We start from the raw sequence: 56,729 nt of genomic DNA on the forward strand, positions 1-56,729 counted from the left end.
GTGGCGCCCAGGGCGTAAGCCTGCTGCTCAAAGGCCCGGGCCAGTTGCTCAACGCCCAGGGCCGCATCCAGAGCGAAGGCCTGCTGCAACTGCGCGGTGAGCGTTTCGACAACAGCGTCGGCATCCTGCTCGGCCAAACCGTGGATGTGACGGCGCAAAGCTTCAACAACAGCAACAAGGGCGCGCTGGTCAGCGATGGCGGCGACGTGGTGCTCAACGTCAGCGACCTGCTGACCAACGTCGGCGGCCAGATCGACGCGGGCGAACGCAGTGTATTGGTCAAGCAACTCACCACCCTCAACAACAACGGCGGCACCCTGCGCGGCAAGCGCCTGGACATCACCGCCCGGCACCTGAATAACAACGACGACGGCCAACTGCTGGCCGGCGTCGAAGGTCTGAGCTACAGCGGCCAGGATGTGAGCAACCGCAAGGGCCTGATCCTCAGCGGTGGCGCCCTCACCCAGTTGCACACCACCAGCCTGGATAACCAGGGCGGTACGGTGCAAGGCGACAGCCTGACCGTCACCGCTGACAGCGTGAACAACGGCAGCGGCGGCCTGATGGCAAGCCTGGTCGGCAACCTGCAACTGACCGTCGAAGCCCTGGCCAACCGTGGCGGCAAACTGTTCGGCAAAGAACAAGTGACCGTCAGCGGCGCCAGCCTCGATAACAGTGCGGGTGGCCAGATCAGCGGCAACCAGCTCAACCTGACCTCACGCGCCACCCTCACCAACCAAGGTGGCCTGATCGAAGCCAACCAGGGCCTGAGCCTCAACGGCGGTAGCCTGGATAACAGCGCAAGCGGCCAACTGCGCGCCCTCGGTGGCGCCACCAGCAGCCTCAACCTCAGCGGCGCGCTGAACAACCAGAACGGCACCCTCGAATTCGGCAGCCAGGCCTTCAGCCTCGACGCGGCCAGCCTCAACAACCAGGCCGGCCAGATCCAGTACGCCGGCACCGGCCTGTTCCGCCTCAACACCGCCAGCCTCATGGGCAGCCAGGGCAGCATCAATGGCATGGGCACCGCCGACTGGGCGTTCGGCAAGGTCGACGGCCTGGGCCGCGTGCAACTCAACGAAGTCCTCACCTACAAAAGCGCCCAAGGGCTGACCCTCAAGGCCGGCGACCGCATGGCCAGCGGCAAGGGCTTGGTTCTCAACGTGGCGAGCCTGGACAACGGCGGCGAACTGCTCAGCGACGGTGACATCAGCATCACCACCGGCGACCTGACCAACAGCGGCCGCGTCTCGGCCCTGCAAACCCTCACCGTCGCCGCCAACAACCTCAGCCAGAACGGCGGCCGCCTGGCCGCAACCAATGCCCGCCTGACCCTGGGCGGCACCCTGGACAACCTCGGTTTCCTCACCGCCCGCCAGCAGCTGGATATCGCCGCCGCGCAAATCAACAACCGTGGCACCCTCGGTGCCCAGGGCGCCGTGAACCTCACGGCAATCAACGGCATTACCAATGCCGCCGATACGCTGCTGTTCAGCGGCGGCGACATGACCTTGCGCAGCAATGGCTTCAGCAATAGCTATGGCGACGTCTACAGCAAAGGCAACTTGAGCTTCGCCGCCCGCGATGGCGGGCGTGCCGTGCTGTTCAGCAACCGTTCCGGCACCGTGGAAAGCGAAGGCTCGATCGGCATCAATGCGGGCTTTATCGAAAACGCCAAAGACGAATTCGAACTCGGGCAAACGCTGACCACCGGCAGCCTGTATTGGGTCTGTGGCCAGCATTGCGACGAGAGCGACAACTGGGAACGTGGCGAGATCACCATCTACGAGACGTACCTTGAGGCGGCGACCAAGGATTCGGTCGCGGCGCGCCTGGTGGCGGGCAAAAACATGCAGCTGCAAGGCGACAATGTGCAGAACCGCTACAGCCTGATGGCCGCCAATGGCGACCTGAGCATCACCGCCGGTGACCTGCTCAACCAGGGCGCGGCCACGCGCACGGGCCAGCGCAAGCTTGTCATCAGCACGCCAGGGCACGTTCCCGACGATTTGTTTGAACGCATGCGATATGTCGACGTGCCCGCGTTCAATGCGGCCACGGCGGCTGGCAATTTCGACAAGGCGCGCTTCGAAGAACTGAAAAGCCGCTCACCCAATAGCCGGCCTTTCGCCTACGCAAGTGACGTCACCACCTGGACCAACAACGGCGGCCCCGGCTACGACGCCACCCTGCAAGCGGGCGGCACGGTCAACCTCAACGTCGCCCGCACCCTGCAAAACGGCACGCTGCACAACAACACCCTGGCCCAGTTGACCGGCACCCTCGGCGACGACCAGACCGGCATCCCCGTCGGCGGCATCAACATCAACCTGAGCAAACACGCCAACGACCCGAGCGCCCAGGCGCCAGGCAGCGTGTTGCCCGTCGTGGGCGTGGCCCCCGGCGGCGGCTTCGTGCCCGTGGACTACACCGGCACCGCCTTCGCCCCGGTCGATCCCACCACCTCGCCTACCTTCCAATTGCCCAAGGGCGAGTACGGCCTGTTCGTCAAGAGCGCCGACCCCACCAGCCACTACCTGATCGAGACCAACCCCGAGTTCGCCTCCGTATCCGGCTTCCTCAGCTCCGACTACATGCTCGGCAAGCTCGGCTACACCTCCGACGACGCCTGGCGCCGCCTCGGTGACGGCCAGTACGAAACCCGCCTGATCCGCGACGCCGTACTCGCGCAGACCGGCCAACGCTTCCTCGCCGGCGGCCTCTACAGCGACGCCGACCAATTCCGCTACCTGATGGACAACGGCCTTGCCAGCAAAGACGCCCTGCGCCTGAGCCTGGGCGTGGCCCTCACCGACCAGCAAGTCGGCGCCCTGACCCACGACATCGTGTGGATGGAAAACCGCGTCATCGACGGCCAGACCGTCCTCGTGCCGGTGCTGTACCTGGCCCAGGCCGACTCGCGCAACGTGCGCGGCAACAGCCTCATCCAGGGCCGCGACCTCAACCTGGTCACCGGCGGCGACCTGATCAACGTCGGCACCCTGCGCGCCAGCAACAACCTCTCCGCCATCAGCAGCGGCAGTATCTACACTGGCGGCTTGGTCGAAGCTGGCAACAACCTCAACCTGCTGGCCCAAGACAGCATCCGCAACGCCATGGCCGGAGAAATTCGCGGCAAGCAAGTCAGCCTCACAGCGCTTAAAGGCGACATCACCAACGAAACCACCGCCATCCAAGTGCGTGACGGCGTCGGCATGCGCACCCTCACCGACACCAGCGCCGGCACCATCGTCGCCCGCGAAAACCTCGCCATCGACGCCGGCCGCGACCTCACCAACCGCGGCGCACTCACTGCTGGCAACGACGTCAACCTCACCGCCGGCCGCGACCTCAACCTCATCGCCGCCAGCGACACCAGCGTCAAACACGAGACCCGCGACGGCGGCGAAAAATCCAGCATCACCACCGACGTCAAAAACCTCGCCGCCAGCGTCACGGCCGGCGGCAACCTCAACATGCAGGCCGGGCAAGACGTCAACATCATCGGCAGCACCGCCACCGCCGGCAAAGACCTCAACATCGCCGCCGGCCGCGACCTCAACGTCGCCTCGGTCAGCGACATGCACAACGTCGAGGGCAAGGAAAAACACGGCAAAAAACGCATCAAGACCGCGGACGACCAGACTACCCAAGTGGCAAGCGTGCTCACGGCGGGTGGGGATTTTGTCAGCCAGGCGGGGCGTGATACCACGATCGTGGCGAGCAGGATCAGCGCAGGGAATGAGGCTTATCTTTATAGCGGGGATAAGTTGAGTTTGTTGGCTGCGCAGAACAGCACCTACAGCCTTTACGACATGAAGGAGAAGGGTGGCTGGGGCGCGAAGAAGACCAAACGTGATGAGGTGACACGCGTCACGAATGTGGGGACTGAGATCAAGACTGGTGGTGATCTGTCGCTGGTCAGTGGCGGTGATCAGTTGTATCAGCGGGCCAAGCTTGAGAGTGGTAAGGACCTAGCGATCACCAGTGGCGGCGCGGTGACCTTCGAGGCGGTCAAAGACCTGCACCAGGAGAGCCACGAGAAGAGCAAGGGTGACCTGGCGTGGACCAGCGCCAAGGGTAAGGGGAATACCGACGAGACGTTGCGTCAGAGTGAGTTGGTGGCGCAGGGCGAGCTGGCAATCAAGGCCGTGGACGGCTTGAAAATTGATGTAAGGCAGGTTAACCAGAACACGGTAAGCCAGACCATCGACGCGATGGTCCAGGCGGACCCAAGCCTCGCCTGGATCAAGCAAATGGAGCAGCGTGGCGATGTTGACTGGCGCGAGGTCAAAGAGCTGCACGACAGCTTCAAATACAGTAATTCCGGCCTGGGCGCCGGCGCGCAAATTGTCATAGCGATCATTGTTACCTACTTCACGATGGGGGCAGCCAGCGGCGCAATCGCCGCCGCTGGGACTGGTACCTCGATGGCTGGGGCGACGGCTGCTGCCACAGCCACATCTGCCGCAGGCTGGGCCAATGCTGCGGGCAGCGTTGTGCTTGCCGGTATGGCGAGCAATGGTGCTATCAGCACGATCAATAACCGTGGCAATTTAGGCGCGGTGGTCAAGGACGTAACCTCCAGCGATGCGATGCGGGGCTATGTTGTCTCGGGTGTTACCGCGGGGCTGACCGCAGGGTTCTATGACGATTGGACCAGCACGCAGACAGGCACTACTACTGCGCTGCCTAACTCGGGCGCAGTGACATCTGCGAGCCCATTGAGTACCTGGCAAGGTGTTGGTCAATTTACTGCGAACCAGGTTCTGCAAAACGGCACATCGGCCATCCTGACTAAAGCGCTGGGAGGAGAAGCCAGCCTCGGGGATGCATTGCAAAGCAGCCTTGCCAATGCATTTGCTGCCTATGGTTTCAACATGATTGGTGACGTCTCCAAGAATCGGTTCGCCGACGGCGGTATCACCAAGATTGGGCTGCATGCGTTGATGGGCGGGCTGGCAGCTGAAGCCGCTGGCGGCGATTTCCGTACTGGTGCGTTGGCAGCAGGTGTGAACGAAGCCCTGGTAGACAGCCTCGCCAAACAGTACGCCAGCATGCCGGAGGATAAGAGAAAGAGCTTGCTGGTGATGAGCTCGCAGTTGATTGGTGTGCTTGCGGCGTCGGTGGACAGTGATGCTGACGGTGAGAGTTTGCAGACCGGAGCATGGGTGGCGGGCAACGCTACTCAGTACAACTGGCTATTGCATGGGGAGATAGAAGCGGCGGACAAAGCGCGTGAAGGATGTAATGCACGTGGGGGAGATGTCGCCGGTTGTAAGCGAAGTATCACGCAAGCGATGGACAGTCTTGATAAAGCTCGAGATATGGAGCGAGCTGATCAGATTCGTCAGGTGGATTTAGCCAACTATCAAGAAGGAATGACGCCTGGAGAGTACAAGGATGCCTTGGATTCTTATTGGAATGGAATCGATAGAAGCGAGCTAGTCTGGACTGGCTATGAACCCGCTCACGAGTTGGGATATATCGCCGGCGAGATGGGATCTGGGTTTGTTGATAGGGCTGTAGATTGGCCAGGTAAGGTCTATGACACGATCACTCATCTGACAGACATCCCGGCAAATCTACTTCAGGCTGGTAAGGATGGTGTCAATTGGATCAATAGCCCCATACCAGCACAGAGCCTCGAGCGGGCCGGCGACGAGCTGATTTTTGCAACCCCGGATAAGCTTGGCGGAATTGTGTTTGATGCAGCTACGGGGGCAATTACCGCGGGCGTGGGCGGCAAGGCAGTTGAGTGGATTGGAGGGCGTTGGACTCTACGTAGTAGCGCAAATACACTGCCAAGCAAGCCTATTGAATTTTCGGGTGGTACACCGACACTAGAAGGGACTTCTTTCAGTCCAGATATCGTTAACCTCAGAAGTTCGGAGTTTTACGCTCTATATGGAGATAATCCACTAAGAGGTACAAAAACAAATCTACAAGCGCGTCAATGGTATTTGAATAAGGATTCGAAAATTCTAGATCGTGTCGATAAAAGTGCACCCTTAGAAGCTCAAGCTAAACAAGCTTTTGATATGAGAAATGAAAATAGAGCTCAAGCTAGAGAGTTTATGTCAGATAGGGTAAGTGCAGATCGCTTGATTGGAGAGGAACCTAATATGACATGGTCCGAAATGATCGACTACAGAAAATCCCAGGGCTTGTCAGGTGATGATATTTATAAAGCTATTTTAGACAGTTCTCAAAGAACTAGAGCGGAAGTTAATAAGCGTCTTGGAGTTGACTGAATGGATGAGTCGTTGCCAATTATAACTAAAAGAGTTAACTCTGATGGGAGAGTCGAGTGTCATTTAGGCTTTTCTTCTGATTGGGATGGTTTTGACTCGATTGTAAAATATTTAAAAAAATATTGGCAGGCGAGCCCAGTTCAAATCGCTGATAATATTTATTCTCGACGTTGGGTGTTGATATGTAATGGGATTATGTTAACTGTTTATCACGACAGTCAGATAGGGAATTATTTGATTGTGGAAAATGGTGAAGATAAGGATAATTTGCTCGGTCAGATCGAGGCGGATCTGATTGAGCGGCTCCGTTGATTGCTAGTCAGTAATTTTCTGCTTTTCTCTCTCCATAGGGAAAGAGGAATAGAGGTCAGACCACGTTTTTGCGTTTTTTAGAGTTCAGCAGAGTTGCTCTTTAAAAATATGATTTATTTTTTGTAATTATTCTATTTGGTTGGCCTGTTGATGGGCGGCTAAGCTGTAAACTCTTATCCAGTTAGGGGGTTATATGGCTCGCCGTCCTAGGGTTTTACTGCCGGGTATCCCGTTGCATATTATACAGCGGGGAAACAATCGGTCTGCGTGTTTTTATTCAGATGAAGACTACATTTTTTACATTGATACATTAGCTGTGCTTGCTCAATTGTATGGCTGTAAAATTCACGCATTGTGCTTGATAACAAATCACGTTCATTTGTTGTTGACTCCCACCTGCTGCGCAGGGGCTGGCCAACTTATGCAGGGGCTGGGGCAGCGCTATGTTCAATATGTCAATCGAACATATCAACGAACGGGCACATTGTGGGAAGGCCGTTTCCGCTCCTGTTTGGTTCAACAAGAAAACTATGTTTTAGCTTGCTATCGATATATCGGAATGAATCCGGTCAGAGGGGAATAGGGGTCAGACCACGTTTTTTGCGTCCGAGATCGCGGAAATATTAGGTGTGGAATAGTGTGGAATAGGGGGCAGACCACATTTTTGCGTTTTGTAGAGTTCAGCAGAGTTGCTCTTTAAAAATATGACTTATTTTTTGTAATTATTCTATTTGGTTGGCCAAGAATAGTGGTCTGACCCCTATTTTTCCTTAATAAAAGGCTGCGTTCCTTCTCAATATGTTAAGTCTGTAAAGAAATAGGTGACACGAATGAAAAAAGACATAGAGGATTTGCTCTATTCTGTTCCTCCAAATGCAGATTATGCGGTTGATGCTACGGATATAGATGCGGAGGATATCCCGCGTAGCAGAGTACAAGGTGTCATTGAGCTATTGGGGCACTCTGAGGAGAGCATTAGATTTGCCGCAGCGAGGTTGTTGACTAGCTGGGGGTATAGAGAGGGATTATCTTATTTGTCCAATGCTTTATGCCGTGCGGATGAAATTGGAGAACTCGAAGTTCATAGGTTGTATGGTTACGACGAAACATTCAAGTTGGCATTGGCTGCGCTGGTTGGATATTTCACGCGTTCCTCTGATAGAGGACATGGCGAGGAAGCAAGGGGTGAGATTTTTGAGCCAATTAAGAAAATAATTCAATTATCAAATAGTCGACCTTTTGAGATTTCCGGATTTTTTTGGTTGGTTGAGGATAAAAAATTTTATGAGTATATTCCAGAGCTACGTGAGCACCTCATCTTTGTGATTGAGTCACCTGATCTTCATAGGTGGAAAATTTACGATGTTTTGAGGCTTTTATTGAGGGTTGATAATGCTTTTGCCAGTAATTTTTTAGAAAAAATGAATAAGCAGCTAGATGATTTTAAACTGGGCGGCAAATAAGTTTCTCTTCTGCGAGAAAAAGGGACAGATTTATTTAAATTAGAGTTTAAAGACCTATTAAATAAATCTGTCCCCTTTTGTTGCTGATCCTCTTTTTTGCCGGTTTTATCAAGAGGGAATAGGGGGCAGACCAGGGAATAGGGGTCAGACCACGTTTTTGCATTTTTTAGAGTTCAGCAGAGTTGCTCTTTAAAAATATGATTTATTTTTTGTAATTATTCTATTTAGTTGGCCTGTTGATGGGCGGCTAAGCTGTAAACTCTTATCCAGTTAGGAGGTTATATGGCTCGCCGTCCTAGGGTTTTACTGCCGGGTATCCCGTTGCATATAATACAGCGGGGAAACAATCAGTCTGCGTGTTTTTATTCAGATGAAGACTACATTTTTTACATTGATACATTAGCCGTGCTTGCTCAATTTTATGGCTGTAAAATTCACGCATTGTGCTTGATGACAAATCACGTTCATTTGTTGTTGACTCCCACCTGCTGCGCAGGGGCTGGCCTACTTATGCAGGGGCTGGGGCAGCGCTATGTTCAATATGTCAATCGAACATATCAACGAACGGGCACATTGTGGGAAGGCCGTTTCCGCTCCTGTTTGGTTCAACAAGAAAACTATGTTTTAGCTTGTTATCGATATATCGAAATGAATCCGGTCAGAGCGGGCATGGTTGCTCATCCGGGCGACTATCGCTGGACCAGCTATAGGGCAAACGCACAGGGCGAGCTATCAGACTTTATAAGTCCGCATGCGGTTTATCGAGAGTTAGGTAGCGGCACCGCGCAACGAGCCGAAGCTTACCGATCTGTATTCAAGGATCGGCTTTCATCTGGATTGATAGAACAAATTCGATCTTCTACAAACGGTAATTACGTTTTGGGCGATCAGAAGTTTGCGTCCGAGATCGCGGAGATATTAGGTAAAAGAGTTTCACCGGGTGCGTCAGGACGCCCGAAAAGTGTGAGTTAAAAGAATAGAAGAGTAGTGGTCTGACCCCTATTTTTCCCTTCGAAGCGGCCAATATTGAGCACTCCCATCTACCTAAAAAAAGCAATGGATTACCTTTTCCGCTTACCCAAGAGCTTGTAGATATATCAAATAATCCTGGGCGCTGGGTTTTGAGGAAAGGTTATATAGAGGCGGTTGGTGCGCCACAGTGGGTTAGTAAGTCTTTGCTTAAAACATTAGGCGTGGACGAAAAAGAGTTGATGAGTGTCGACTTTTTTTCGTAGAAGATTTGGGTGATGTTTTGAAGATTGTTGCTTGCGAGCAGTGTTTTACAGCTGATGTAGGAATCCAGGCTGAAAAGCAAGTCATGCTGAGAAAAATTTTATTTAAAGTGTGAAGTCTAGAACCGTGCAATGAAAGCGAGCTGAATAAGGGGCTGAGAGGAAGTAAACGGAGAAAAGGGACAGATTTATTTAAATTAAAGTTGAGAAACCTATTAAGTAATTCTGTCTCCTTTTGTTGTGTTTAATTACATAGGGGCGATTTGTGTCGGACAAACAAGTATATGAGCTAACGATTGATGATCTTGATAGCTATAGCGTTTGGTTTTTTCCGATGGACGACACCGTGGAGGATGAATCAACTGTACGCCCCCTCGCCGAACAGGAAGCGTGCTCAGATTTTCAGATTATCGTTCGAACTGATTTTTTTGGTGAAAGTGGCGCTGTGTATCGCGGTTATTTATATTGGGACTCCAATGCCGCAATTGAATACGTAAAGCCTGTTGTATTGTCTGATAAGGGAGACTCCGTAAGTTTTTGGAGCGGTATAGTAACTCCATCGTGGAAAAGTTCGGAGTTTGCCGGTTCGATTAGATCCGAGCTGCCTATTTCTTATGCCTCAGAACCGGTTTTCGGTCTTCCTTCCATTTGCGGAAAGCTCGAGGGGCTTTATTATCTTTCTGATGATCAGGTGTGCTGCGTTAAATGACGCGAGAAAGGGGACAGATTTATTTAAATTAGAGTTGAAAAGCATATTAAATAAATCTGTCCCCTTTTGTTATAAAAAGTAGGGGGTAAAGGTGGACATTAAAACTTTTTTGAAGAGTAAAAAAGAAGAGCATTTACTTGATGGCTTGGCTGCTGTAGATGATGTCAGTATTAATGCAATAAGGTTAGGGCAGAAAAATGCTCCTGATGATTACTTAGAGTTTTTGCAGGAGTTCGGAGGTGGGGAGATTGAAACAACCGGATTCATGCTTTATAACGGCTTCCTAGAAGCAAGTGATATTTTTGATGATGAGGCTGCGGTGCAATTCGAAGGTGTTATGTTTTTTGGCGATGATATGCAGGGACGCTGTGTCGGTTTTGATAAAAATGATGAATGGGCTGTAGTGGAAATAGACGCTGCAGATATGAGTGTTAAGAAGTTGTGTGAAACATTTTCTCTGTTTGTTTATAGTTTGTTGGGGTAGCTCTGGGAGAAAAGGAAACAGATTTATTCAAGTTAGAGTTTAAAGGCATATTGAATAAATCTGCCCCCATTATTCTCCCTTTATTCAAGAGTCGGGAAGAATGTACGCGCCAAATGATCTTGCTATTGATCTTGAGAAAAAATTTTCCACAGGGTTCGACGTGTGTAGAATTTCTAAATTTGCGTTTGAAATTTATCAGCGTCATGGATTAGAGTTTACTCCTCCGATGGATCGAATACTTCTCTTGTTGATGGCAATGGAAGAAGGGGAGGAGTTTGAGCTGACTGAATCAGAGTTCTTGGGTTTGATCTCGGAGCTTAGGACTATGGATTGACAAAGCTCAAAATTAAAAAGGGGCTGAGAAAGTGGCACAGATTTATTTGATTCCACAGGGTAGTAGAAAATCCAACTAACGGTAGAAGGAAGCTAGTCATAATGACAGAGGAATCAAAAAAAGGATTTTGGCGCTGGGGTTTTGCACTGTTGTTTGTTGGTATAGCGGCGGTCTTGATAAAACAAGCAACAGAAGAAACGCCTGAGCCTAGCAAACCAACCTTCCTCAGTGACTTGATAATCGTCACCGCGCGAACGCACGCGCGTAATTGGAAGGTTGACGAAAATACAGAGCTTGTTCGTATGGAGGCGACTAATAGTCATACTATAACGGTTTATTATTCTTTATTGAATTATGATTCTGATGTTTCTAGTTTTGACTTGGAAGCTACCAAATCAGCAGTTGTAAATATTTTTTGTGATCCCGAAAATTTTGAAAAACAATCCATTTTTTCGCTGGGCGGTACTTACGTTTATGTTTTTGGTAGCAAAAATGTAAAAGAAATTGGCCGATTTGAATTTAACAAAAAGAATTGTGAAGGTTCTTTGTAAACGCTTGGTCATCGAGGCGGAGCAGTGCGAAAGGGCAGGTTTATTTAGCCTTTACCCTCCCCGCACGAGGCCAAAGCGGGCGACACAAAGGCCGCCCGATTTTCACTCAGGACGGATCGGCATTCAGCCTGCGACTGATGACATCCAGCAAATCACACCCATCGCGCAGCGGAATGGCCAGCAAGTGGGCGAAGTCTGAAAGCACTACGGCATCGCTGCTGAGTTGTTCGCGGAAGGCCAGGTTTTCCAGCAGTTGGGTGACGGCCCGAATGCGGTGCACGGCGGCGTCGTGAAGGACGTCGAGAGGTGCCTGGGTGTCGATGATCAGGGCTGGGACGGTGCAGTCGTGGCCGGTTAGGGGCATGTATCTATTCATGGGTACAACCTCGGTCAGTAAGTGAGGCTGTCACCTGTCGTCGCCAAACGAATGGGTGACAGCTGTACGCAGGTTGGCGAACCGGGACCGAGTTCCGGCAGACCCGAAGGTCTCCCGCGCACAGCTGCCATAAAGCAGCAATGCGGGTACGGAAGCCCCTGCAAGCAAGCAGAAAGCTTTCGCATACGGTCAACGGATCGCCAAATCCGATCACCCTGTTGGGCGACCGCCGGACTATAAGCCCCTCACCCAAAACCGCGCAAGGCATCACCGCAATGGCACCACCCGTCACGCAATGCCATCCATTGTGAAGCATCTCCCCCTTTGCCTTTGAACATTTCGTTTATCCCAGTGTCTTTACCCCGCCCACCCGCAATCGGTCGGGCTGCATGGACTGCATCGTTTTCAAATGACATTAAGGATTAATGTGAACCTCTCCCCTTTATGGCCCCCTTTCTGCCACCGCTCGCGGTGCATTGGCTCGCGCCCCGAATTTGCGGGGGCACCTGGGGGACATCCTTCGGATCAATTGATCCTTTCGCTCAGCACACCTACTGCCGCCGGGCGTATTGGCGGCATTGACCTCTGTAGTTCATGGAGTTTGAAATGAAGCGCAAGCAGTTCCAGAAAAGTCTGTTGGCAATCATGGTCGGCGCGATCAGCACCCAGGTGCTGGCAGTCGAGTTCGACCTGGGTCAGGGTAAGAATATTTGGGCCAATGAGACGTTTAACGAGCCGGTGACCATTACCGGTCAGTTTTCCCGCGTGGTCGACGCCAACACCACCGACCCCGCAGGCTTGGGATTTGCCAACACCCAAATTCAAGGTTCGCTGATCAACCGCGCAGACATCACGCTGGACTCGCAAGGCCGCACCATCCGTGCGATCGCCATCGACCCGATGTTCTGGACCGGCCCGACCGGTTTGGCCCCGAGCACTGTCACCGGGGATGTGGTTCAGGCAGGCAACGTGCTGATGCGCAACGGCGCCTATGAAGGGCTTGAGATCGGCCCCACCACCATTGGTGGCAGCCTTATCAACTCAGGCACCATCCGCTCCACGCCTCCCGTGGGTACCGTGACGACGCCCGGCTACCTGGGCGGCGGTGAAGGTATTTACCTGCACGGCACCACCATTGCGGGTGACGTTTCCAACACCGGTGTGATCGACATGGCCGGCCCGGGCGCGATTGGGTTGATCCTTGACATCAACGGCGACACGCCGACCACCATCGGCGGCAAAATCCTCAACACGGGCTCGATTACCGCCACAGGCGAAGGCGCTTGGGGTGTGGAAGTGGAAACTGACACCAGCCCCCTGCGTATTGAAAACAGTGGCCTGATTTCCGCCAATGGCGATGAGGCGAAAGGGCTGTTTCTCTACGGCGGCACCTTCGATTACATCCTCAACACCGGCACCATTGAAGCCAAGGGCGCGTCTGCCAATGCCTTCGATCTTTCCGGCGCCAGCTTTGCGCAGAACAGCGCCACGGGCGCACGCGGCATCGTCAACCGCGGCCTCATCGTGGCGGATGGCACTGCTATCCATGTGGATACGGCCGAGCAGGTTGCGAGCTTTGAAATCAACCAGCAAGCCGGCGAAATCCGCAGCAACAGTGGCATCGCCGTCGACGCCAACAATCTTGCGAGCCTGAACTGGACCGGCGGCAAAATCACCGGCGACCTGCTCAACCTCAGCGCCGTCAACATCGACGGCCAGGCGGCTTTCACCGGCAGCCGTATCATTGCGCCGGTGTCGGTCAACTCGGGTTCGCTGAACCTCTCCGCACCTGGCACCGCCATCACCGGCGATCTCAATGTGGCCAGCGGCGCAGGTATTGATATGCACCTGGCCGACAGTGTAGTGCCGACCACGCCGTATCTCACCGTTAACGGCACCGCCAACCTGGCCCAGGCTTCCAAGCTGACGGTCAGTGCCAACCCGGGCGACTTCGCGGCGCCTAAAGCCGGCACGCAATACACCTTGCTGCAAGCCACCAACGTGCAGAACAACGGCGTGGCCGTCGCCAGCGCGTCGTCGTTGCTGGACGTGCTCAGCTACTCGGCCGATGCGCAGACGGTCAAGGCCGTGGTGGCGGTGAAAAGCGATCAGCAGGTGCAACAGGAGTTGGCGGGTGTGAGTGCGGGGGCATCGGCTGCAACCGCGGTCAACGTGTTGAAAAACGATGTGCTCGGTAAACTCAACCAGAACGACCCGGTGTTCCAGAGCCTGGCCAACGCCGGGACTGCACAGCAACTGGCGCAGCTCGCCGATCAGCTCACGCCAGACGTCAACCGTGGCGCCCTCGACGTGGCCCTGTCCGGGCAAACCGTGGTCAACGGTGCGATCTTCAACCGCCTCACCGACCAGCGTGAAAGCCACCAGGTCGGCGGTGTGTGGGTGCAGGGCCTGAGCAGCAACATGGACCAGGACGGTCGTGGCGGCAACAACGGTTACTCGGCCAACAGCAGCGGTATGGCGGTGGGTGTGGACGGTCGCTTGAACGACACCACCACCCTGGGCGTGGCCTACAGCTACCTGAACTCGAACATTCATTCGGACCTGGGCAACAAGACCGACGTCGAAGGCCACGCGCTGTCGCTGTACGGCAACTGGGCGCTGCAGAACTGGTTCGTGGATGGCAGCCTCAGCTACGGCCATAACGAGAACGACAGCAAGCGCCACGTTGCGGGCACCACGGCCAAGGGCAGCTACGACAGCAATGTGTTGTCGGCCAGCGTGATCGGCGGCTACAGCTTCAAACCGACCCAGGCGGTGGTGATCGAGCCGCGTGTGGCCGCGCGCTATGCCAACGTGCGCATGGATGGGTTTACCGAGAAAGGTTCGTCGGCGGCCTTGAGCACCGCTTCGCAGCGTTATGAAGTGGGTGAGTTGGGTGCCGGTGTGCGTTTGGCGGCCAACCTGCCGTTGAGCGCCGGGACGCTGCAACCGGAAGCGACCTTGATGGCCTACCACGACTTGATGGGTGACCGCGTGGCGCAAACCTCCAACTTCGTGGCCGGTGGTTCGGCGTTTACCGTCACCGGTGCGTCGGTGGCGCGTGACAGCTACGAGGCCAGTGTGGGTGTGAATTACAAGGTGTCGGACTTCACCGTCGGCGCCAGCTACACCCGCCAGGCGCGTAGCGGTTTCGATGCGGACGGCGTGATGCTCAAGGCGCGCTACGCGTTCTAAGCAACACCGCAAAACAAAGTGTGGGAGGGGGCTTGCTCCCGATAGCTGTGAATCAGTCAATGATGTGTTGACTGACTCACCGCCATCGGGGGCAAGCCCCCTCCCACATTAGATTTGTGTGAATCCGCAGCGTTCGGGTCAGAACAACTTGCGCTGCACCGCTTCATCCAGCGTGCTGCGCGTCAACGCTTCTACCACTTCGCGGGTGTCTGCCTGGAACGGGATGCCCACGATCAGCACCAGGTGCATCCAGGTGCGTATCGACTCGCTCTTCTTGACTCGGCCCAGTTCCTTGCCGTCTTTGTCCTTGAACACGGTTTCCAGGGTGAAGGTGTTCTTGGCTGTAGACGGGATGATGAAGAACGTCACGCCAGTGATGATCGCCGAGGCCATGCTGAACTGTTCGTTGTTGTACAGGGTGGCGTCGGCGTAGATGTCCGAGTCGACCTTATCGGTGCTCACCCGTGCAAAACGGTTGGACTGGCGGAACCCATCAGCCACGGCTTTCTCCCACAGGGCAGCGGGAGCGCCGGCAGCGGCGTTGGCGGGGCCGCCGTTGATTTGGTTCATCCCGGTGGTGCGTACGTACGCCGTCGGTTTCTGTGCCGGTGCGTTGGCGGTGGGTGGCCAGGTTTGCACGGGTGGCAGTTCGTGCTGCGAATAGGACACGCAGCCCGTCAGCAAGACTGCCGCGAGTACCAGGCCGTGCTTGATCAATCCTTTCATGTGGTGCTCCCTGGGGTTACGGTTTGGCCAGTTTGGCGGTGGCAGTGTCGAGCAGTTGCGCGACGAGTTCGTTCAGTTGTTTGGCGCCCATGGTGGGGGCCCAGTATTCGCGCCCGTAGAGGCCCACATTGCGCTCGAACTTGACCTCTTGCTTGCTGCTGGCCAGTTCCTTGCCGTCGCGACCGACAATCACCAGGTCGCCGGCCAAGTCGAAGGTGTCGACAAATATCGGACCGTTGACCCAGATCCAGATCGTCAACGTCAGCAATGCGCCGGGCACGTAGCCCGGGTGTACGCCGCGATGGCCTTTAAGAGACGTCATGTTGAATTTCAGCGAAACATCCTGCTCGCCAAGGCGCACGGGGTATTCGGTGACCTGCTTGAAGTAACCGGCCGTGCGCACGTATTGATTGAGTTGCAGAGTCAAGGATCGGCTGATCGCGGTTTTGTTGGCATCGTTGACGTCGGCGGCACTGACCGTCACATCAGCGATTTGCGCACTGCGTGGGCTGCTGACAGAAGCCGGATGCAGCGGGGCGCCGATAGGGCCGGTGACGGTGTAGGACACACAACCTGTCATCGACAGCGCGGCGATCAGGGCCGCCGCCCGCAAGAGGATTTTCAACACGCAATATCCTTATTAATGAATGAACCAGTCCAGGGTCTCGACCCGTTGGCTCATAACTTTAGGGCTGGTCCAATTTATCTTCCCCAGCAACCCGCTCATTATTTGAACCTGCGGTTGGCCGAAACATCTTGAGAACCGCTCTCAACCCCGTAAAATGCCGCAGCCGTTGCATCACAGTCTTTCAGGGAAGAATTCAGGCCAGCGTATTGTCAGGCTGCCTAACTCCTTGGAAAACCCAGCAACGCTGATTTCCTCACCCAAGGAGCACCCTGTGAAGACACTGTCCAAAATTCTGCTGTCGGGCCTCACCGCCGCGGCGCTGTTGACCGTGGCCGGTTGCGCCACCGAGAGCAACCGCGCGATGCCGGTGGAGCAAGTCGCCAGCGCCCACGTGGCCTATTCCGGCGTGCGTGTGCCGATTGCCGTGGGCAAGTTCGACAACCGCTCCAGCTACATGCGCGGCATCTTCTCCGATGGCGTCGACCGTCTCGGCGGCCAGGCCAAGACCATTCTCATCACCCATTTACAGCAGACCAACCGCTTCAGCGTGCTGGACCGCGACAACATGGGCGAGATCTCCCAGGAAGCCAAGATCAAAGGCACCGTGCAGAAGCTCAAGGGCGCTGACTACGTGGTAACCGGCGATGTAACCGAGTTCGGTCGCAAAGAAACCGGCGACCGCCAGCTGTTCGGCATCCTCGGCCGTGGCAAGACCCAAGTGGCCTACGCCAAAGTCGCGTTGAACATCGTCAACATCAACACCTCCGAAGTGGTGTATTCCACCCAGGGCGCCGGTGAGTACGCGCTGTCCAACCGTGAAGTGGTCGGCTTCGGCGGCACCGCCAGCTACGACTCCACCCTCAATGGCAAGGTTCTCGACCTGGCCATGCGCGAAGCGATCAACCGCCTGGTCGACGGCATCAATGCCGGCGCCTGGAACCCGCGCAACTGATCAGCAACACCTCAAGGAGCAGTACACGGATGAGCAAGGCAGTTAAGTTGGCGCTGATGCTGACAGCAATCGCAACGGTAGCCGGGTGCCAGACGGCGCCCCAGCCCCTGTATCAATGGGAGAGCTACCAGCCGCAGGTTTACGAGTACTTCAAGGGCGAGCCCAAGGAAGCACAGGTGGAAGCACTGGAGCGCGACCTGCAGAAGATCAACGCCAGTGGCCGCAAGGCGCCGCCGGGTTACCACGCGCACCTGGGCATGCTGTACATGAACATGGGCAAGGATGACCAGATGGTGCAGGAGTTTCGCACCGAGAAGGCCCTGTTCCCCGAGTCCGCTGCGTACATGGACTTTCTGCTGAAAAACGCCAAGACCGGAGTCGCCACCAAATGAGCCTGTTAAAACTCACCGGCGCCTTGCTGGCCCTGGCGTTGCTCGGCGGTTGCGCCGCGCCCAAGACGGTTGATTATTCGGCGTACAAGCAGGCGCGGCCCAAGTCGATCCTGGTACTGCCGCCGATCAACGAATCGCCGGAAGTGCAGGCGTCCTACAGCCTGGTGTCGCAAGTCACCTACCCGTTGGCCGAAGCCGGCTACTACGTGCTGCCGATTGCCCTGGTGGACGAAACCTTCCGCCAGAACGGCCTGACCACCGCCAACGATATCCAGGCGGTACTGCCGGCCAAGCTGCATGACATCTTCGGTGCCGACGCGGCGCTGTACATCACCGTCAGCGAGTACGGCACCAAGTACATGCTGATCTCCAGCGACACCTCGGTGACGGCCTCGGCCAAACTGGTGGACCTGCGCACCGGCACCACCCTGTGGACCGGTTCAGCACGGGCGTCGAGCGAGGAGGGCAACAATAACGGCGGCGGCCTGGTGGGCATGCTGATCACGGCGGCGGTCAAGCAGGTGATCAACAGCTCTACCGATGCGGCGCATCCGATTGCCGGTATCACCAGTGCACGCCTGCTGTCGGCAGGGCAACGCACCGGCATCTTGTACGGCCCGCGTAACCCGAAATACGGCACGGACTAGGAGAACACCGCCATTCAAATGTGTGTGGCTTGCCTGCGATAGCGGAGGGCCAGTGCTGGAAAGGCTGGCTGACACACCGCTATCGCAGGCAAGCCAGCTCCCACACTGATAGGGGGTGAATTCCAAGGGTTTAACCCGAACCTCACGCATTTCGCGTCTGACCTTGTGAACGGCTCATTCATTCACGAGGTTCAGCCCCATGTCCCGCCCTCTGCTTTACCTGCGTCCCGCTGCCCAAGGCTTTACCGTTACCCTGCTGGTAGCGCTGGCCGGGTGTGGGCTGTCTTCCTCACCCGAGGTGGCCAAACCCGCACAACCCATCGCCGAGTTGCACAGCGCGCCAGTTGAGGGCGCGATGGCCAAACGCATGGCCATGCTGGCACCGATGAGGGGGCGTGAAATGGCGATGATGAATGACCGCAGCGAACCCCGCGAGCAATACGCCAACCTGCCTGACAACCCCGTGCACCGCGTCGCCGAAACCCCGGTCTCCACCTTCAGCGTGGATGTCGACACGGGCAGCTACGCCAATGTAAGGCGCTTCCTCAACCAAGGCCGCCTGCCGCCCGAAGGCGCGGTGCGATTGGAGGAAATGGTCAATTACTTCCCTTACACCTACGCGCTGCCCACCGATGGCTCACCCTTTGGCGTCACCACCGAAGTCGCCGCCACGCCGTGGAACCCGCGCACAAAACTGCTGCGCATTGGCATCAAGGCCTCCGATAAAACCGTGGCCGAACTGGCGCCCGCCAACCTGGTTTTTCTGGTGGACGTGTCCGGCTCCATGGACCGTCGCGAAGGTTTGCCGTTGGTGAAAAGCACGTTGAAATTGCTGGTGGACCAACTGCGCGATCAGGACCGCGTGTCATTGGTGGTCTATGCCGGCGAATCCCGTGTGGTACTCAAGCCCACCTCTGGGCATGACAAAGCCAAGATCCGCAACGCCATCGACCAACTCACCGCCGGTGGCTCCACCGCAGGCGCCTCCGGCATCGAGCTGGCCTACCAGATGGCCCGCGAAGGCTTTATCGACCAGGGTATCAACCGCATCCTGCTGGCCACCGACGGCGACTTCAACGTGGGCATCAGCGACTTCGACAGCCTCAAGCAAATGGCGGTCGAGCAGCGTAAAAGCGGCGTGTCCCTGACCACCCTGGGCTTTGGTGTGGGTAACTACAACGAACACCTGATGGAACAACTGGCCGATGCGGGCGATGGCAATTACGCCTACATCGACAACCTGCGTGAAGCGCGCAAGGTGCTGGTGGAGCAGCTCAGCTCGACCCTGGCTGTGGTCGCCCGGGATGTGAAGTTGCAGGTGGAATTCAACCCCGCGCAGGTCAGTGAGTACCGACTGCTGGGCTATGAAAACCGCGCCTTGAAGCGTGAGGATTTCAACAACGACAAGGTCGATGCCGGCGAAATCGGCGCGGGGCATACGCTGACCGCGCTGTACGAAATCGTCCCCAAGGGCGAGAAGGGCTGGTTGGAGCCTTTGCGCTATGCCGTCGCGCCTGCGGTTGAAGGCAAATCCGACGAGCTGGCGATGCTACGGGTGCGCTACAAGCCTGCTGCGGGTGGCAACAGCCAATTGATCGAACGCCCCATCGCCAACCAGCCCACCCCGGCCAGCGATGACCTGCGCTTCTCGGCCGCCGTTGCCGCGTTCGCCCAACAGCTCAAGAGTGATGGCCGCTACACTGGCGACATGAGTTTGCAGGACACCGCCAAACTTGCCCGCTCGGCCCGCGGCGATGACCCGTTCGGCCTGCGCAACGAATTCGTGCAACTGGTGGAGTTGGCCCAAAGCCTCAAACCCTGATCTGGCCCGCAACAATGTGCAAATGTGGGAGGGTTCAAGCCCTAATGTCGGTCAGTTAAGCGCAGACCCCACAGTTAGATCAGCTTCGACTGAAAGAAAGGAGTTCACTATTAGATGGCCGTTCCAGACGACTCACCCAGCGACGAATCGCTGCTGGCCCGCTACCGAACCGGTGACGCTGGCGCATTCGAAGCCCTGTACACGCGCCACCGCCAGGGCCTGTACCGCTTTCTCGTGTCCCTGTGCAACAAGGCTGAACTGGCTGAAGAAATCTACCAGGACACCTGGCTCAGCCTGATCCGCAGCAACACCCAGCCACAGGGCCGGGCGAGTTTTCGTACGTGGTTGTTCCAGATCGCCCGCAACCGCCTGATCGACCACTGGCGCAAGCACGGTATCCACAACCCCTTGCACGACAGCTACGATGAGCAACTGCACGCCCAACCCGACAGCAGCGCCGGCCCCGAGCAACAACTGAGCCTGAGCCGCGACCAGGCGCGCCTCGACGCCGCCCTGCAAGACTTGCCCGAAGACCAGCGCGAAGTCTTCCTGCTGCGCCTGCACGGCGAGCTCGAAGTACCGCAGATCGCCACCCTCACCGGCGCCCCGCTGGAAACCGTAAAAAGCCGCCTGCGCTACGCCCAGCAGAAACTGCGCCGCCTGTTGGCCGAGGAGATACCCGCATGAACGACTCCCGACACGACCCAAACACCGACGACGGGCTGATCCAGCACTTTCGTCAACACAGCAGCGGCGAGCCGCCGGCGTCACTGGACGCCTTCATCCTGGCCACCGCGCACCGCGAGGCGCCCAAGCCAGCGCCCAACCTGTGGCAGCGCTGGCTGCGCCTGTGCCAGCAGCCGCGATGGCAGATGGCATTCGCCAGTGTGGCCGGTGTGGCGTTGCTGGTGGGGGTGATCACGCGTACCAGCGAGTTTGACCAGGTGCAAAACACGCGTCTCGCGGCCCCGGCCACGTTTTCCGCGCCTGCACCCATGAGCGCGCCGCCCCGTGCCGAATCGTTCAGCGCCGAAATGAGCCGCGATGCCTTGCCCCAAGGCAAGCTGGCCAAGCGCGCAGCGCCGGACCCGCTTGAGCAGGGTTTGCTGGAGGTGTTGCGCCTGCGCGCAGCAGGTGAAGAGGCGGCGGCGACGGCAACACTTGCCGAGCTGCACAAGCGCTTTCCCGAGCAAAACCTTGAGGAGCGGCTCAAAGCCTTGCAGGTTCACTGAGCCTGTGGCGATGGTATCCCAGCGACACCATCGCCGGCCCGGCTGAAATGAGTCATAAGCATATGAATTTATATTCAGTTGCCCAGGGTTTAATTGCTGCTAGTTTAATAAGCGAAAGACGTCATTGTTCCTGCTGGCCAACAGAGCGGGTCATGTTTCATTGGATGAAAAGTTGCAAGCGGACTTCAAGGATTAAAGTCTTCTCAGCATTCGCTACATGGCCACTGGGAAATAGCTCTACCTGTTGGAAGTCCATTCAATTGGATTGATAAACGGTACCTGACATGACGGCTACGCTGAATGACTTATTTGTACAGGCAGTGCCTGCGCTGGAACACCCCCTGGATATATTCGAGCTTAAAGAGTCCAACGTACGCTCTTATTGCCGGGACTTTACCGACACCTTCCACACCGCCGAGGGGTCGACACTGACCAGTGAACAAGGTCAACTGTTCATCGACTTTTTCAGCGGTGCCGGTGCCTTGAACTACGGGCATAACAACCCGGTTCTAAAGGCCGCGCTGCTCGACTACATTGCGCAAAATGGCATCACCCACGGTCTGGATTTCAAGACCACCGCCAAGAAGGCGTTCCTTACTGCCTTCGAGGAGCAGATCCTTGCGCCGCGCAACCTGCGTTACAAAGTGCAGTTCCCCGGGCCCACGGGCACCAATGCGGTAGAGGCGGCGATCAAGCTGGCGCGCAAGTACACCGGGCGCCACAACATCGTCGCATTCACCAATGCCTTCCATGGCATGTCCCTGGGCAGCCTGGCCCTGACCAGTAACCCGCGTAAGCGGGCCGGGGCCGGGGTGGCCCTGAACAATGTCACGTTCATGCCCTATGACGGCTACTTCGGCGCCGATGTGGATACTTCGCAGTATCTGGACAGCATGTTGCGCAGCGGTAGCGGCATCGACAAACCGGCGGCCATTGTGCTGGAAACCGTGCAGGGCGAAGGCGGTGTGAACAGTGCCTCGGCCGGCTGGGTGCAAGCCGTGCAACGCATCGCCCAGGCCCATGACATTCTACTGATCATCGATGATATCCAGGCCGGCTGCGGGCGTACGGGGGACTTCTTCAGTTTCGAAGCCCTGGGTGTTATTCCGGACATCGTCACCGTGTCCAAGTCCATCAGCGGCTATGGCTTGCCCATGTCGCTGGTGTTGCTGGCACCCCACCTGGATGTGTGGGAACCGGGGGAACACAACGGCACGTTTCGCGGCAACAACCTGGCGTTCGTCACCGGCAAGGCAGTGATCGATCACTACTGGAGCGATGCGCGGTTCACCCAGGCGCTCAAGGCCAAGGCCAGCGTGCTGCATGATGCATTGCAGGGGCTGGCCGCTGGCTTTGCCGCCAAGGCACCCAACCGCCTGAAGGGGCGCGGGTTCTTCAGGGGCATCGAGTTCGAGGACGTGAGCCTGGCGCAGAAAGTCGCCGCACGGGCCTATGCGCATGGGCTGATCATTGAAACCTCCGGCATCGATAACCAGGTATTGAAGTTTCTCCCAGCGCTGACCATCACGGCGGCGCAGATCAACCAAGGCGTGCAGATTCTCGAGCAAGCGTTTGCCGAGGTGACCACGCCATGAGCGATGCCATTGTCATCCGCCACGCGTCCCTTGATGACGCCCCCGCTATAGCGCCCTTGCTGGATAAATACCGTGAGTTCTATGGTGAAACCTCCGATTTGCCGCGGGCGTTGGCGTTTATTCAACAACGGTTCTTCCTGGGCGAGTCGATAGTGATCGTGGCGGAACTGGATAACCAGGTTGTTGGTTTTACCCAACTGTTCCCCAGTTTCTCCAGCGTCACGCTTCAACGTCTTTGGATACTCAATGATTTATATGTCGATGCAAACAAACGCGGCGCGGGTGTGGGCCTGGCGTTATTGACCGCGGCGAAGCACTTCGCCCAACTGACCAACGCCAAACAGCTATTTATTGAAGGGGCGCACGATAATCCCAAAGCCAGGAATTTATATACCCGCTTTGGCTTTATCGAAAACACCGCTTACCACTATTACCATCTTGCGCTGGACCATGCCCAAGGATAGGAGCTTTCCCATGTCAGACATTATTTACGACATCATCGGTATCGGTTTTGGGCCCTCCAACCTGGCACTCGCCATCGGCCTGGAAGAATCGGCCTCAGCGTTGACCTACCGCTTTCTCGACGCCAAGCCCACGCCGGATTGGCAGGATGAAATGCTGCTCAGCGGTTCGGATATCCAGAACAACCCCTTGCGCGACCTGGTCACCCCGCGCAACCCGCGTAGCCACTATGGGTTCGTCAATTACCTGAAAGAAACCGGTCGCCTGTTCGACTACCTCAACCTGCCGCTGACGTATCCGTTGCGACGTGAATACGCGGAGTACATCAAATGGGTCGCCGGGCATTTCCTTGGCAGTGTCGAGTCCTCGGCGTTCGCCCAGCGGGTCGAGCCACTGCTGCTCAAAGGTGAGCAGGTGTGGAAGGTCACCTATAACGACCAGCGTGTCATCTACGGGCGCAGCCTGGTGCTGGGGACCGGGCGCACGGCGAATATCCCGGCGGTGTTCGAGGGCCTGACCGGCCCCCAGGTGTTTCACCTCAACCACTACCTGGAGCGCCTCAACAAACTGCCTTCCAGCGTGCAGCGCATCGGTGTGGTGGGCTCCAGCCAGAGCGCCGTGGAGATTGTGCTCGACCTGACCGCCAGGTTCCCCGACAAAGACATCTACTCCCTGCACCGCAGCTTCAGCTTTCGCCTCAAGGACACCAGCCCATTCAGCGACAAGGTGTATTTCCCGGAATTCATCGACTACTACTTCAACCTCCCACCCGAGGCCAAGGCACGGGTGGACAAGCAACTGCGCGGCACCAACTACAGTTCGGCCGATGAAGATGTGATCAACGCCCTGTATGTGCGCATCCACGAAGAAAAATTGCAGGGCAGGCAACGCATCCACATTCTCAACAACATCGCCATCGAGCAGGCGCAGATCAATGCATCAGGGCAGGTGGAGCTGGCGCTCAAGGAAGTCAACCAACTGACCCACTCGACTCTGGTGCTGGATGCGCTGGTACTCGCCACCGGCTTCAAGGACATTGCGGCCAAGGAGAATGGCGAACTCTACCCACCGCTGCTGGGGCCTTATCACGCGCAGTTCCGGGCCGATGCCCACGGCGCGCTGGTGGTGAACCGCGATTACAGCCTGACGGCGCTGGCGGACTTACCCGCCATGTTTCTCAACGGCTTATGCGAAAGCTCCCACGGCCTGGGGGACGCCGGTTCATTCAGCCTGATTTCACTGCGGGTCGAACACATCCTGGCGTCCCTGGAGGAGAAACTGGCCCAGGCAGAAGCCCCGCTGCACGCACTGGCCTGACCCGCCCTCGGCAGCAGCCAGCGCCGGCTGCTGCCTCCTACAAGGAGTTCCCATGTTTACAGCAGCATTGATCTACATCCTGGCGGTGATAAGCCCGGGGCCCAACTTCATTATCGTCAGCCGCTTTTCTTCGCTTGGCTCGGTCTCGACCGGAATCGGCGCGACCCTGGGGATCTGCACAGTCGGCGTGTTTTTCTCGACTATCTCGTTGCTGGGCCTGGCGGCGTTGTTGCACCAGTACCCGGCGTTCTCCAAAGTCGCTACGTTATGCGGTTCGGCGTACCTGCTGTACATCGCCTACAGCATTATCAAAAGCGTACTGGCAAAGAACACCGGCACCGCCGAAAGCACCGCTCCAGGCGCCACCAGTTTCGCCAAGGCCTACCGCGTGGGGGTCATCACCAACATCAGCAATATGAAAACCATCGCCTTCATGATCAGCATCTACGCCGGCTTTCTGTCTGCGCCACGCACAGACATCGAGAAAGTCCTGGTTGTGTTGCTCTGCTCGACGCTCGAGGTTATCTGGTACTCGTTGGTGGCGCTGCTGTTCGGCCAGGGCCCGATCAAGGCGCTGTTCCTCAAATACACCCGGCAGATCGACGTGGGCCTGGCGGTGTTCCTCGTGGCGTTTTCACTGAACAACGCCATTCCCGTGCTGATCGCCAGTCGATGAGGCTTCGCCATGGAATGGAACGCGTTGCTCAAGGATGTAGGCGGGCGCTTCAAGCATCGTAGTTGGTTGTTGATTGACCTGGCGCCGGAGGCGTTGGTGCTGAGCGATTTGTCGGGGGAGTTGGTCAGGGATTATCTGGGGGTGACATTGATTTTAGATTGTCATCTTGAGGGGGTTTTTCGGGTGATTGATGGGTTTGGGCCGGGTATCAGCTATGCGGCGTCGTTGCAGGCCGCTCGACGCAGGGCTTACTCCGCGCCGGCCGGGGTGGCTTTTCAAGATTTCAAATGGGCGTGCTGAAGACCCATACAAAGCCCCAGGCTTTTCGACCTGGGGTTTTTTATAACCCGCCGTGGGCCTTGTACCAGGCCACCGTGTCAGTGAGGGTTTGTTCCAGCACGCGAAAGCTCACGCCTAATTCCTCTTCACTTTTGCGGTGGTCAAAGCAGGTACGGTGCTCCTCTCGTATCAACAGCCGCAACGTCGCCATGCTCAGCAAAATAGGCTTGCCGGTCAGGTAGGCGTAGGCCTCTTGCACCGCTGCCAACAGATAGAGCGCAGGCAGCGGCAGTTGCCGGGACGGCGTCTTGACCCCGGCGATACGTCCCAGCACTGGCATCAGCTGGCGCATGGTCAAGTTGCGGCCGGCCGCGAGATAACGTTCTCCCCGTCGTCCGCTTTGGGCGGCAGCAATGTGCGCCCAGGCCACATCGCGGGCATCGACCAGGGAAAAGGTGCCGGGGATCAGCCCCGGCAGCTTGCCGTTGATAACGTCCCTGACCAACTGCCCCGAAGACGTCGGCCCACGGTCACCCGGCCCCCACATCCAACCCGGCAACACCATGCAAGCGTGCATCTGCGGATGGCTGTCGAGAAACCTCAGCACCTCCCGCTCAGCCAGGATCTTGCTGCGATAATAGCCATCCGCATCGGCTTCAGCGCGCAGGCACGTCTCGTCGATGGGCATACCGGGGGCACCGTCGAGCACGGCAATCGATGACGTATGCACAAGCCGCCGTACACCCGCGTCATAGGCATGCTCAAGCAGTGCTCGCGTACCGGTGACGTTGATCTTTTCCAGCTTCTCCCAATGGCTGCCGCCCTTGTAGTTATCGCGAAAGAACGCCGCGCAGTGAAACACCGTATCGCAGCCTTGCAGGGCGGCCGCGAAGGCGCCCACATCGGCCATGTCCCCCACCACCTGCTCCACGCTTGGCAGGTCGCTGAACTGCTGCTCGCCCTTGGCCGGCGAGCGGACCAAAGCTTTGACCGCGTAGCCGCGTGCGACCAGCTCCCGCACCAGATTGTTGCCCAGCAAGCCGGTTGCACCCGTCACAAAGGTACTGCGCAAGCGGTTGGGGTTCGTCTTCATACAGGCCATTCCATTCGTTTAAAGGCCCGTAGATATACCGGTGAGACCGCGCCTGAAAAACGGCGACTGCTGCATAATGGCTTTGCACATCAGCAGACCAGGGAAGCTCATAGATATGGCGTTGCAGGCAAATTGGGACGATCTTCGCCTGCTGTTGGCGGTTTCGCGGCGTGGCAGCTTTTTGCAGGCGGGGCAGATGCTCGGTGTGGCCGCGTCTACCGTTGCCCGGCGCCTCACCCAACTGGAAACCGCCCTGGGTGAGCCACTGGTGGAACGAGGGGTTGAAGGCTGCCGGCTGACCTCACGGGGCCAATCCCTGGTTGACGTCGCACTCGCGGCCGAATCCGGCCTGCGGCGCCAGACCCCGGTCGACGGCGCGCAGGCAACGCTAAGCGGCACGGTGCTGGTCAGCGCCGGCGAAGGGTTTTCAGCTAGCGTACTGGAAGCCGCTAGTCGCTTTACAGCGCTGCACCCAGGCTGCTCCGTGGAATTGCAGACCACCACCGACTTTCACAAGATCGTACGAGGCGTCGCCGATATCGCCGTACGCACAGCCCACCTGGGTGAGCCATCCCTGATCTATCGAGGGCTCGGCAAGCTTGCCTATGGCGTCTTCGCAACCGCCGAATACCTGGAACGGTTCCCCGCATTAACCCCCGCTACCGCAGCCAACATCGCCTTGCTGCCGCCTCTGGACCTACTCCCGCAAATGCGCGCCGCAAAAGCCGCCGGGCTCGACCATGCGCCGATCAGCGTGAGCTCGTTTGCCGTGCAGCTTGAATCGGTGAAGCGGGGGATGGGCGTGGCGGTACTGCCGCGTATTTCGGCAACGGGGTTGAGCGAGGTATTCCCGGAGATAGCACTGCCGCCGATGGAGGTTTATCTGGTTACACGGCCACAGGCGTTGAAGCAGGTGCATATTCAGGGTTTTTTTGCGGTGTTGGAGCGGGTGTTGCGCGATGAAATCGGTAGCCTGGGTCAGTAGCGTTCCAGGAATTCATCGGGGGAAGACAGGCGGGACCCACCCCACTGCCTGACTTCATGCTTTTATCAAGCTACCCGTTGTCAGCCAGTCCGTTATTTGAGGTACGAGGTAATACGCGTACACGTCTTGCTGGTGACTTTCGGCAGCTGATGTGCCGCTGCAGGCCGTGCTGCTTGAATAATGCAGTGTTCCTTATGACCATCTCCGTAAACCATCACTGCCGAGGTGGTAGAGGTACCATCTTCGTTCAAATACGTTGTGACATTTTCACTGCTCTCTGGGCGTTTATCAGGGCCGCCATAGGGGTCAGGGATCACAGGGGACTCGGCCGCATAGGTAGCCTGGGCGAGCAATAGACATGTGAGTGTGCAAATGAATTTCACAATAAGTCCTTCGACAGGGTTGGCGGTTCAGTAATTACAATTTAGGGCTGCTACGCAGCTTAGACCGCGAAACCCCTTAGGAAATTTTCCCCACTTTCTCGGCTCGCTTTTCAGACACCCCATACGAACTCGGCCCGCAAGGGGCGGGCTCACAGGAGCTTCTACCTCATAAGTGGAGCGAATCACACTCGGACTGGATGGGTGAGCGCTTCGTCTCGAATAGGGCCATTCCAAGCGATGGGTGAGAGTAGGAATACTGCGATAAGGAAAGCTACCTGTGACAGGTAGAACGGCTCCAGCCACTGCTGCTTCAATGCGACGTAAAAAGTGTTATGGCCCACGTCGGCCAAAATAATCGCTGCCGTAAGCACGATTCCGGCTCTTGGCTTGATGAATAGTAACAGTGCTGCAAGCGGGTCAAAAAACGTAAGCGCCCCCCAGAAAATACGGCTAGCCAAGTAAGTGCTAGGCCCGTATCCGTAGTCCCAGAGCAATCCATGCGAAACGTCTGCACGAATGTGATTAACGGTTGCGATGAAAAGGCAGCATGCAAACAAAATCCTGACGGCGAATGACAATCTTGGCATGGGTTATCTACATTCGTGGTCTATGCCCTGCATGATAGCGGGATCGATCAACGGCGCCAGCAGTCGCAATGGGAAGGTGTGATCGCCGAAGGCTTACGATTTAACGTAGACGAGGGGCCGCAGGGGGCAGATCTAGGCGCCCGATGCACTGCACCGGGCGCGAACTACTTACTGCGGGTGCGGCCCACCAGGCTGCATGGCTAGGAGCAGGTCATCGACGATTGCTTTACCCATTTCACACAGGTAGTGCGAGGCAAACGCGAACTTCTCCGCCTTGGGGTCCATGGCGGCTTCAAGCGAGAGCATTTTTGCGTAGTAGAGAACGTGCGCTGCGTGTTCAAGGGCTTCCAGAATAGGAACCCCGGCGTTGACTCGAAACAATTTCAGATGGCTTTTTTCCTCGCCACAATCTGCGAAGGTCTGAGCGCCAATGGTTTTGGCTTCTGCGGGTGGGGTACTCATTGCTGACCTCCCACGTACATAGGGGCGGTATTGGTACGGACGGCACTACGGTAATCAAGCATGGTGTGAAACCTCTCTGATGACCAACTGAGACGGCCACACATCGTTTCCAGGCGATGGGTGGCAGCCGTGCGCAGGCTGGAAACCGAGACAGAGACTACTCGGCAGACACGAATGTCTCCCGCACACGGCCGCCATAAAGCACAAACGACAGGCACAAAAAAAGCGCCTGCTGATTGTTTGACGACGCTACGTGCGTCTCGGTGACGGGTTTCCAGGCCCGGTCGCTGATGAGCAGCGACGTGAAGGAGGTTAACGCGATGACCTATGTGCTGCAACTTGCAAAGCAGGTAGGATCCTTCTGAATCGCGTGATGGCAAAATAGAATGCCTTCTTAAGGAAAAAGGGGACGGATTTATTTCACGGCAGAGGGGACGGAAATCCCGAACAGCTCAAACCGGGGGCTTGGGCGAGTAGCTTCCAACACCAACCTCCACGACGCCGACGCGGCTCAACACCTCCTTCACCTCCCGACCAAACCCAAAAAACAAAAAAGCCCTAGATCTCTCGACCTGAGGCTTTTTCATTTCATATCTAGTGCCCGGCATCGTTTGAACTGGGGTTGGAAAGTGCCAGTATTTGCCGGGTTTTATAGGTTTGGTCTCGGTTAGGCATACACGTGGGCATACACGAGGCTAACTGCTAGAGCCACAAAATGCGGTTTCTGTGAGAATTCATTGGTCGCCTACGACGGTGCAGCAGGACAGAGGTGGCATTCTGCTGCTATACATCACGTCAGCATATTCCGTGCCTCGGAAAAAAGGAGTTAACGATGAAGGTTCTTGCAGGGCTGGTTGGTGGCTTAATATTAGCCATTCTTCTTTCGATGGTCGTAGCCATCGCCGGAGCGGCTTCACCAGGGGCTGGCGGTGCGACTGGCGCGATTGTGTTCTTCGTCGCATGGATCATTGCACTAGTCGTAGCGATTTATGCTCCCTCTCCTGGCAAAGCATGGCGTCGACTTCTAGTGACCTCGGGCATCGCTGCATTCATGCTTCCCTTGTCCGGTATTATTTTAACCGGTAGCCATATCGCTACCAACGTCAGTGGCGCTCACTCAGGTGCAGAAACGGCGGGAGCAGCCATCGGTGGCACTTTGGTGAGTGGCTTTCTAGGATTTGTTGGCTTCTTCCTCGGAGTTATCCTGCTCGTTATCGGCCTGTTGGTGGGTCGAGATAAGCAGATCGTCTACATTCAATCTCCACCAAATTCCTAAGCGCATTCATGTAGATAGCGACCCAAAGACTTTTCCCTTTACCTGGTATCAATCTTTCGTAGCAATACCCGTCGGAGTTTCGTGGCCGATAAGCGCTGGGGCCCTGATGATTTACTAGCAGTACGGGGCATTAAACCCGTGGGATCGTGGTAGCGGCAACCACACCAGCTTACTGAAATTTCAATGTTGAAATTGAAAGATCTTGAAGAGAAAAGGGAATCTTTACCGTATTGGCAACGGTGCTCGCAGATGGCTGAAATGGTAGGGCAAATGCACAGGTGAACTAGAGTTCACCAGGTTCACCTGTTCCCTAAGCTGGGTGCCCTTCCGCTTACACGATCCCGCGGGTTACTCGCCCTGTGCCTTCTCGAAATGCTCAGGGCCCAGCGATCTCCTGGCCATTGGCAATGCTCAAATGAACCGCAACCACCCAGTTTACCCGTTCACTAGGCTCGGGCGTGGGTGGTTACCTATGTTTGGGGCTAGGGGGCCAAGCCCCTACTGTAAAAAAAGGTGTAACTGGTCTTTCATGTGTTACAGATCATCATATATCGTTGTATTTAAACGATTATTTGACTTCACACCAATTCTTTGAGAAGTGTTACACGACTCCGTCAAGGGAAATGGCGAGTAACACCATTGCTTCGAAACCGGTAATCGTATGAGGCTGAAGATAGCGGTGATCGTCTCGACGATGCTTATGAAGCACTGATACAATTCTCCATATTTTAGGTGTTCTGAGTGACTTCGATGAATCGATGTGTCGCTGGCGTCCGCCGGCCAGGTGAACCGACTTGTACTCAAAATGAGCATGATGAGGATGACCAGCCTACCGTTTGGTTCAGCTCGATGGCTTCACTTGCCGCTGTGCTGTCTGATGATAATCGAGCTTTGCTACGAACCATCCATCATCGTCGTCCAAGGTCACTAACGGAGCTTGCTGAGATTACTGGCCGTAAGGTGCCTAACCTTTCCCGTACGCTCAGAATGATGGCAGGGTATGGCTTAGTAAAACTAAACAGAAACATGCGAGAAATCGAACCAGTGGCGTTAGTTACAAAATTTCTCGTGGTGCTGGAGTAATGGGCATCAATACTAAATGTAATCAAGTAGGTATTGGCCTGTTAAATAGGTGCGATTAAAAATGAGTTTTAAAGCTAGATCGCAGCGAACTACCGGAAAGTCAAATGCACGACTATTGGTTTTAGTCGATGCATTACTCAGTTTTTTTGGACCATTTCATAATGATTGTCCTGTAGCGCTGTACGATGCGGTGGGCAAAATCGATACTTCTTTAAAGCCACTATTGAATAGAAGTGAAGAGAGGTTTGTTGCGTAATGGCATTTACTATGAGTATTTCAGAGATAATTGCCAGCGATAAAACGGGGCTCTTAGCTAAGCATGACTCCTGGCAGAGAGTTTCTTTGTCGAAAGTTGCGTTTGTATTGAATGGTGCTCCTTTTAGTTCAAGTTTGTTTAGCACAACAATAGGTTTTCCTTTAATACGAATTCGCGACATTATGGTGGGAAGTACATCCACATATTATACTGGAGAATACGATGAAGATTTTATCGTGCGCTCAGGTGATTTGCTTGTAGGAATGGATGGGGACTTCAATTCGGCATTTTGGGGTGCAAAGCCCGGCCTTTTGAATCAGCGTGTTTGCAAGATAGTTCCTTATCAAGACTTTTATTCAAAAAAGTTTTTGGCATTTGTGCTTCCTGGTTATTTATCTGCGATTAATAGTAATACGTCTTCGGTGACAGTTAAGCATCTTTCTTCGGGGACGGTAAACGAAATTTTGCTACCCTTACCTCCCCGGTCGGAACAAACACGAATTGTCGCGAAGCTTGAAGAACTTCTTACTGACCTTGATTTCGGCGTGGCAGAGCTTAAGGCCGCGCAAAAGAAGCTTGGACAGTATCGGAAGTCTCTTTTGCGAGCCGCAGTTGAGGGGACACTCACGGCTCAGTGGCGCCAGCGAAATGTAATTTCTGAGTCCGGGGTAGATTTATTAGAGAATATTCGGGCAAAGCGTCTTAAGCGCTGGGAAGCCAAGCAGCAAGAAAAGTTTGCAGAACAACATAAAGTTCCGCCAAAAGATTGGCAAAGAAAATATGCCGAACCTACTTCTCCCGATGCGGATGAGCTTACGGCATTGCCGGAAAGTTGGGTGTGGACAAAAGTCGCCCATGCTGGGGCTGTACAGCTTGGCCGACAACGCGCTCCGCAGTTTCATACTGGAAGCAATATGGTGCCTTATCTGCGCGTTGCGAACGTGTACGAAGATCGTATTGATATTTCAGATGTGATGGAAATGCATTTTTCCGAGGCAGAAGAGCAAATATTCAAATTAGAAGTAAATGACATTTTGCTGAACGAGGGTCAAAGCCTTGAGCTAGTTGGTCGCCCTGCCATCTACCGAGGTGAGCTACCTCGTGCATGTTTTACTAACACGCTTGTGCGCTTCAGGTCGGAAGAAGGCGTTGTGCCTGAGTATGCTTTAGCAGTGTTCTTAAACTATATGCATTCTGGGCGGTTTCGTAAGATCGCAACAATCACAACAAATATCGCTCATCTTGGTGCTTCACGATTTTCTGAAGTGGAATTTCCATTACCAAGTACTGTTGAACAAGTAGAAATAGTAAAGCAACTTGCTGACCAATTATCCAAGCTTCGGGATCAGCAGGCAGCTGTCTCGCATGCTCTCAAACAGTCAGCAGCTCAACGTGCAAATATCCTCAGGGCAGCGTTTTGCGGCTCGCTCGTGCCACAAGACGTGGGTGACGAATCTGCTGAGGATTTGTTGGCACGTATAAACGCAGACCAAGAAGAGAGAGACGCACAACCAAAGGCACGCAAAAGGGTGGCCAGAAAGGAGATCGCAACGGTGACTAGGAGCTTATTTGACGTTCTGAATGAAGCGACTGATTGGTTGACTGCGCAGGAAGTATTTAGACGTTGTGGCGTCACCGATGGTTCGGAGACCGATCATATAGAGGTTTTATATGCTGAGTTGCGTGAGCTGGTCCAGTCGAGTCTTGTAGCGGTGGTGCCTGTAATGGATGAAAAAGGTCGAAAGGTATATGACCGCTTGAAGCTTAGGGAAGCGAGCAGACTATGAGACTGAATAAACTCACGATTGGTAGTGATAAGAACAGTCCTACACACCAATTTAAAAACCTGAAAAATGTAACGATTGATTTTGATGAGGATCATTGGGTTACAGTTGTAATTGGGTGGAATGGAACAGGAAAGTCCAATGTTTTAGAAGCATTGGCAATAATTTTTCGCGATTTAATAAGCAAGAAACGCACAGTGGTTTTTGCATTCAAGCTTTCTTATCGTATGGGTGAAGGCGATCAATCTAAGCATATATACATTGATGCGGATCCGGATCGAGAAAAAGAACCATTGATTATTCGAGTCTCTGATATTTTTAGTGAGGCGAAAGAGATTGAGCTTGGATCTGAAGAGTCAGAGGTAGACTCTTTTTCGAAAACTGCTCATCAGGGTAAGTTGATAAAGTTAAAGACTTTTTTGGGCGCTGATACAACCTACTTGCCTAGGTATGTATTCAGTTATTATTCTGGGGAAAGCACACGTATGCATGATGTGTTTCTTCCTTATCTAGAAAGTTATGATAGTAAACTAAGGAATGGTGAAGATCCGGGGTTGAAACGGCTTTTTTATGCGATGCCGGTACATAGTCAGTTTGTACTTTTAGCTTTTTTGATACAGCAGTCGGATGTTGTCCGGTCTTTTTTAGATGATCATCTAGGGCTTGATCCAGATGAAGGAATCGAGTCGGTGCTTTTTGTACTTCGTCAGCCTCCTTGGAAGTCAAGAGCACCAGATGGGGATTCGCGATTTTGGAATGCAAGGGGAGTGGTTCAGGAGTTCTTGTCTCGGCTATATGATATTGCAATTGCCCCTATTGAAGTTAGCCGTCGGGTATCTACCTCCATCTGGAATAAAGAAACGCTACAGTTTAAATATCTTTTCGTTAAGGATATATCTGCATTACGAGAATTGGTAGGAACGCAATCACCTGCAAGTTTTTTTCGCGACCTAGAAAGCACGTATGTTTCGGAGCTGATCGAAGAAGTTCGGATTCGCGTTCGTCTTAAAAAAAATGATGGGTGTGTGACTTTTAGGGAGTTGAGCGAGGGTGAACGACAGTTACTAACCGTTCTTGGTTTATTGCGATTTACCTCCGAGAATGAAAGTCTTTTTCTTCTGGATGAGCCGGATACACACCTTAATCCACGCTGGAGCGTAGATTATATATCTTATCTGAAGAACTTTATCGCTGCCGGTGATGGAAAAGAAGAAACTAGCCATATCCTTCTGACCACACATAACCCGCTGGCGGTAGCTGATCTTGAACGAAAACAAGTTCAAATTCTGCAGATGAGTAAGCATGCAGATTGCCGTCACATTGTTGCATGCTATCCAGATATGGATCCCCGTGGCATGGGGTATGCTGCCATTGTGACTAGCGATATGTTCGGGATCGCTTCCAGTTTGGATCAAACCACTCAACTTCTTCTAGAGAAACAGAGAGTACTGTCAGCTAAACAAGACCTCTCAAATCCCGAGCAGGTAGAGTTAGATACTTTGAATGGAAAGCTCGACCGTCTCGGTTTTCGTTTTTTCCATCCGGATGATGAATTTTCTCGATATCTTAGATTGCGAGATAAGATACTAAAAGACCGATTTGGCACCGACGACCCAGATACGCTTGCTTTCGAAACTGTAGAAATGAGTCGCGAGGAAAAGGAGGCGTTGGCGTCTGAATTAATAGAAAGACTCCTCGCCGAAGATCTTGAACTAGCGGGTAGTAAAGATTGATGAGATATATAGATCAAGATGAATTAAGATTACCGGATGGGTGGACAGATCGAGCACAGGCTGCTTCTGTCGCTGTGCTCGCTGGTGCAGATCCCGATGACTACGCCGGTGTCTGGCGTGATTTGAAAGACTTCTTGGCTGATCTATTTCCAGAAAAGAAGTGTTGGTACTGTGAAACTCCCGTTGATCGCGCAGATAATGCAGTGGACCATTTTCGTCCTAAAGGGCGTGTTGGAGATGCGGCCAATATTCATACTGGGTATCGCTGGCTTGCATTCGACCCGCGAAACTTTAGGTATGCATGTACTTTTTGTAACAGTCGTCGCAAGGGTATTGAAGGTCTCACTGTTGGTGGAAAGGCCGACAGGTTCCCACTTCTCAATGAAGCCAATAGACTATATGCAGCTGGACCTCTAAGCCAAGAAACACCTGAACTTCTCGATCCGTGTCAATTGCATGAGTGGGAGTTGCTGGGGTGCCGTCAGGAAAATGGGAAGCCATGTGCGACAAGCCAGGATCCTGTTGAAAAAAAACGTGCCGAAACTTCCATTGAGGTATACCACCTTCATTACGAACCAACCTGCAAAAAACGTCATGCAGTGAGTGTTCAATTAATGGCAGATGTGGAGCAGGGAAAGCTACTTTTTCCGCTCTCAAGAACTGATAACGCTATGCAAGAACTTTTTACAATTGTCGCGAGAAAAATTCGTAGAGCAATAGATCGCAAAGCTGTTTTTAGCGGGGAAATGATATTTCTGCTTAAAGGGCAGCGGCACGTTGATCATCCTTGGATTCAAAAATTACTGGAAGCATGATGATGAATAGTTCCACGCTCGTTCAGAAAGTCTGGAATTTCTGCCACACTCTACGAGATGACGGCGTAGGTTACGGTGACTATCTTGAACAGCTCACATATCTTTTATTTCTCAAAATGGCGCATGAATATGCGCAGAAGCCATACTATCGTGAAACACAAATCCCTGAAGGTTATGGTTGGGTCAACCTGTGTGGCAAAGATGGTGTAGAGCTGGAAGCCCATTACTTATCGACTCTCCATACTCTTGGGCAACAACCTGGCATGTTAGGTGCGATTTTTTTTAAAGCACAGAACAAAATACAGGACCCTGCAAAACTTTCCCGTTTGGTTCAACTGATAGACGCGGAAAGTTGGGTTAGCATGGGTACGGATGCAAAGGGGGATTTATATGAAGGACTGCTTCAGAAGAACGCGGAAGATACTAAGAGTGGAGCTGGTCAATATTTCACGCCTCGCGCATTGATTCAAGCTATGGTGGCATGCTTGCGTCCTAAACCACTTAAGTCAATAGCCGATCCCGCTTGTGGCACTGGCGGATTTTTTCTAGTCGCAAACGAGTGGCTGAATGGATCCGCAGATTGGATAAAGCAAAATTCTGATTGGTTGGACTATAAGTTTCCTAAGCTTAATGCTAAGCAAAAGAAATTTTTGCGAGATGAAACCTTTCATGGCAACGAAATAGTTCCAAACACACGACGGTTGTGTTTAATGAATCTATTTCTACATGATATTGGCGAACTCATAGGCGAGCCGTCTGTAGATCGATCAGATGCGTTAATATCTGAACCAAAAGTGCGTGTTGATTATGTTTTGGCTAATCCACCTTTTGGGAAAAAAAGCAGTATGACTATCACCAACGAAGAGGGTGATGAGGATAAAGATGCATTAATGTATGAGCGTCCTGATTTCTGGGAGACTACGGCTAACAAACAGTTGAATTTTCTGCAGCACATAGTTTCCTTGTTGAAGGTCGATGGAAAGGCGGCGGTAGTATTGCCAGATAACGTTTTATATGAGGGAGGAGCCGGCGAGAAGATCAGAAAGCGGCTTCTAGAAACGTGTGATGTGCATACTATATTACGCCTGCCTACAGGAATTTTTTATGCGAATGGCGTAAAGGCAAACGTGGTGTTTTTTGACGCTAAGCCTAACGATGGTAACACCAAAACAAAGGGGATTTGGTTTTATGACTTACGGACAAATCAGCACTTCACTCTTAAGACTAGGCCGTTAAAATTTGTAGATCTTCGCGATTTTGTAATTTGCTTTAGTCCAGATAATCGAAACAATCGAACTGAAAATGATCGTTTTAGATATTATAGCTATGAGGATCTTATTGTTCGTGAAAAGACGAGCTTGGACTTATTTTGGTTAAAGGATGATTCGTTAGATAGTCATGATAATTTGCCGGCTCCAGATGTATTGCAGCTTGAGATAATTGATCACTTAGAAGCCGCGCTGCTCGCTTTTCGTGATGTTGCTGCGGAACTTCCTAGTTCTGCTACTTAAAAGGAATGATCAGGTAATGGATGGAGGATATTCATTCAAGTGATTTGATTTTAAAAAAGCCGACTGTTGTCGGCTTTTTATCTCGATAGCGTTACATTGACAGGACATCCCGAAGGAAAAAGGAGACAGATTTGAATGGCACTTACTTAACCCTCTTCGGATGTCCCTTTCTCCTGACCTCGGCCCTTGCCGCCGAGCGTGTCTGCATCAGCATCGGGTAAGGCTTGGGCCTTCGTTTTATGGCGCGAGGCTCAATCCGTCCCGGCCGGTTTCCGACACGTTTTTTGGCGATCAACTTGAGTAAATTCTGCACCCTATCGTCTGGTTCGTCGCAGCTGTACTGCCGCATCGCAAGGAATAATTGGAGGCTATGTTTAAAGCTAAGCTCGCGTGGCAAGCAATCAGCTAATAGAAAGAAAAAGGGGACAGATTTATTTTCACGGCGAAAAGATGACGGCAAACCCGGACCGCCCAAACCAAAACCCCGCTCGGCTCCCTCCCAACACCGCTCCCTACAATCCCTACACAACTCAACCCCTCCCTCACCACCTACCAACCCCCCCCAAAAAAAAAACAAAAAAGCCCCAGATCTCTCGACCTGGGGCTTTTTCATTTCATATCTGGTGCACCCGGCGGGATTCGAACCCACGACCCCTGCCTTCGGAGGGCAGTACTCTATCCAGCTGAGCTACGGATGCTTGTGCGGGCGACATCATACCCATGTCGACCTGATGCGTCCATTCCAGCATTTCAGCCGCTCACTGTCGGGCGTTTCCGAGAAAAATTGGCTAATCGCCACCCTCATTCACAACTCCCCGCGCCGCGCGTCCCTTTGTTTGCTTTGCTCTTGTGGCTTCACAACCGCTTTCACGCCGCAATTCCCCAGGTGAACGCATGCATTCCAAAGGAACCGTGATGCTCGATCTCCCGCTCAGACAAACCCTGCTGGCTCGCTCCGATTTGTTTCGAGGTATGCCGGAGCACCTTTTGCGCTACGTTGCCACCCATATGGTGGAGCGCACATTGGAGGATCGTGAGCTGCTGTATTTCAAGGACGACTCCCTCGCATTCATCGCATTGGTAGTGGAAGGCCGGATTTATTCGGTGGTGCATGGGCCCGATGGTCGGGAGCAGATTATCGGCAGTACCGGGGCCGGGCAGGTGGTGGGGGAGACGGCGTTGATCAAGGATCATGGGCGTGAGTCTTCCACCTTCGCCAGTGGCCCCACGCGTTTGTTGCAGTTGGGTAGCCGGCATTTCGGCGTGTTGTTTGAGGAGCCGGCGTTTCTGCGGCGTTTGTTGATGCTGATGATGCTGCGTTTGCTGCAGGCCATCGAGTTGCTGGAGTTGGTGTGCCTGCATCGGCTGGAGTCGCGCCTGGCGCGGTTTCTGTTGGCCAACCTGGGCGAGATCGACCTGGCGCTGGCCATCCCTTGTGTGTCTTTGCCCGCCAGCCAGGGGGTGTTGGCGTCGATGCTCAACACCAGTCGCCCCAAGCTCAATGTGCAGCTGCAATTGTGGCGCCGCAGTGGGCTGATCAGCGGCAAGCTGGAGCGCATGGTGATCAACGATCTTGAGCATTTGCGGCGCAAGGCGTTTGCCTTGAATTAGTCGTGGCGCTGTTCCCCAGGTAACAGCGCGCCCCTGTCCCGCCCTCGCAGACTGGCCCTTCATCAAGGATGCACAGGAGTGCGGGCGATGGGGATGACTATTCAGTTCAAGGATCAATGGGCCGCCGATGACCGTTTGTTCGAAGCGAGTTGGCGCGCCGTGCAGGGTGAACTCAAGCGGCGTGCGTTGCGGCGCGCCAGGGGCAATCTGGATCAGGGCCAGGAGTGGTTGTCGGCCACGGCGATCAAGGCCCTGCTGTTCTTTCGGCGCTCGCCCGAGCGTATTCGCGACCCTGAGGGGTTTCTGTTTCTGGTACTCGACCATGTGTTTCTCGACAGCTTGCGCCGCAGCAAGCGCGAGGGGCGGCTGTTCGATGATTCAGTGGACCTCGAGCAGGATCACCTGGCCGCGCTCGCCGCGCCCTGCACGTCGGTGCTGGAGCGGGTGGAGTGCTACGAGCGCCTGGAGCGGGTCAAGGCGCAGGTGGCGCGGTTGCCGATGATGCAGCAGCGCTTGTTCGAGATGCGTTTTGTCGATGACCTGCCGTATCCGCAAATCGCCGCCGAGTTGCAGGTCAAGTTGCCGCTGGTGCGCAAGCGCGTGCAACTGCTGCGCAGTGCCTTGCGCTGAGCTGGATTCACAGAAGCCGGCGCGGGGCGTTCTAGTTGTATGAGCGCGTCCTGCCGCCACTATCCACGCCCAACCTTGGGTGAATGCCATCAAGGAGAGATGTATGACAGAGGTCAACAGCCAGATCACCGACGCGGTCACCCAAACCAACGTCAAGGTGGTGGCAGAGGCGCCGGCCCAGGCCATCGCGTCGCTGTATCAGGTCGCCAGCAGTGCGGCGGGCCTGTCGTTGCAGAACGCGGTCAACAGCCAGCAGGCGATGAACCAGATTTCCAATGCGGTGATCTCCAAGGCAGTGGCGTTGATCATGCAGATTGGCGAGAAGGGCTGAGGCCTGGGGAGATCGATCATGTCGTGGTTCAGCAGAAAGAAACCCGCCGCCTCCCAAGCAACGCCGGCCGCCGACCCATCTGCGCCGACGCCCGCCGCACCGGCCCCGCGCTCGATCATGGCGCGCATGAACGAGCACCTGCTCAATCAGGTGAGCGCGCCGTCAACCGATAGCACGGCCGCGCTCAACAGCCAGATCGTGCAGGCGGTGCAGTTCACTAACGCGCAGAACTTCGCCTATGCGCCGGCCCAGATCGCGGTGCCGGCCGACATGATGATCAGCCAGGCGGCTGGCCTGGTGGCGCAGGCGGCGGCGGGGTATTTCGACGGGGTCAGCAAGATCGCCCTGGCGGCCCAGGCCGTGCTGCTCAAGCAAATGACCGAGAACATCGTCAACAACAACCTGCCGGGCGCCGCCGAGGATGCACTGGGCGCGTTGGCCACCGACCTGCTGGTGGGCGCCGCTGCCGCTGTGGCCGCCGCTGCCGGGGCGATGGAAGCCGAAGCCGCGAGCGTTGCCATCGACAAGATCGACCAGAGCATCGCCAAGTACGCGAGCACCCTGGCCAACCGGGCCGCGCCAGCGGCCTGAACCGAGCACAGCGTTCCAGCGTTCTGCTGGAGCGGTGCGACAGCAACTTGAAAGCAACTTTCCTTGAGTGAGGAGCGACATCATGAAGCTTGGCGATATTGTTTTTTCTGTGGCGCAAGTGGACGACAAATTGTCCACCAGCATTCCTCGCGCATTCATTGTGGCGGGGCAGTGGATCAAAGCGAAAATCTTCGGAACGGGCGATCCGAATGTACCCGTGGTGCATGCGGCTATTGCGATCGACGCCACGCATGTCGTGGAGAGTGTCGGCAGTGGCATTCAGGTAACCGACCTGACAACTGAGGCCGTACCTCGCGGAGCCATGGTGTTTTCCTGTGAAGACACCAAGTTGGGATGGGCGGCCGCGTATGCCGCGGATCAATTTTATGGCGACGTCGCTAGCAAGGATATTACGGGTCGATACAGTAAATGGAATGCGCTGTTATCGATTCTCAAGTCGTCGGGCTACGAGCCTGGTCTTATGCCGCGGATTAACGAATCGGTGTCTATCGGTAATGCCTCGTTCTGTTCGCAGTTCGTCGCAAACGCCTACGAGGTTGGCAACCTTTACATCAGCGGCAGTGAGATTCCACCGCCGATCTTCACTACGCGCTCCACGGTGATGACCCCTTGGGAACTGGCCGCGAGCTGTGACAACGCTACAGATTTCCACTTCGCCGGTTTTTGGCAGGATAACGTCGAGGTGCGGCTTTAGCGGCCCTTCTGCCGGTAACGTACAGCCCGAGGATGTCCAGATGGCTCCCCCACCCATAATACCGTCAGTCCTTTCCAGTAATGATCGCCAACGGCTGGAAGCGATGCTGCGCAACCCGCAGATTTTCGCCGGCACGCCCCAGGCCATCGTCGACGAAACCCTCAAGCGCGCCACCCAGGTGCTTGAGCAGTCCAAGGCCAATGAACAAGCACTCAAGACTGCCGCCGAGCAGCGTGAGGCGGCCCTGCGCCAAGTGTTGGACGGCGCGGCCCCGGACAAGGACGCGCAACGCAAGGAAGTGCAGGCACTGGTCCAGGGTTTGATCGCGCAGATTGAAGCGGCGTTGAGCCCGTCTGCGAAACCTTGAACCCCAGGTTTCACAGCGTCTGTTTGGCAACGTTCATTCATGAACACGGAATGCACCGTGTATTAAATAAGGAAATTGATCATGCCATTAGTCAACGAGCAAATTACCGACGCGGTCACCCAGACCAACGTCAAAGTGGTGGCCGAATCGCCAGCGATGGCGATGAGCACCATCTATCAATCCATGGCGCAGGCCACGGCGATTCTGTTCCAGAACGCCGTGTCGGCCCAACAGCAGCAAAACACCCTGGCCCAGGCGGCCACCAACATGGGTGTGATGCAGATCTACAGCGTCGATACCACCGCCGGTGCGGCGGCCACCGAGAAAGTCGCCCAGGGCGGCGTGTCGGATAACCTCACCAGCCTGTTGACCGTGCTCAAGTCTTTCCAGCCTTAAGCACTGAGCAATAACGGAAGTTGTTCTTTCTCAACCCAGGAGTTTCAACCATGAGTATTGTCAGCCCGCAAATCACCGATGCCGTCACCCAGACCAACGTCAAGGTCGTTGCCGAATCGCCCGCGATGGCCATGAGCACGATCTACCAATCCATGGGCCAGGCCACGGCGATCCTGTTCCAGAACTCGGTCTCGGCCCAACAGCAACAAAACACCCTGGCCCAGGCCGCCACCAACCAGGGCGTGATGCAGATCTACAGTGTCGACACCACCGCCGGCGCGGCGGCCACCGAAAAAGTCGCCCAAGGCGGCGTGGCCGACAACTTGACCAGTCTGTTGGCCGTGCTCAAGTCGTTCCAACCTTAAGCTGCAAGGCCCCAACAGCCCCGGCGCCCACAAGGCTCCGGGGCTGTTGTCGTTTATGCGCTTGATCTGAAAGATGAACCAGATGCGCCATATTCGTTCTTTTTTTCGAACATCCTATTGCCCTGTACCCCCATTGATCCTAGGATTCGTTTGAGATTTCAAACGCTCTGTCTCCCGTGCGCTGTATTTTTCTCCCGCGCGCTGGGGCTGATTTCCCTGACGGCAGCCCACAAGGCGCCTTTCAACAACTCTAATTCGCTCCGCGTGCGCGCGGTGCTGTTAAGGAAAGCCGACATGCAGCTCAAAGATACCCAGTTGTTCCGCCAGCAAGCTTTTATCGATGGCGCTTGGGTCGATGCGGACAACGGTCAGACCATCAAGGTCAACAACCCGGCCACGGGTGAAATTCTCGGCAGCGTGCCGAAGATGGGCGCCGCGGAAACCCGCCGCGCCATCGAAGCCGCCGACAAGGCTCTGCCGGCCTGGCGTGCCCTTACCGCCAAGGAGCGCGCCAACAAGCTGCGCCGTTGGTTCGAACTGCTGATCGAAAACCAGGACGACCTCGGCCGCCTGATGACCCTCGAGCAAGGCAAGCCGCTGGCCGAAGCCAAGGGCGAAATCGTCTACGCCGCGTCCTTTATCGAGTGGTTTGCCGAAGAAGCCAAGCGCATCTATGGCGATGTGATTCCAGGCCACCAACCTGACAAGCGCCTGATCGTGATCAAGCAGCCTATCGGCGTGACCGCTGCGATCACTCCGTGGAATTTCCCTGCTGCCATGATCACCCGCAAAGCCGGCCCGGCCCTGGCTGCCGGCTGCACCATGGTGATCAAGCCAGCCTCGCAAACGCCGTTCTCGGCCCTGGCCCTGGTTGAGCTGGCGCACCGCGCCGGTATCCCGAAAGGCGTGCTCAGCGTAGTCACCGGCAGCGCTGGCGACATCGGCGGCGAGCTGACCAGCAACCCGATCGTGCGCAAATTGTCCTTTACCGGCTCGACCGAAATCGGTCGCCAGCTGATGGCCGAATGCGCCAAGGACATCAAGAAAGTCTCCCTGGAGTTGGGCGGTAACGCGCCGTTCATCGTGTTCGACGACGCCGACCTGGATAAGGCCGTCGAAGGCGCGATCATCTCCAAGTACCGCAACAACGGCCAGACCTGCGTGTGCGCCAACCGCCTGTACATCCAGGATTCGGTGTACGACGCCTTCGCTGAAAAACTCAAGGTGGCCGTGGCTAAATTGAAAATCGGCAACGGTCTGGAAGAAGGCACCACCACGGGCCCGCTGATCGACGAAAAAGCCGTGGCCAAGGTCCAGGAGCACATTGCCGATGCCCTGGGCAAAGGCGCCAAGCTGCTGGCCGGTGGCAAGGCGATGGAAGGCAACTTCTTCGAGCCGACCATCCTGGTCGATGTGCCGAAAGACGCCGCTGTCGCCAAGGAAGAAACCTTCGGCCCGCTGGCGCCGCTGTTCCGTTTCAAAGACGAAGCCGATGTGATCGCCATGGCCAACGACACCGAGTTCGGCCTGGCCTCGTACTTCTATGCCCGCGACCTGGGGCGGGTGTTCCGTGTGGCCGAGGCCCTGGAATATGGCATGGTCGGCGTCAACACCGGGTTGATCTCCAACGAAGTCGCGCCGTTCGGCGGCATTAAAGCCTCGGGCCTGGGCCGTGAGGGCTCCAAGTACGGGATCGAGGATTACCTGGAAATCAAATACCTCTGCCTGGGCATCTGACCGGCAAGAGCTTGCAGCAAACGCAGAGGGCACGAGAGCGCTGCCCCTTTGCGTGTTCCACATGGTTATTCGCAGTGGCCGGGAAAGCTGTGGCAGTCGATCATCGCATGCTGCCGTAGTTGCCTCCCCGCCACGTATGCCTTGGACTACGCCACCCGATGAGTGGCGAATGAGGACTTTATGAGCAAGACCAACGCTTCCCTGATGAAACGCCGCGAAGCCGCTGTACCCCGCGGTGTTGGCCAGATTCACCCGATTTTCGCCGAATCCGCGAAGAACGCCACGGTGACCGACGTAGAAGGTCGCGAGTTCATCGACTTCGCCGGCGGTATCGCCGTGTTGAACACCGGTCACGTGCACCCGAAAATCATCGCCGCCGTGACCGAGCAGCTCAACAAGCTGACGCACACCTGCTTCCAGGTGCTGGCCTACGAGCCCTACGTAGAGGTGTGTGAGAAAGTCGCTGCCAAGGTGCCAGGTGATTTCGCCAAGAAAACCCTGCTGGTCACCACCGGTTCCGAAGCGGTCGAGAACGCCGTGAAGATCGCCCGCGCTGCCACTGGCCGTGCTGGCGTGATCGCCTTCACCGGTGCCTACCACGGTCGCACCATGATGACCCTGGGCCTGACCGGTAAAGTCGTGCCTTACTCGGCTGGCATGGGCCTGATGCCAGGCGGCGTGTTCCGTGCGCTGTACCCGAACGAGCTGCACGGTGTGAGTGTCGACGACTCCATCGCCAGCATCGAACGCATCTTCAAGAACGATGCCGAGCCGCGTGATATCGCCGCCATCATCATCGAGCCGGTGCAGGGCGAAGGCGGCTTCTACGTCGCGCCGAAAGCCTTCATGAAGCGCTTGCGCGACCTGTGCGACCAGCACGGCATCCTGCTGATCGCCGACGAAGTGCAAACCGGTGCCGGCCGTACCGGTACCTTCTTCGCCATGGAACAGATGGGCGTGGCCGCCGACCTGACCACCTTCGCCAAATCCATCGCTGGCGGCTTCCCGCTGGCCGGTGTGTGCGGCAAGGCCGAATACATGGACGCCATCGCCCCGGGCGGCCTGGGCGGCACCTACGCCGGCAGCCCGATTGCGTGCGCGGCGGCCCTGGCCGTGATGGAAGTGTTCGAAGAAGAGCACCTGCTGGACCGCTGCAAAGCTGTGGGCGAGCGCCTGGTGACGGGCCTCAAGGCTATCCAGGCCAAGTACCCGGTAATCGGTGACGTGCGTGCCCTGGGCGCGATGATCGCGGTCGAGCTGTTTGAAGAGGGCGACAGCCACAAGCCTAACGCGGCGGCCGTCGCGGCCGTGGTGGCCAAGGCGCGTGACAAGGGCCTGATCCTGCTGTCCTGCGGCACCTACGGCAATGTGTTGCGCGTCCTCGTGCCGCTGACCTCGCCGGACGAGCAGTTGGACAAGGGCTTGGCGATCATCGAGGAGTGCTTCTCCGAGCTGTAACCCGCTTCGGAGTGCTGTAACTGTGGGAGGGGGCTTGCTCCCTCGCCACAGATTACCGTCGGTTGCTCAAGGTAGACTTGTCAGAACTGACGCAAGTGCACAGACAATGAGTTCCAAATGTGGGAGGGGGCAAGCCCCCTCCCACATTGGACCGAGTCTAGCCTGCGATAACGCGGTTCTTGCCCAGGCGCTTGGCCTCATACATCGCCGCATCCGCCCGGGCGAACAGGCTGTCGAGGGTGGAGTCATCCTCGCGCAAGCTGGCCAGGCCCTGGCTGACGGTCACGTTGAACTCGCGGCCCTCATAGCTGAACAGCAGAGCCTGGATCTCCTTGCCCAGCCGTTCGGCCACTTGCAGGGCCATCTCCGGTGCGCAACCGGGCAGTACGGCGGCGAATTCTTCGCCGCCAATGCGCCCGAACAAGTCGCCACGGCGCAGTACCCCGCGACCACTCTCGGCAATGCGCCGCAGCACCTGGTCGCCCTCCAGGTGGCCGTAGGTGTCGTTGATGTCCTTGAAATCATCGATGTCCAGCAACAGGAAAGCCAGCGCCGTGCCCTGCACGCAGGCGTTGTCGAACGCTTGGTTGGCGCATTCGAAGAAGTGCCGGCGGTTGCTGCTTTGGGTCAGCACGTCGGTGGTGGCGAGGCGGTGCAGTTCCAGCTCCAGCAGCTTCTTTTCGGTGATGTCTTCGGCCATGCCGACCACGATCAGCGGCTCGCCAGGCACCACCTGCTGGTTGATGTAGCACTTGTCGCACAGCCAGCGGATTTGCCCGTCGGCGGTGATGATGCGGTACTCGCGGTCTTCCACGGCGCCCTGTTCCAGCACGCGGGCCAGGCTGTGTTCGGCGTAGTCGAGGTCTTCGGGGTGAACACTGTTGCGCCATTCCCGGTGATCTGCCAGCAGCAAGCCGGCTGAACGGCCAAAGATGCGCTCGTAGGCCGGGCTCACATACAGCACGCGGCGCGTTTCCCAGTCGATGGCCCACAGCACCGCGTTCACGCTGACCAGCAGTGTACTGAGCAGTTGCTCACGCTCACTCAGTCGCTCGACTTCGCCCTGGGCATGCATCAACGCCAATAGGGTCGCCGCCGCGGCCGGGCGCGGCGGCTCGGCAGTGGGCACATCGGGCAGGCAGGGCTTTTCGTGAACCATCGGTACAACTCTCTCTGGGCGCGCCGCAGGATGGAACAGCGGTCACTACAAGGGGTCACCATGATGGCGAAGTGTTCTTTGAGAGAGGGGATTTGCGGTGAAGTTCCATGATCGTGACCGATTGGCGGTGCCCGGAAAATGGCGCCAAAAAGCCAGTGCGTGGGAGGGCGAGCCCTCCCACGTCACCCTCAGACCGCCGCAGGCCGCAGCGAATAGGTCTTCAATTGGTGGGCAAAATCGCGCAGGGACTGGATACCGCTGGCCTCTGCCTCATGCACCCACTCCTTGATCGCAGCCAGCATATCGTGGCCATTGGTGCTGGTCTTGAGCCAGATCTGCTGGAGCGCCAGGCGCTTTTCGTAGATCACCTTCAGCGCATGGCTGTGCTCCAGCATGCTCTGGATGCGCAGGTGGTGGCGGTCATCGAGCAAGCTGGTTTCCCGCGACAACAGGCGCTTGGCCCGGTGGAACTGGTGGCGTACCGAATGATCGACCTTCTCCAGCTCCTGCTTGACCAGCGGGCCAATCACCAACTTGCGATATTGAGCCATGATCTGGAAGCGGTTGTTGAGGATCGCCATGGCGGTGTCCATGTCCAGGCTGCCCTTGCCTTCGACGCGGTGGGCGATGGGTGCAACACGCTGCACCTTGGCCAGGCGCAGGAAGCTGAACACTTTGATCCAGGCCCAGCCCAGGTCGAACTCCCACTTCTTCACCGACAGCTTGGCCGAGTTGGGGTAGGTGTGGTGGTTGTTATGCAGCTCTTCGCCGCCGACGATGATGCCCCACGGCACCAGGTTGGTGGCGGCGTCACGGCATTCGAAGTTGCGATAGCCCACGGCATGGCCCAGGCCATTGATCACGCCGGCGGCCCAGAACGGAATCCACATCATCTGGATCGCCCAGATGGTGATACCGATGGTGCCGAACAGCAGCAGGTCGATCACGCCCATGAGCGCCACGCCCAACAGCGGGAAGCGCGTGTAGAGCTTGCGTTCGATCCAGTCGTCCGGGCAGTTCTTGCCGTAGATGCGCAAGGTCTCGGGGTTTTCCGCCTCGGCACGGTACAGCTCGGCGCCTTTGCGCAGCACCGTGGACAGGCCCTTGATCACCGGGCTGTGCGGGTCATCGACGGTTTCGCATTTGGCGTGGTGCTTGCGGTGGATGGCGGTCCACTCGCGGGTGTTCTGTGCCGTGGTCAGCCACAGCCAGAAGCGGAAGAAGTGTTTAAGGCCCGCATTGAGCTCCAGGGAGCGATGGGCGGAATAGCGGTGTAGATAGACGGTGACCGCAATGATGGTCACGTGGGTCATCAACAGAGTGACTGCCACCAGTTGCCAGGCTGACAGATCAAGAAAACCGTTGTACCACATAGGCTGTATGGCCCTCAGATAAAGAAAAAAACAGCACACGCATTATCACTTCCTTTGCAGATAAAACCAGTCGCCGTTTGAGATAAGACTTACAAGGTGTTTCCTCATCTATAATCCTGATCCTTTGTAGGGCGATTCTGGTTATTTAGTAAGGATTACTAAAGATATGCTGTTTTCATACCGAGGTGCCCTACGTGCGGGGCTGGTATACCTGCTGGTTTCCATTGTTTGGCTCCAGCTCAGCAACTACGCATTGATCAACTTTATCGATGAGCCGTGGGAGCTGGGGCGCTGGCTGCAGATGCGCGGTTATGTGTGGGTCAGCCTCAGCGCGTTGGTCATCTACTGGATCGGTCGGCGTTTTGCCCGTGCCCATGCGTTGCAGCAGCCCCTGAAAGAAAACCGCGAGCGCCTGCGCCAGGCCGCTGCGGTGTTCGATTGCACCCGTGAAGGGGTGCTGGTCACCGATACCCAGGGGCTGATCGTGCACGTCAACCGGGCGTTCATGGAGATCACCGGTTATCGCCGCGAAGACGTCATGGGCCAGCGACCAAGCCTGTTCAAGTCCGGCCGCCATTCGTCGAATTTCTACCAGCAAATGTTCCAGACCCTGGAGCGCACGGGCGAATGGAGCGGCGAAATCTGGAACCGACGCAAAAGTGGCGAAATTTACCCACAGTGGCAAACCATTCGCGTCATCCACGATGACCAGGGCAAGGTCAGCCACTACGTCGCGGTGTTCTCGGATATCAGTGCCATCAAGGACTCCGAACACGAACTGGCGCACCTGGCTCACCATGACCCGCTCACCGACCTGCCCAACCGCCTGCTGTTCACCGACCGTGCCGAGCAGGCCCTGGCCTCGGCGCAGGTGCACAAGCGCGGTTGCGCCTTGCTGCTGATGGACCTCGACCACTTCAAGATCATCAACGACAGCCTGGGTCATAACGTCGGCGACCAGTTGCTCAAGCTGGTCGCCGAACGCTTGCGCGGCTTGTTTGGCCCCGGTGTGACCCTGGCGCGCCTGGGCGGCGACGAGTTCGCCGTGCTCGCGGAAAGTTGTCCACAGGTGCTGCAGGCCGCGGCCTTGGCACAGCGCATGCTCAATGCCATGAAGGATCCATTCATTTTTGACGGCAACCAGCTGTTTATCAGCGCCAGCATTGGCATCAGCCTGTTTCCCAGCGACGCCCTGAGCGCCGAGCAATTGCTGCGCAACGCCGACTCCGCCTTGTTCAAGGCCAAGAACGCCGGCCGCGAAGGCTACGCCCTGTACACCGAAGAACTGACCGCCCACGCACAGAACCGTGTGGAGATCGCCAGCGAGCTGCGCCGCGCCCTTGACCAGCAAGAGCTGCGCGTCTATTACCAGCCGGTGCACGATTTGCACGACAGCCGCCTGGTGGGCGTGGAAGCGCTGGTGCGCTGGGAACACCCGGAACGTGGCCTGATACCGCCGGGCGAGTTCATCCCCATCGCCGAACGCACCGGCCTGATTGCCGACATTGATGGGTGGGTGCTGGACCAGGCCTGTCGCCAGATGTGCCAGTGGCTGGCCGACGGCGCGCCGCTGAGTTTTATTGCGGTGAATGTCTCCAGCCGCTTGTTCGCCCGGCGCGAGCTGTACGAGCAAGTTGCCCAGGTGCTGCACGCCACCGGCCTGGACCCGGCCTTCCTTGAGCTGGAAGTCACCGAAAGCGCAGTGATGGACGATCCGGAAGTCGCCCTGGAGCAACTGCATCGCCTGCGCGAACTGGGCCTGCGCCTGGCGATCGACGACTTTGGCACCGGCTACTCCTCGTTGCTGCGGCTCAAACGCCTGCCGGTGCAGAAACTCAAGATCGACCAGGGCTTTGTGGCGGGCTTGCCCTGGGACGAAGACGACGCGGCGATTGTGCGCGTGGTGATCGCCTTGGCCAAAAGCATGGGCATGCAAGTGCACGCCGAAGGGATCGAGCAGGTGGAACAGGCGCGGTTCCTGCTGGAGCAGGAATGCGACATGGGCCAGGGGTATTGGTTTGGCCGGCCGATGCCGGCTGATGAAATCGACTGGACCCGAGCACCTCTGATCCGCCAGGACTAACTCGGTCGATGTGGGAGCCGGGCTTGCCCGCGAAGGCGGTGTGTCAGCCACTGCATCTTTAACTGCACCACCGCTTTCGCAGGCAAGCCAGCTCCCACAGGGTTCTGCGGCGCCTGTGCAGGAGAGTTTTTTCTGTGAAAACCCTTGCAACCCCATGCCCGGTCAGAAAATTCTTTCTGGTTATATAAACATTCTTAAATAGTATTTTTAAGAATATCCGCGCTTATCTACTATCGCCCTCACGCCGCAAGCAGTGCCGCCACTGCCAGGCACTATTCATTTCAGGAGCGAGACCATGAGCGCATCTCTACGTAGCGTCGACGGCCAGGACGAAGCAACCATTTTGCGTGAGATCCAGAGCGCCCTGCGCGATCTGCGGTTCGGCGCAGTGGAAATCACCGTGCACAACGCTCAAGTGGTACAGATCGAACGCAAGGAAAAATTCCGCCTGCAGAACCCGGGTAACAAACCGAGCTGAGCAAGAACGGCGATAGACCCGCAACTATAAGAAAAGCCAACACTCAAGAATTTTCAGGAGCTTCTATGTCGTCGATTCGCCGTTATGCCTTGGCCGCGCTGGCCAGTGCCGTGTTTGCCGGTTCCGCCGTTGCCAAGGACTACGAACTGCTCAACGTTTCGTACGACCCGACCCGTGAGCTGTACCAGGACTACAACGCCGAGTTCACCAGCTTCTGGAAGCAGTCCCACCCCGGCGACAACGTCAAGATCCAGCAATCCCACGGCGGCTCCGGCAAGCAGGGCCGGGCGGTGATCGACGGCCTGCGCGCCGACGTGGTGACCCTGGCCCTGGCCGGCGACATCGATGAAATCGCCAAACTGGGCAAGACCCTGCCGGAAAACTGGCAGACCCGCCTGCCAGACGCCAGCACCCCGTACACCTCGACCATCGTGTTCTTGGTGCGCAAGGGCAACCCCAAGGGCATCAAGGACTGGGGCGACCTGATCAAGAAAGACGTGTCGGTGATCACGCCAAACCCGAAAACCTCCGGTGGTGCGCGCTGGAACTTCCTCGCCGCCTGGGCCTACGGCCTCAAGACCGGTGGCAGCGAAGCCAAGGCCCAGGAATACGTGAAAGAGCTGTTCAAGCACGTCCCGGTACTGGACACCGGCGCCCGCGGATCTACCATTACCTTCGTCAACAACGGTCAGGGTGACGTGTTGCTGGCTTGGGAAAACGAGGCGTTCCTGGCCTTGAAAGAAGATGGCGGCGCCGACAAGTTCGACATCGTCGTGCCGTCCCTGTCGATCCTTGCGGAGCCACCGGTGGCCGTAGTCGACAAGAACGCCGAGAAAAAGGGCAATACCGAGATCGCCACCGCGTACCTCAACCACCTGTACAGCCCGGCTGGCCAGGAGATTGCGGCGAAGAACTTCTACCGACCACGGGATGAGAAAGTCGCCGCCAAGTATGCCCAGCAGTTCCCGAAACTGGACCTGGTGACGATCGACAAGGACTTCGGTGGCTGGAAAACGGCCCAACCGAAATTCTTCAATGATGGTGGCGTGTTCGACCAGATCTACACGGCGCAGTAAGCCAAAGTACTTGTAGGAGCCTGACTTTCTGTAGGCGCTGGGCTTCTGTGGGAGCTGGCTTGCCTGCGATAGCATCACCGCGGTGTGACTGATACACCGAGGTGCCTGCATCGCGGGCAAGCCCGGCTCCCACAGAAGCCCAGCGCCTACAGAAAGCGCGCTCCTACAGTGGTGTTTACCCTTTAACCAAGGACTCTTATGTCGCGTCGTATTTCCCCCGTCATACCCGGCTTCGGGCTGACGCTGGGCTACACCGTCGTGTACCTCAGCCTGATCGTACTCATCCCCCTGGCGGCGATGTTTGTACACGCCGCTCAACTCACCTGGGATCAGTTCTGGAACATCATTTCCGCACCGCGCGTGCTGGCGGCATTGAAGCTGAGCTTCAGCACCGCGCTGTACGCCGCGCTGATCAACGGCGTGATCGGTACGCTGCTGGCCTGGGTGCTGGTGCGCTACACCTTCCCCGGTCGCAAGATCATCGATGCGATGATTGACCTGCCGTTCGCCCTGCCCACGGCCGTGGCTGGTATCGCGCTGACCGCGCTGTACACGCCTAACGGTTTGGTCGGCCAGTTTGCCGCCGACCTGGGTTTCAAGATCGCCTACACCCCCCTGGGTATCACCCTGGCGCTGACCTTCGTCACCTTGCCCTTCGTGGTGCGCACGGTGCAGCCGGTACTCGCCGATATCCCCCGGGAAATCGAAGAGGCCGCGGCCTGCCTCGGCGCCAAGCCGCTGCAAGTGTTTCGCTACATCCTTGTGCCTGCGTTGTTGCCCGCGTGGCTGACCGGCTTCGCCCTGGCGTTTGCGCGGGGCGTGGGTGAGTACGGTTCGGTGATCTTCATCGCCGGCAACATGCCGATGAAGACCGAGATCCTGCCGCTGCTGATCATGGTCAAGCTCGACCAGTATGACTACCGCGGCGCCACCTCCATTGGTGTGCTGATGCTGGTGGTTTCCTTCATTCTGCTGCTGCTGATCAACTTGTTGCAGCGGCGCATCGAACGTCCATAGGAGGCGCGGAACATGTCCCAATCGTCTATTTCCGCCGCGTCCTCGGCCAATGCCGCCCGCCGTGGCAGTGCGGTGTCGCGACGCATCCTGATCGGCCTGGGCTGGTTGGTGTTCGTACTGTTTCTGCTGCTGCCGCTGCTGATCGTGGTAACTCAGGGCTTGAAGAATGGCCTGGGTGCGTTCTTCACTGCGATCCTTGAACCCGACGCGCTGTCGGCGCTGAAGCTCACGGTAATTGCCGTGGCGATTTCGGTGCCGCTCAACCTGGTGTTCGGCGTCAGCGCCGCCTGGTGCGTGAGCAAGTATTCGTTCCGTGGCAAGAGCATCCTGGTGACGCTGATCGACCTGCCGTTCTCGGTCTCGCCGGTGATCGCGGGTTTGGTCTACGTGCTGATGTTCGGCGCCCAGGGCTTCTTCGGCCCATGGTTGCAGGACCATGACATCCAGATCGTGTTCGCCTTGCCCGGCATCGTGCTGGCGACCATCTTCGTCACCGTGCCGTTCGTGGCCCGTGAGCTGATCCCGCTGATGCAGGAGCAGGGCACCCAGGAAGAGGAGGCGGCGCGCCTGCTCGGTGCCAATGGCTGGCAGATGTTCTGGCATGTCACCGTGCCGAACATCAAGTGGGGCCTGATCTACGGCGTGGTGCTGTGCACGGCGCGGGCCATGGGGGAGTTCGGCGCGGTGTCGGTGGTGTCCGGGCACATTCGCGGCGTGACCAATACCCTGCCGCTGCATGTCGAGATTCTCTACAACGAATATAACCACGTTGCCGCGTTTGCGGTGGCCAGCCTGTTGCTGATCCTGGCGCTCTTCATCCTGCTGCTCAAGCAGTGGAGCGAGAACCGAATCAACCGCCTGCGCAACAGCGCCGGTGAGGAATAAGTCATGTCGATCGAAGTCCGTAATGTCAGCAAGAACTTCAACGCCTTCAAGGCCCTGGACAGCATCAACCTGGATATCCAGAGTGGTGAGCTGGTGGCGTTGCTGGGCCCGTCCGGCTGCGGCAAGACCACCTTGCTGCGCATCATCGCCGGCCTGGAAACCCCGGACGCCGGCAGCATCGTGTTCCATGGCGAAGACGTCTCCGGTCACGATGTGCGGGATCGCAACGTCGGTTTTGTGTTCCAGCACTACGCCTTGTTCCGCCATATGACCGTGTTCGACAACGTCGCCTTCGGCCTGCGCATGAAACCGAAAAACCAGCGCCCAAGCGAAAGCCAGATCGCGGCCAAGGTTCACGAATTGCTGAACATGGTGCAGCTCGATTGGTTGTCCGACCGCTACCCGGAACAACTTTCCGGTGGTCAGCGCCAACGTATCGCCCTGGCCCGCGCCCTGGCGGTGGAGCCCAAAGTGCTGCTGCTGGACGAACCTTTCGGCGCCCTCGACGCCAAGGTACGCAAAGAACTGCGCCGCTGGCTGGCGCGGCTGCACGAAGACATCAACCTGACCTCGGTGTTCGTGACCCACGACCAGGAAGAGGCCATGGAAGTCGCCGACCGTATCGTGGTGATGAACAAGGGCGTGATCGAGCAGATCGGCTCACCGGGGGACGTCTACGAAAACCCGGCCAGCGATTTTGTCTATCACTTCCTGGGTGATTCGAATCGCCTGCATCTGGGCGAGGACAAGCACCTGCTGTTCCGTCCCCATGAAGTGTCGCTGTCGCGGCATGAGCTGGAGGATCACCATGCGGCGCAAGTGCGGGATATTCGGCCATTGGGCGCCACGACGCGGGTGACGCTCAAGGTCGAAGGCCAAAGCGAGCTGATCGAGGCCGAAGTGGTCAAAGACCATGACAGCCTCACCGGTTTGACCCGTGGCGAAACCCTGTTCTTCAAACCCAAGGTCTGGCAAAAAGCCTAGGCACACCCCGAAGCCAAATGGGAAAACCAATGTGGGAGGGGGCTTGCCCCCTCCCACATTTAGACCCCACTTGGCTTGAGGTCGCGGCGCGTCACCGGCCCCGACCGTTCCTCGATCTGCCGCTTGAGCTCCTGCCGCAACCCCAGCACAAACGCCAACTCCGCCACCACAAACAACGGCCCCACAATCAACCCCGACACATCATCCACAAACGCCGGTTTCCTGCCTTCGTAGTAATGCCCGACAAACTGAATCACCCAGCCCACCACAAACATACCCACGCCACTGCTCAGCCATACCATCGTGCTCTGCGCCGCCAATACATGCCCGGCCCATACTGACAAACCCATCAGCACCGTCATCAGCACGCCCAGGGCCAGTTCCAGGCGCAGGTAGAACCACGCCGAGAATAACGCCAGGATCACCGCTGGCGAGACCCACAGGCCACCCACCGCCCATTCGGGGCGCGACAGCAACACGGCCACGGCGACCACGATCAATGGGATACCGATAAAGTGGCTGAAGATATTGCGGGGGTCGCGGTGGTACGCGGCGTATTGACTGAGGTGGTCGACGAGGCTTTTCATTGTTGTTCCTCCTGTAGGATGTTTGATCATGCCCTTTCAGTCGGTACCTAACTGTCAACTGGGCGACAATCTTCGGAGTTCCCATGGACACAGGGACATGGCACGCGCACTTGGCCCGCGGCCATTGGTTCAAACACTTGCCGCCAGGATTGCAGCGTAGCCTGCTGGGCGCGGCGCGCCTGCGCTCATTGACGGCGGGGCAGTTTCTGTTCAAGCGCGGCGACCCGCCGTGTGGGCTGTATGCCGTGCTGGAAGGAGCGGTGCGTATCAGCGCGGTCAGTGCCCAGGGCAAGGAAGCGGTGTTGAGCCTGGTGGAAACACCGCACTGGTTCGGCGAAATCTGCCTGTTCGACAACCTGCCACGCACCCACGACGCCCTGGCCACAGGCGCGTGCACACTGTTGCAGGTGTCGCAGGCGGCGATGCTCGGCATTCTCGAACAGCATCCGGTGTTCTGGCGCGATATGGCCCTGCTGATGAGCCATAAACTGCGCCTGTCATTGATCAATATCGAACAGATCAGCCTGATGCCCGCGTCGGTGCGCCTGGCCCATCGGTTGCTGATGATTGCCCGGGGCTACGGTGAAACAGAGCCGCCGCGCCGCATGCTGCAGCTGCCCCAGGAAGATCTGGCGGCGATGCTCGGCCTGTCGCGCCAGACCATCAACAGCTTGCTCAAGGTGCTGGAGCAACAGGGCATCATTGGCTTGAGTTACGGCGCCATCGAGATACTGGACCTCAACCGGCTGCGCCTGGCCGCGGGCCTATGAACCGCGATACGTGGAGAAACCGTAAGGGCTGAGCAACAGCGGGATGTGGTAATGCTGGTCGGCCTGTTTGACTTGGAAAATCACCGGCACCTCGGGAAAGAACGTCTCGCGGTTGGCCTGCTTGTAGTAGTCACCCGTCTTGAATACCACGCGATATTCGCCCGGCGTCATGCTGCGGTCGGCGGGAAACAGTTCGGCGATGCGCCCCTGCTGGTTGGTGACGCCTTGGGACAGCGCCTGCCAGTGATCGCCCACCTGCTGTTCCAGGGTGACGCTGACACCGGCCGAAGGCAGGCCATTCTCCAGGTTGAGTACGTGCACGCTCAGCGGGTTGCCGGCGGCCAGGGCCAGGTTGCACAGGCCACTCAGGCTGAGGGCGGCGAGGGTCATGCTGAGGGTTTTCATCGAGAAGTCCTTTTGACAGTAGGTGGAATCAAGGGGTGGTTTTCAAGCCCAGTTGCTCGGCAGCCTGGACGGCGCAGGCTTCGTCCTGCGCAGCGCCACCGGCAC

At 56.5% G+C, this 56,729-nt stretch carries 55 protein-coding genes, 1 tRNA gene and 1 pseudogene (2 of these 57 cut by a window edge); 45 read left to right on the forward strand and 12 right to left on the reverse strand.

The window, feature by feature from the left end; all coding sequences use genetic code 11:
- The 9 genes from TU73_RS00185 to TU73_RS27895 all read left to right on the forward strand — a co-directional run.
- On the forward strand, window positions 1–6,254 hold the 3' portion of the coding sequence (locus tag TU73_RS00185; protein ID WP_231984757.1) for a two-partner secretion domain-containing protein. The gene continues 2,014 nt to the left of window position 1, outside the view; the window shows 6,254 of its 8,268 coding nt (coding positions 2,015–8,268); the start codon falls outside the window, past its left edge; its stop codon occupies window positions 6,252–6,254.
- Entirely contained in the window at window positions 6,255–6,566 is a 312-nt protein-coding gene (locus TU73_RS00190) for a hypothetical protein (protein ID WP_057010463.1), read from the forward strand.
- A 193-nt stretch (window positions 6,567–6,759) separates the two neighbouring features.
- On the forward strand, window positions 6,760–7,149 hold the full coding sequence (locus TU73_RS27875) for a transposase (protein WP_231984756.1): 390 nt from the start codon (window positions 6,760–6,762) through the stop codon (window positions 7,147–7,149).
- Between the two features lie 247 nt (window positions 7,150–7,396).
- On the forward strand, window positions 7,397–8,029 hold the full coding sequence (locus tag TU73_RS00195) for a hypothetical protein (RefSeq protein ID WP_057010464.1): 633 nt from the start codon (window positions 7,397–7,399) through the stop codon (window positions 8,027–8,029).
- A gap of 282 nt (window positions 8,030–8,311) precedes the next feature.
- Window positions 8,312–9,001, forward strand: a complete 690-nt coding sequence (locus TU73_RS27880; protein ID WP_082642517.1) for a transposase — start codon at window positions 8,312–8,314, stop codon at window positions 8,999–9,001.
- A 525-nt stretch (window positions 9,002–9,526) separates the two neighbouring features.
- A complete protein-coding gene (locus TU73_RS27890; protein ID WP_082642518.1) occupies window positions 9,527–9,970 on the forward strand; it encodes a hypothetical protein in 444 nt (147 codons plus the stop codon).
- A gap of 91 nt (window positions 9,971–10,061) precedes the next feature.
- Window positions 10,062–10,454: an SMI1/KNR4 family protein gene (locus tag TU73_RS00205; protein WP_057010466.1), complete on the forward strand. Its 393-nt coding sequence runs from the start codon at window positions 10,062–10,064 to the stop codon at window positions 10,452–10,454.
- A gap of 100 nt (window positions 10,455–10,554) precedes the next feature.
- Window positions 10,555–10,788 (forward strand): hypothetical protein, encoded by a 234-nt coding sequence (locus TU73_RS00210; RefSeq protein WP_057010467.1) that lies wholly within the window; start codon window positions 10,555–10,557, stop codon window positions 10,786–10,788.
- A gap of 101 nt (window positions 10,789–10,889) precedes the next feature.
- Window positions 10,890–11,339 (forward strand): hypothetical protein, encoded by a 450-nt coding sequence (locus tag TU73_RS27895; protein ID WP_231984755.1) that lies wholly within the window; start codon window positions 10,890–10,892, stop codon window positions 11,337–11,339.
- 106 nt (window positions 11,340–11,445) lie between these two features.
- Here the strand turns inward: TU73_RS27895 and TU73_RS00215 are convergent, their stop codons facing one another.
- Window positions 11,446–11,703, reverse strand: a complete 258-nt coding sequence (locus TU73_RS00215) for a hypothetical protein (RefSeq protein WP_005783616.1) — start codon at window positions 11,701–11,703, stop codon at window positions 11,446–11,448.
- A gap of 618 nt (window positions 11,704–12,321) precedes the next feature.
- On the opposite strand from TU73_RS00215, the gene TU73_RS00220 reads away from it, so the two are divergent.
- Window positions 12,322–14,910, forward strand: coding sequence for an autotransporter family protein (locus TU73_RS00220; protein WP_057010468.1), 2,589 nt, complete (start codon window positions 12,322–12,324; stop codon window positions 14,908–14,910).
- A 138-nt stretch (window positions 14,911–15,048) separates the two neighbouring features.
- Here the strand turns inward: TU73_RS00220 and TU73_RS00225 are convergent, their stop codons facing one another.
- Complete coding sequence (locus TU73_RS00225; protein WP_057010469.1) at window positions 15,049–15,636, reverse strand: hypothetical protein; 588 nt, start codon at window positions 15,634–15,636, stop codon at window positions 15,049–15,051.
- 16 nt (window positions 15,637–15,652) lie between these two features.
- Complete coding sequence (locus TU73_RS00230) at window positions 15,653–16,264, reverse strand: hypothetical protein (RefSeq protein ID WP_057010470.1); 612 nt, start codon at window positions 16,262–16,264, stop codon at window positions 15,653–15,655.
- Window positions 16,265–16,535: 271 nt separating this feature from the next.
- Between TU73_RS00230 and TU73_RS00235 the strand changes: the two genes are divergently transcribed.
- The 11 genes from TU73_RS00235 to TU73_RS00285 all read left to right on the forward strand — a co-directional run bounded on the left by TU73_RS00235 (window position 16,536) and on the right by TU73_RS00285 (window position 25,659).
- A complete protein-coding gene (locus TU73_RS00235) occupies window positions 16,536–17,216 on the forward strand; it encodes a CsgG/HfaB family protein (protein ID WP_046070344.1) in 681 nt (226 codons plus the stop codon).
- Window positions 17,217–17,245: 29 nt separating this feature from the next.
- The gene (locus tag TU73_RS00240; RefSeq protein WP_057010471.1) at window positions 17,246–17,608 is read left to right on the forward strand and encodes a DUF4810 domain-containing protein; all 363 of its coding nucleotides are present in this window, start codon (window positions 17,246–17,248) and stop codon (window positions 17,606–17,608) included.
- Window positions 17,605–18,255 (forward strand): DUF799 domain-containing protein, encoded by a 651-nt coding sequence (locus TU73_RS00245; protein WP_057010472.1) that lies wholly within the window; start codon window positions 17,605–17,607, stop codon window positions 18,253–18,255. The genes TU73_RS00240 and TU73_RS00245 overlap by 4 nt, the downstream gene beginning before the upstream one ends.
- A gap of 199 nt (window positions 18,256–18,454) precedes the next feature.
- On the forward strand, window positions 18,455–20,077 hold the full coding sequence (locus TU73_RS00250) for a vWA domain-containing protein (RefSeq protein WP_057010473.1): 1,623 nt from the start codon (window positions 18,455–18,457) through the stop codon (window positions 20,075–20,077).
- A gap of 114 nt (window positions 20,078–20,191) precedes the next feature.
- Entirely contained in the window at window positions 20,192–20,764 is a 573-nt protein-coding gene (locus TU73_RS00255; protein WP_057010474.1) for an RNA polymerase sigma factor, read from the forward strand.
- Entirely contained in the window at window positions 20,761–21,309 is a 549-nt protein-coding gene (locus TU73_RS00260) for a hypothetical protein (RefSeq protein ID WP_057010475.1), read from the forward strand. Before TU73_RS00255 ends, TU73_RS00260 begins: the two co-directional genes overlap by 4 nt.
- A gap of 341 nt (window positions 21,310–21,650) precedes the next feature.
- Window positions 21,651–22,904, forward strand: a complete 1,254-nt coding sequence (gene ectB, locus TU73_RS00265) for a diaminobutyrate--2-oxoglutarate transaminase (RefSeq protein WP_197674135.1) — start codon at window positions 21,651–21,653, stop codon at window positions 22,902–22,904.
- Window positions 22,901–23,368: a GNAT family N-acetyltransferase gene (locus tag TU73_RS00270; RefSeq protein ID WP_057010477.1), complete on the forward strand. Its 468-nt coding sequence runs from the start codon at window positions 22,901–22,903 to the stop codon at window positions 23,366–23,368. The genes ectB and TU73_RS00270 overlap by 4 nt, the downstream gene beginning before the upstream one ends.
- 10 nt (window positions 23,369–23,378) lie before the next feature.
- A complete protein-coding gene (locus TU73_RS00275; RefSeq protein ID WP_057010478.1) occupies window positions 23,379–24,683 on the forward strand; it encodes a SidA/IucD/PvdA family monooxygenase in 1,305 nt (434 codons plus the stop codon).
- Between the two features lie 52 nt (window positions 24,684–24,735).
- Window positions 24,736–25,359 carry a LysE family translocator gene (locus TU73_RS00280; protein WP_057010479.1) on the forward strand — a complete coding sequence of 208 codons (624 nt, stop codon included), beginning with the start codon at window positions 24,736–24,738 and terminating at the stop codon, window positions 25,357–25,359.
- A gap of 9 nt (window positions 25,360–25,368) precedes the next feature.
- The gene (locus TU73_RS00285) at window positions 25,369–25,659 is read left to right on the forward strand and encodes a hypothetical protein (RefSeq protein WP_057010480.1); all 291 of its coding nucleotides are present in this window, start codon (window positions 25,369–25,371) and stop codon (window positions 25,657–25,659) included.
- A gap of 40 nt (window positions 25,660–25,699) precedes the next feature.
- Here TU73_RS00285 and TU73_RS00290 read toward each other — a convergent pair whose 3' ends face one another.
- On the reverse strand, window positions 25,700–26,731 hold the full coding sequence (locus TU73_RS00290; RefSeq protein ID WP_057010481.1) for an SDR family oxidoreductase: 1,032 nt from the start codon (window positions 26,729–26,731) through the stop codon (window positions 25,700–25,702).
- Window positions 26,732–26,846: 115 nt separating this feature from the next.
- On the opposite strand from TU73_RS00290, the gene TU73_RS00295 reads away from it, so the two are divergent.
- A complete protein-coding gene (locus TU73_RS00295; RefSeq protein ID WP_057010482.1) occupies window positions 26,847–27,716 on the forward strand; it encodes a LysR family transcriptional regulator in 870 nt (289 codons plus the stop codon).
- Between the two features lie 1,138 nt (window positions 27,717–28,854).
- Here the strand turns inward: TU73_RS00295 and TU73_RS00305 are convergent.
- Window positions 28,855–29,148, reverse strand: a complete 294-nt coding sequence (locus tag TU73_RS00305) for a DUF3077 domain-containing protein (RefSeq protein ID WP_056782556.1) — start codon at window positions 29,146–29,148, stop codon at window positions 28,855–28,857.
- A gap of 832 nt (window positions 29,149–29,980) precedes the next feature.
- Here TU73_RS00305 and TU73_RS00310 point away from each other — a divergent pair.
- From TU73_RS00310 to TU73_RS00335, 6 genes are all read left to right on the forward strand, one after another.
- Window positions 29,981–30,424 (forward strand): hypothetical protein, encoded by a 444-nt coding sequence (locus TU73_RS00310; protein ID WP_057010484.1) that lies wholly within the window; start codon window positions 29,981–29,983, stop codon window positions 30,422–30,424.
- A gap of 750 nt (window positions 30,425–31,174) precedes the next feature.
- Window positions 31,175–31,507, forward strand: a complete 333-nt coding sequence (locus TU73_RS29505) for an HVO_A0114 family putative DNA-binding protein (protein ID WP_331714135.1) — start codon at window positions 31,175–31,177, stop codon at window positions 31,505–31,507.
- A 267-nt stretch (window positions 31,508–31,774) separates the two neighbouring features.
- Window positions 31,775–33,550 (forward strand): restriction endonuclease subunit S, encoded by a 1,776-nt coding sequence (locus TU73_RS27905; protein ID WP_162276327.1) that lies wholly within the window; start codon window positions 31,775–31,777, stop codon window positions 33,548–33,550.
- Entirely contained in the window at window positions 33,547–35,280 is a 1,734-nt protein-coding gene (locus tag TU73_RS00320; protein ID WP_057010486.1) for an AAA family ATPase, read from the forward strand. Before TU73_RS27905 ends, TU73_RS00320 begins: the two co-directional genes overlap by 4 nt.
- Window positions 35,280–36,095 carry an HNH endonuclease family protein gene (locus TU73_RS28880; protein WP_156421184.1) on the forward strand — a complete coding sequence of 272 codons (816 nt, stop codon included), beginning with the start codon at window positions 35,280–35,282 and terminating at the stop codon, window positions 36,093–36,095. The genes TU73_RS00320 and TU73_RS28880 overlap by 1 nt, the downstream gene beginning before the upstream one ends.
- A gap of 2 nt (window positions 36,096–36,097) precedes the next feature.
- Complete coding sequence (locus TU73_RS00335; RefSeq protein ID WP_057010853.1) at window positions 36,098–37,606, forward strand: class I SAM-dependent DNA methyltransferase; 1,509 nt, start codon at window positions 36,098–36,100, stop codon at window positions 37,604–37,606.
- 142 nt (window positions 37,607–37,748) lie between these two features.
- On the opposite strand, the pseudogene TU73_RS29250 reads toward TU73_RS00335, so the two are convergent.
- Together TU73_RS29250 and TU73_RS00345 are read right to left on the reverse strand one after the other, a co-directional pair.
- Window positions 37,749–38,018, reverse strand: a pseudogene (locus TU73_RS29250) (IS4 family transposase); the annotation flags it as partial.
- A 209-nt stretch (window positions 38,019–38,227) separates the two neighbouring features.
- Window positions 38,228–38,304, reverse strand: a tRNA-Arg gene (locus TU73_RS00345).
- 196 nt (window positions 38,305–38,500) lie between these two features.
- On the opposite strand from TU73_RS00345, the gene TU73_RS00350 reads away from it, so the two are divergent.
- From TU73_RS00350 to gabT, 10 genes are all read left to right on the forward strand, one after another.
- On the forward strand, window positions 38,501–39,217 hold the full coding sequence (locus tag TU73_RS00350; RefSeq protein WP_057010490.1) for a Crp/Fnr family transcriptional regulator: 717 nt from the start codon (window positions 38,501–38,503) through the stop codon (window positions 39,215–39,217).
- Between the two features lie 87 nt (window positions 39,218–39,304).
- Window positions 39,305–39,847 (forward strand): RNA polymerase sigma factor, encoded by a 543-nt coding sequence (locus TU73_RS00355; protein WP_057010491.1) that lies wholly within the window; start codon window positions 39,305–39,307, stop codon window positions 39,845–39,847.
- A 103-nt stretch (window positions 39,848–39,950) separates the two neighbouring features.
- Window positions 39,951–40,178: a RebB family R body protein gene (locus TU73_RS00360; protein WP_003187543.1), complete on the forward strand. Its 228-nt coding sequence runs from the start codon at window positions 39,951–39,953 to the stop codon at window positions 40,176–40,178.
- A gap of 18 nt (window positions 40,179–40,196) precedes the next feature.
- Entirely contained in the window at window positions 40,197–40,769 is a 573-nt protein-coding gene (locus TU73_RS00365) for a hypothetical protein (protein ID WP_057010492.1), read from the forward strand.
- A gap of 82 nt (window positions 40,770–40,851) precedes the next feature.
- Window positions 40,852–41,484, forward strand: a complete 633-nt coding sequence (locus TU73_RS00370) for a hypothetical protein (protein ID WP_057010493.1) — start codon at window positions 40,852–40,854, stop codon at window positions 41,482–41,484.
- Between the two features lie 40 nt (window positions 41,485–41,524).
- Window positions 41,525–41,851 carry a hypothetical protein gene (locus TU73_RS00375; RefSeq protein ID WP_231984754.1) on the forward strand — a complete coding sequence of 109 codons (327 nt, stop codon included), beginning with the start codon at window positions 41,525–41,527 and terminating at the stop codon, window positions 41,849–41,851.
- 81 nt (window positions 41,852–41,932) lie between these two features.
- Complete coding sequence (locus TU73_RS00380; RefSeq protein ID WP_057010494.1) at window positions 41,933–42,247, forward strand: RebB family R body protein; 315 nt, start codon at window positions 41,933–41,935, stop codon at window positions 42,245–42,247.
- Window positions 42,248–42,297: 50 nt separating this feature from the next.
- A complete protein-coding gene (locus TU73_RS00385; protein ID WP_057010495.1) occupies window positions 42,298–42,612 on the forward strand; it encodes a RebB family R body protein in 315 nt (104 codons plus the stop codon).
- A 294-nt stretch (window positions 42,613–42,906) separates the two neighbouring features.
- Window positions 42,907–44,349: an NADP-dependent succinate-semialdehyde dehydrogenase gene (gene gabD / locus TU73_RS00390; protein WP_043049124.1), complete on the forward strand. Its 1,443-nt coding sequence runs from the start codon at window positions 42,907–42,909 to the stop codon at window positions 44,347–44,349.
- A 180-nt stretch (window positions 44,350–44,529) separates the two neighbouring features.
- Window positions 44,530–45,807, forward strand: coding sequence for a 4-aminobutyrate--2-oxoglutarate transaminase (gabT, locus tag TU73_RS00395; RefSeq protein WP_057010496.1), 1,278 nt, complete (start codon window positions 44,530–44,532; stop codon window positions 45,805–45,807).
- 157 nt (window positions 45,808–45,964) lie between these two features.
- Here gabT and TU73_RS00400 read toward each other — a convergent pair whose 3' ends face one another.
- Together TU73_RS00400 and desA are read right to left on the reverse strand one after the other, a co-directional pair.
- Window positions 45,965–46,966: a GGDEF domain-containing protein gene (locus TU73_RS00400; RefSeq protein WP_057010497.1), complete on the reverse strand. Its 1,002-nt coding sequence runs from the start codon at window positions 46,964–46,966 to the stop codon at window positions 45,965–45,967.
- 188 nt (window positions 46,967–47,154) lie between these two features.
- Window positions 47,155–48,339, reverse strand: a complete 1,185-nt coding sequence (gene desA, locus TU73_RS00405; protein ID WP_057010498.1) for a delta-9 fatty acid desaturase DesA — start codon at window positions 48,337–48,339, stop codon at window positions 47,155–47,157.
- A 166-nt stretch (window positions 48,340–48,505) separates the two neighbouring features.
- On the opposite strand from desA, the gene dibA reads away from it, so the two are divergent.
- The 6 genes from dibA to TU73_RS00435 all read left to right on the forward strand — a co-directional run bounded on the left by dibA (window position 48,506) and on the right by TU73_RS00435 (window position 54,862).
- Window positions 48,506–50,422, forward strand: coding sequence for a phosphodiesterase DibA (gene dibA, locus TU73_RS00410; RefSeq protein WP_057010499.1), 1,917 nt, complete (start codon window positions 48,506–48,508; stop codon window positions 50,420–50,422).
- A gap of 295 nt (window positions 50,423–50,717) precedes the next feature.
- Complete coding sequence (gene oscA, locus TU73_RS00415) at window positions 50,718–50,900, forward strand: sulfur starvation response protein OscA (RefSeq protein WP_007941032.1); 183 nt, start codon at window positions 50,718–50,720, stop codon at window positions 50,898–50,900.
- A gap of 65 nt (window positions 50,901–50,965) precedes the next feature.
- Window positions 50,966–51,976 (forward strand): sulfate ABC transporter substrate-binding protein, encoded by a 1,011-nt coding sequence (locus TU73_RS00420; RefSeq protein ID WP_034117176.1) that lies wholly within the window; start codon window positions 50,966–50,968, stop codon window positions 51,974–51,976.
- Between the two features lie 198 nt (window positions 51,977–52,174).
- A complete protein-coding gene (cysT, locus tag TU73_RS00425) occupies window positions 52,175–52,993 on the forward strand; it encodes a sulfate ABC transporter permease subunit CysT (protein ID WP_057010500.1) in 819 nt (272 codons plus the stop codon).
- A 12-nt stretch (window positions 52,994–53,005) separates the two neighbouring features.
- Window positions 53,006–53,878 (forward strand): sulfate ABC transporter permease subunit CysW, encoded by an 873-nt coding sequence (gene cysW, locus TU73_RS00430; RefSeq protein ID WP_043050822.1) that lies wholly within the window; start codon window positions 53,006–53,008, stop codon window positions 53,876–53,878.
- A 3-nt stretch (window positions 53,879–53,881) separates the two neighbouring features.
- Window positions 53,882–54,862, forward strand: coding sequence for a sulfate/molybdate ABC transporter ATP-binding protein (locus TU73_RS00435; RefSeq protein WP_043050823.1), 981 nt, complete (start codon window positions 53,882–53,884; stop codon window positions 54,860–54,862).
- Window positions 54,863–54,921: 59 nt separating this feature from the next.
- On the opposite strand, the gene TU73_RS00440 is transcribed toward TU73_RS00435, so the two are convergent.
- A complete protein-coding gene (locus TU73_RS00440) occupies window positions 54,922–55,449 on the reverse strand; it encodes an Mpo1 family 2-hydroxy fatty acid dioxygenase (protein ID WP_057010501.1) in 528 nt (175 codons plus the stop codon).
- 83 nt (window positions 55,450–55,532) lie between these two features.
- Between TU73_RS00440 and TU73_RS00445 the strand changes: the two genes are divergently transcribed.
- Complete coding sequence (locus TU73_RS00445; RefSeq protein ID WP_057010502.1) at window positions 55,533–56,219, forward strand: Crp/Fnr family transcriptional regulator; 687 nt, start codon at window positions 55,533–55,535, stop codon at window positions 56,217–56,219.
- Here the strand turns inward: TU73_RS00445 and uraH are convergent.
- The gene (gene uraH / locus TU73_RS00450; protein ID WP_057010503.1) at window positions 56,214–56,624 is read right to left on the reverse strand and encodes a hydroxyisourate hydrolase; all 411 of its coding nucleotides are present in this window, start codon (window positions 56,622–56,624) and stop codon (window positions 56,214–56,216) included. The two genes, TU73_RS00445 and uraH, sit on opposite strands and share 6 nt — an antisense overlap.
- Window positions 56,625–56,652: 28 nt before the next feature.
- Window positions 56,653–56,729, reverse strand: the 3' end of a protein-coding gene (locus TU73_RS00455) for a GlcG/HbpS family heme-binding protein (RefSeq protein ID WP_057010504.1). Its footprint extends 397 nt past the window's final position; only the last 77 of its 474 coding nucleotides appear in the window; its start codon lies off the right edge, out of view; it ends in the stop codon at window positions 56,653–56,655.

It is taken from the genome of Pseudomonas libanensis (assembly GCF_001439685.1).
Lineage (GTDB): Bacteria > Pseudomonadota > Gammaproteobacteria > Pseudomonadales > Pseudomonadaceae > Aquipseudomonas > Aquipseudomonas libanensis.

What these genes read in the sequence shown, in the direction of transcription:
- uraH (WP_057010503.1), bottom strand. Translation starts at nt 56,624, where the DNA reads ATGAAAACCCTCAGCATGACCCTCGCCGCCCTCAGCCTGAGTGGCCTG.
- TU73_RS00250 (WP_057010473.1), top strand. Translation starts at nt 18,455, where the DNA reads ATGTCCCGCCCTCTGCTTTACCTGCGTCCCGCTGCCCAAGGCTTTACC.
- TU73_RS00360 (WP_003187543.1), top strand. Translation starts at nt 39,951, where the DNA reads ATGACAGAGGTCAACAGCCAGATCACCGACGCGGTCACCCAAACCAAC.
- TU73_RS00295 (WP_057010482.1), top strand. Translation starts at nt 26,847, where the DNA reads ATGGCGTTGCAGGCAAATTGGGACGATCTTCGCCTGCTGTTGGCGGTT.
- TU73_RS00215 (WP_005783616.1), bottom strand. Translation starts at nt 11,703, where the DNA reads ATGCCCCTAACCGGCCACGACTGCACCGTCCCAGCCCTGATCATCGAC.
- TU73_RS00195 (WP_057010464.1), top strand. Translation starts at nt 7,397, where the DNA reads ATGAAAAAAGACATAGAGGATTTGCTCTATTCTGTTCCTCCAAATGCA.
- TU73_RS00320 (WP_057010486.1), top strand. Translation starts at nt 33,547, where the DNA reads ATGAGACTGAATAAACTCACGATTGGTAGTGATAAGAACAGTCCTACA.
- TU73_RS00420 (WP_034117176.1), top strand. Translation starts at nt 50,966, where the DNA reads ATGTCGTCGATTCGCCGTTATGCCTTGGCCGCGCTGGCCAGTGCCGTG.
- TU73_RS00240 (WP_057010471.1), top strand. Translation starts at nt 17,246, where the DNA reads ATGAGCAAGGCAGTTAAGTTGGCGCTGATGCTGACAGCAATCGCAACG.
- cysT (WP_057010500.1), top strand. Translation starts at nt 52,175, where the DNA reads ATGTCGCGTCGTATTTCCCCCGTCATACCCGGCTTCGGGCTGACGCTG.
- TU73_RS00255 (WP_057010474.1), top strand. Translation starts at nt 20,192, where the DNA reads ATGGCCGTTCCAGACGACTCACCCAGCGACGAATCGCTGCTGGCCCGC.
- TU73_RS27895 (WP_231984755.1), top strand. Translation starts at nt 10,890, where the DNA reads ATGACAGAGGAATCAAAAAAAGGATTTTGGCGCTGGGGTTTTGCACTG.
- gabD (WP_043049124.1), top strand. Translation starts at nt 42,907, where the DNA reads ATGCAGCTCAAAGATACCCAGTTGTTCCGCCAGCAAGCTTTTATCGAT.
- TU73_RS00270 (WP_057010477.1), top strand. Translation starts at nt 22,901, where the DNA reads ATGAGCGATGCCATTGTCATCCGCCACGCGTCCCTTGATGACGCCCCC.
- TU73_RS00275 (WP_057010478.1), top strand. Translation starts at nt 23,379, where the DNA reads ATGTCAGACATTATTTACGACATCATCGGTATCGGTTTTGGGCCCTCC.
- TU73_RS00210 (WP_057010467.1), top strand. Translation starts at nt 10,555, where the DNA reads ATGTACGCGCCAAATGATCTTGCTATTGATCTTGAGAAAAAATTTTCC.
- TU73_RS00285 (WP_057010480.1), top strand. Translation starts at nt 25,369, where the DNA reads ATGGAATGGAACGCGTTGCTCAAGGATGTAGGCGGGCGCTTCAAGCAT.
- TU73_RS00305 (WP_056782556.1), bottom strand. Translation starts at nt 29,148, where the DNA reads ATGAGTACCCCACCCGCAGAAGCCAAAACCATTGGCGCTCAGACCTTC.
- oscA (WP_007941032.1), top strand. Translation starts at nt 50,718, where the DNA reads ATGAGCGCATCTCTACGTAGCGTCGACGGCCAGGACGAAGCAACCATT.
- TU73_RS00365 (WP_057010492.1), top strand. Translation starts at nt 40,197, where the DNA reads ATGTCGTGGTTCAGCAGAAAGAAACCCGCCGCCTCCCAAGCAACGCCG.
- TU73_RS27875 (WP_231984756.1), top strand. Translation starts at nt 6,760, where the DNA reads ATGGCTCGCCGTCCTAGGGTTTTACTGCCGGGTATCCCGTTGCATATT.
- TU73_RS00435 (WP_043050823.1), top strand. Translation starts at nt 53,882, where the DNA reads ATGTCGATCGAAGTCCGTAATGTCAGCAAGAACTTCAACGCCTTCAAG.
- TU73_RS00310 (WP_057010484.1), top strand. Translation starts at nt 29,981, where the DNA reads ATGAAGGTTCTTGCAGGGCTGGTTGGTGGCTTAATATTAGCCATTCTT.
- TU73_RS00385 (WP_057010495.1), top strand. Translation starts at nt 42,298, where the DNA reads ATGAGTATTGTCAGCCCGCAAATCACCGATGCCGTCACCCAGACCAAC.
- TU73_RS00225 (WP_057010469.1), bottom strand. Translation starts at nt 15,636, where the DNA reads ATGAAAGGATTGATCAAGCACGGCCTGGTACTCGCGGCAGTCTTGCTG.
- TU73_RS28880 (WP_156421184.1), top strand. Translation starts at nt 35,280, where the DNA reads ATGAGATATATAGATCAAGATGAATTAAGATTACCGGATGGGTGGACA.
- TU73_RS00280 (WP_057010479.1), top strand. Translation starts at nt 24,736, where the DNA reads ATGTTTACAGCAGCATTGATCTACATCCTGGCGGTGATAAGCCCGGGG.
- TU73_RS00380 (WP_057010494.1), top strand. Translation starts at nt 41,933, where the DNA reads ATGCCATTAGTCAACGAGCAAATTACCGACGCGGTCACCCAGACCAAC.
- TU73_RS00245 (WP_057010472.1), top strand. Translation starts at nt 17,605, where the DNA reads ATGAGCCTGTTAAAACTCACCGGCGCCTTGCTGGCCCTGGCGTTGCTC.
- TU73_RS27905 (WP_162276327.1), top strand. Translation starts at nt 31,775, where the DNA reads ATGAGTATTTCAGAGATAATTGCCAGCGATAAAACGGGGCTCTTAGCT.
- dibA (WP_057010499.1), top strand. Translation starts at nt 48,506, where the DNA reads ATGCTGTTTTCATACCGAGGTGCCCTACGTGCGGGGCTGGTATACCTG.
- TU73_RS00335 (WP_057010853.1), top strand. Translation starts at nt 36,098, where the DNA reads ATGAATAGTTCCACGCTCGTTCAGAAAGTCTGGAATTTCTGCCACACT.
- TU73_RS29505 (WP_331714135.1), top strand. Translation starts at nt 31,175, where the DNA reads ATGAATCGATGTGTCGCTGGCGTCCGCCGGCCAGGTGAACCGACTTGT.
- TU73_RS00190 (WP_057010463.1), top strand. Translation starts at nt 6,255, where the DNA reads ATGGATGAGTCGTTGCCAATTATAACTAAAAGAGTTAACTCTGATGGG.
- desA (WP_057010498.1), bottom strand. Translation starts at nt 48,339, where the DNA reads ATGTGGTACAACGGTTTTCTTGATCTGTCAGCCTGGCAACTGGTGGCA.
- TU73_RS00440 (WP_057010501.1), bottom strand. Translation starts at nt 55,449, where the DNA reads ATGAAAAGCCTCGTCGACCACCTCAGTCAATACGCCGCGTACCACCGC.
- TU73_RS00375 (WP_231984754.1), top strand. Translation starts at nt 41,525, where the DNA reads ATGGCTCCCCCACCCATAATACCGTCAGTCCTTTCCAGTAATGATCGC.
- TU73_RS00400 (WP_057010497.1), bottom strand. Translation starts at nt 46,966, where the DNA reads ATGGTTCACGAAAAGCCCTGCCTGCCCGATGTGCCCACTGCCGAGCCG.
- TU73_RS00445 (WP_057010502.1), top strand. Translation starts at nt 55,533, where the DNA reads ATGGACACAGGGACATGGCACGCGCACTTGGCCCGCGGCCATTGGTTC.
- TU73_RS00290 (WP_057010481.1), bottom strand. Translation starts at nt 26,731, where the DNA reads ATGAAGACGAACCCCAACCGCTTGCGCAGTACCTTTGTGACGGGTGCA.
- TU73_RS00355 (WP_057010491.1), top strand. Translation starts at nt 39,305, where the DNA reads ATGGGGATGACTATTCAGTTCAAGGATCAATGGGCCGCCGATGACCGT.
- TU73_RS00350 (WP_057010490.1), top strand. Translation starts at nt 38,501, where the DNA reads ATGCATTCCAAAGGAACCGTGATGCTCGATCTCCCGCTCAGACAAACC.
- gabT (WP_057010496.1), top strand. Translation starts at nt 44,530, where the DNA reads ATGAGCAAGACCAACGCTTCCCTGATGAAACGCCGCGAAGCCGCTGTA.
- TU73_RS27880 (WP_082642517.1), top strand. Translation starts at nt 8,312, where the DNA reads ATGGCTCGCCGTCCTAGGGTTTTACTGCCGGGTATCCCGTTGCATATA.
- TU73_RS00260 (WP_057010475.1), top strand. Translation starts at nt 20,761, where the DNA reads ATGAACGACTCCCGACACGACCCAAACACCGACGACGGGCTGATCCAG.
- cysW (WP_043050822.1), top strand. Translation starts at nt 53,006, where the DNA reads ATGTCCCAATCGTCTATTTCCGCCGCGTCCTCGGCCAATGCCGCCCGC.
- TU73_RS00370 (WP_057010493.1), top strand. Translation starts at nt 40,852, where the DNA reads ATGAAGCTTGGCGATATTGTTTTTTCTGTGGCGCAAGTGGACGACAAA.
- TU73_RS00220 (WP_057010468.1), top strand. Translation starts at nt 12,322, where the DNA reads ATGAAGCGCAAGCAGTTCCAGAAAAGTCTGTTGGCAATCATGGTCGGC.